47 protein-coding genes, 2 tRNA genes and 2 pseudogenes (2 of these 51 cut by a window edge) are annotated in these 57671 nt (G+C 62.4%); 42 read left to right on the top strand and 9 right to left on the bottom strand.

What is annotated here, in order from left to right:
- Nucleotides 1–370 carry the final stretch of a polyribonucleotide nucleotidyltransferase gene (pnp, locus tag LL962_RS09990; RefSeq protein WP_228316784.1) on the top strand. The gene continues 1745 nt to the left of window position 1, outside the view, so 370 of the gene's 2115 nt are visible here — the last part of the coding sequence; the start codon falls outside the window, past its left edge; its stop codon occupies nt 368–370.
- 339 nt (nt 371–709) lie between these two features.
- Here the strand turns inward: pnp and LL962_RS09995 are convergent, their stop codons facing one another.
- The 3 genes from LL962_RS09995 to LL962_RS10005 form a co-directional block, all read right to left on the bottom strand.
- Nucleotides 710–1765, bottom strand: a complete 1056-nt coding sequence (locus LL962_RS09995; RefSeq protein ID WP_228316785.1) for a DUF2272 domain-containing protein — start codon at nt 1763–1765, stop codon at nt 710–712.
- A gap of 64 nt (nt 1766–1829) precedes the next feature.
- Nucleotides 1830–2714: a carboxylating nicotinate-nucleotide diphosphorylase gene (nadC, locus tag LL962_RS10000; RefSeq protein WP_228316786.1), complete on the bottom strand. Its 885-nt coding sequence runs from the start codon at nt 2712–2714 to the stop codon at nt 1830–1832.
- Complete coding sequence (locus LL962_RS10005) at nt 2711–2980, bottom strand: Trm112 family protein (RefSeq protein ID WP_104588769.1); 270 nt, start codon at nt 2978–2980, stop codon at nt 2711–2713. Before LL962_RS10005 ends, nadC begins: the two co-directional genes overlap by 4 nt.
- A gap of 58 nt (nt 2981–3038) precedes the next feature.
- On the opposite strand from LL962_RS10005, the gene purE reads away from it, so the two are divergent.
- Nucleotides 3039–3542, top strand: coding sequence for a 5-(carboxyamino)imidazole ribonucleotide mutase (gene purE, locus LL962_RS10010; protein ID WP_228316787.1), 504 nt, complete (start codon nt 3039–3041; stop codon nt 3540–3542).
- On the top strand, nt 3539–4684 hold the full coding sequence (locus LL962_RS10015; RefSeq protein ID WP_228316788.1) for a 5-(carboxyamino)imidazole ribonucleotide synthase: 1146 nt from the start codon (nt 3539–3541) through the stop codon (nt 4682–4684). The genes purE and LL962_RS10015 overlap by 4 nt, the downstream gene beginning before the upstream one ends.
- 281 nt (nt 4685–4965) lie before the next feature.
- Here LL962_RS10015 and LL962_RS10020 read toward each other — a convergent pair whose 3' ends face one another.
- The gene (locus LL962_RS10020) at nt 4966–5544 is read right to left on the bottom strand and encodes a superoxide dismutase (RefSeq protein WP_228316789.1); all 579 of its coding nucleotides are present in this window, start codon (nt 5542–5544) and stop codon (nt 4966–4968) included.
- Nucleotides 5545–5664: 120 nt separating this feature from the next.
- Between LL962_RS10020 and grxD the strand changes: the two genes are divergently transcribed.
- From grxD to LL962_RS10080, 12 genes are all read left to right on the top strand, one after another.
- A complete protein-coding gene (gene grxD / locus LL962_RS10025) occupies nt 5665–5985 on the top strand; it encodes a Grx4 family monothiol glutaredoxin (protein WP_029221564.1) in 321 nt (106 codons plus the stop codon).
- A complete protein-coding gene (locus LL962_RS10030) occupies nt 5982–6722 on the top strand; it encodes an SDR family NAD(P)-dependent oxidoreductase (protein ID WP_104588765.1) in 741 nt (246 codons plus the stop codon). The genes grxD and LL962_RS10030 overlap by 4 nt, the downstream gene beginning before the upstream one ends.
- The gene (locus LL962_RS10035) at nt 6719–7318 is read left to right on the top strand and encodes a YhgN family NAAT transporter (RefSeq protein ID WP_104588811.1); all 600 of its coding nucleotides are present in this window, start codon (nt 6719–6721) and stop codon (nt 7316–7318) included. Before LL962_RS10030 ends, LL962_RS10035 begins: the two co-directional genes overlap by 4 nt.
- A gap of 385 nt (nt 7319–7703) precedes the next feature.
- On the top strand, nt 7704–10949 hold the full coding sequence (locus tag LL962_RS10040) for a TonB-dependent receptor (protein WP_228316790.1): 3246 nt from the start codon (nt 7704–7706) through the stop codon (nt 10947–10949).
- Between the two features lie 105 nt (nt 10950–11054).
- Nucleotides 11055–12440, top strand: coding sequence for a nucleotide 5'-monophosphate nucleosidase PpnN (ppnN, locus tag LL962_RS10045; RefSeq protein WP_228316791.1), 1386 nt, complete (start codon nt 11055–11057; stop codon nt 12438–12440).
- 182 nt (nt 12441–12622) lie between these two features.
- Nucleotides 12623–13138 carry a GspH/FimT family pseudopilin gene (locus tag LL962_RS10050; protein WP_228316792.1) on the top strand — a complete coding sequence of 172 codons (516 nt, stop codon included), beginning with the start codon at nt 12623–12625 and terminating at the stop codon, nt 13136–13138.
- Nucleotides 13135–13614 (top strand): type IV pilus modification protein PilV, encoded by a 480-nt coding sequence (pilV, locus tag LL962_RS10055; RefSeq protein ID WP_441004864.1) that lies wholly within the window; start codon nt 13135–13137, stop codon nt 13612–13614. Before LL962_RS10050 ends, pilV begins: the two co-directional genes overlap by 4 nt.
- Nucleotides 13611–14777, top strand: a complete 1167-nt coding sequence (locus LL962_RS10060; RefSeq protein ID WP_441004865.1) for a PilW family protein — start codon at nt 13611–13613, stop codon at nt 14775–14777. The genes pilV and LL962_RS10060 overlap by 4 nt, the downstream gene beginning before the upstream one ends.
- Before the next feature lie 3 nt (nt 14778–14780).
- Entirely contained in the window at nt 14781–15290 is a 510-nt protein-coding gene (locus LL962_RS10065; RefSeq protein ID WP_228316794.1) for a pilus assembly PilX family protein, read from the top strand.
- Between the two features lie 10 nt (nt 15291–15300).
- Entirely contained in the window at nt 15301–19224 is a 3924-nt protein-coding gene (locus LL962_RS10070) for a pilus assembly protein (RefSeq protein ID WP_228316795.1), read from the top strand.
- 12 nt (nt 19225–19236) lie between these two features.
- A complete protein-coding gene (locus LL962_RS10075; RefSeq protein ID WP_228316796.1) occupies nt 19237–19686 on the top strand; it encodes a type IV pilin protein in 450 nt (149 codons plus the stop codon).
- Between the two features lie 51 nt (nt 19687–19737).
- Nucleotides 19738–19814, top strand: a tRNA-Asn gene (locus LL962_RS10080).
- Between the two features lie 47 nt (nt 19815–19861).
- Here the strand turns inward: LL962_RS10080 and LL962_RS10085 are convergent.
- On the bottom strand, nt 19862–20362 hold the full coding sequence (locus LL962_RS10085) for a GspH/FimT family pseudopilin (RefSeq protein ID WP_228316797.1): 501 nt from the start codon (nt 20360–20362) through the stop codon (nt 19862–19864).
- 183 nt (nt 20363–20545) lie between these two features.
- Between LL962_RS10085 and uvrB the strand changes: the two genes are divergently transcribed.
- The gene (uvrB, locus tag LL962_RS10090) at nt 20546–22567 is read left to right on the top strand and encodes an excinuclease ABC subunit UvrB (RefSeq protein ID WP_104587590.1); all 2022 of its coding nucleotides are present in this window, start codon (nt 20546–20548) and stop codon (nt 22565–22567) included.
- Between the two features lie 96 nt (nt 22568–22663).
- Nucleotides 22664–22738, top strand: a tRNA-Val gene (locus LL962_RS10095).
- Here the strand turns inward: LL962_RS10095 and LL962_RS10100 are convergent.
- Nucleotides 22709–23098: a hypothetical protein gene (locus LL962_RS10100; RefSeq protein ID WP_228316798.1), complete on the bottom strand. Its 390-nt coding sequence runs from the start codon at nt 23096–23098 to the stop codon at nt 22709–22711. The two genes, LL962_RS10095 and LL962_RS10100, sit on opposite strands and share 30 nt — an antisense overlap.
- A gap of 52 nt (nt 23099–23150) precedes the next feature.
- Here LL962_RS10100 and LL962_RS10105 point away from each other — a divergent pair, with 52 nt between their 5' ends.
- From LL962_RS10105 to LL962_RS10180, 16 genes and pseudogenes are all read left to right on the top strand, one after another.
- Nucleotides 23151–23393 carry a hypothetical protein gene (locus LL962_RS10105; protein ID WP_228316799.1) on the top strand — a complete coding sequence of 81 codons (243 nt, stop codon included), beginning with the start codon at nt 23151–23153 and terminating at the stop codon, nt 23391–23393.
- A 36-nt stretch (nt 23394–23429) separates the two neighbouring features.
- Nucleotides 23430–25103, top strand: coding sequence for a type IV secretory system conjugative DNA transfer family protein (locus LL962_RS10110; RefSeq protein WP_228316800.1), 1674 nt, complete (start codon nt 23430–23432; stop codon nt 25101–25103).
- 337 nt (nt 25104–25440) lie between these two features.
- Nucleotides 25441–25848 (top strand): TcpQ domain-containing protein, encoded by a 408-nt coding sequence (locus LL962_RS10115; protein ID WP_104587587.1) that lies wholly within the window; start codon nt 25441–25443, stop codon nt 25846–25848.
- A gap of 126 nt (nt 25849–25974) precedes the next feature.
- Nucleotides 25975–26991 carry a virB8 family protein gene (locus LL962_RS10120; RefSeq protein ID WP_228316801.1) on the top strand — a complete coding sequence of 339 codons (1017 nt, stop codon included), beginning with the start codon at nt 25975–25977 and terminating at the stop codon, nt 26989–26991.
- Nucleotides 26988–27755, top strand: a complete 768-nt coding sequence (locus LL962_RS10125) for a TrbG/VirB9 family P-type conjugative transfer protein (protein WP_228316802.1) — start codon at nt 26988–26990, stop codon at nt 27753–27755. Before LL962_RS10120 ends, LL962_RS10125 begins: the two co-directional genes overlap by 4 nt.
- Nucleotides 27752–28933, top strand: coding sequence for a TrbI/VirB10 family protein (locus LL962_RS10130; protein WP_329957151.1), 1182 nt, complete (start codon nt 27752–27754; stop codon nt 28931–28933). Before LL962_RS10125 ends, LL962_RS10130 begins: the two co-directional genes overlap by 4 nt.
- 5 nt (nt 28934–28938) lie before the next feature.
- Nucleotides 28939–29988 (top strand): P-type DNA transfer ATPase VirB11, encoded by a 1050-nt coding sequence (gene virB11 / locus LL962_RS10135; protein ID WP_208621446.1) that lies wholly within the window; start codon nt 28939–28941, stop codon nt 29986–29988.
- Nucleotides 29989–30045: 57 nt separating this feature from the next.
- Nucleotides 30046–30873, top strand: coding sequence for a lytic transglycosylase domain-containing protein (locus LL962_RS10140; RefSeq protein WP_228316833.1), 828 nt, complete (start codon nt 30046–30048; stop codon nt 30871–30873).
- Between the two features lie 59 nt (nt 30874–30932).
- A complete protein-coding gene (locus tag LL962_RS10145) occupies nt 30933–31352 on the top strand; it encodes a TrbC/VirB2 family protein (protein WP_228316803.1) in 420 nt (139 codons plus the stop codon).
- Nucleotides 31345–31656, top strand: coding sequence for a type IV secretion system protein VirB3 (locus LL962_RS10150; protein WP_228316804.1), 312 nt, complete (start codon nt 31345–31347; stop codon nt 31654–31656). Before LL962_RS10145 ends, LL962_RS10150 begins: the two co-directional genes overlap by 8 nt.
- 100 nt (nt 31657–31756) lie before the next feature.
- Complete coding sequence (locus tag LL962_RS10155) at nt 31757–34210, top strand: VirB4 family type IV secretion/conjugal transfer ATPase (protein WP_228316805.1); 2454 nt, start codon at nt 31757–31759, stop codon at nt 34208–34210.
- Between the two features lie 64 nt (nt 34211–34274).
- Nucleotides 34275–34535 (top strand): annotated as a pseudogene (locus tag LL962_RS10160) (hypothetical protein); the annotation flags it as partial.
- Nucleotides 34536–34688: 153 nt separating this feature from the next.
- The gene (locus LL962_RS10165; protein ID WP_228316806.1) at nt 34689–35543 is read left to right on the top strand and encodes a hypothetical protein; all 855 of its coding nucleotides are present in this window, start codon (nt 34689–34691) and stop codon (nt 35541–35543) included.
- A gap of 116 nt (nt 35544–35659) precedes the next feature.
- Nucleotides 35660–37000: an XVIPCD domain-containing protein gene (locus LL962_RS10170; protein WP_329957082.1), complete on the top strand. Its 1341-nt coding sequence runs from the start codon at nt 35660–35662 to the stop codon at nt 36998–37000.
- 100 nt (nt 37001–37100) lie between these two features.
- Nucleotides 37101–37318, top strand: a pseudogene (locus tag LL962_RS10175) (type IV secretion system protein); the annotation flags it as partial.
- 180 nt (nt 37319–37498) lie between these two features.
- Nucleotides 37499–39115, top strand: a complete 1617-nt coding sequence (locus LL962_RS10180; RefSeq protein ID WP_228316808.1) for an alpha-glucosidase — start codon at nt 37499–37501, stop codon at nt 39113–39115.
- Nucleotides 39116–39867: 752 nt separating this feature from the next.
- On the opposite strand, the gene LL962_RS10185 is transcribed toward LL962_RS10180, so the two are convergent.
- Nucleotides 39868–42642, bottom strand: a complete 2775-nt coding sequence (locus LL962_RS10185; RefSeq protein ID WP_228316809.1) for a TonB-dependent receptor — start codon at nt 42640–42642, stop codon at nt 39868–39870.
- A 308-nt stretch (nt 42643–42950) separates the two neighbouring features.
- Nucleotides 42951–45032: a glycoside hydrolase family 97 protein gene (locus LL962_RS10190; RefSeq protein WP_228316834.1), complete on the bottom strand. Its 2082-nt coding sequence runs from the start codon at nt 45030–45032 to the stop codon at nt 42951–42953.
- 241 nt (nt 45033–45273) lie between these two features.
- Between LL962_RS10190 and LL962_RS10195 the strand changes: the two genes are divergently transcribed.
- From LL962_RS10195 to LL962_RS10205, 3 genes are read left to right on the top strand one after another with little or no spacing between them, the layout of a single operon-like run.
- Nucleotides 45274–47460, top strand: a complete 2187-nt coding sequence (locus LL962_RS10195; RefSeq protein WP_228316810.1) for a Six-hairpin glycosidase-like protein — start codon at nt 45274–45276, stop codon at nt 47458–47460.
- Nucleotides 47457–48935 carry an MFS transporter gene (locus LL962_RS10200; protein ID WP_228316811.1) on the top strand — a complete coding sequence of 493 codons (1479 nt, stop codon included), beginning with the start codon at nt 47457–47459 and terminating at the stop codon, nt 48933–48935. Before LL962_RS10195 ends, LL962_RS10200 begins: the two co-directional genes overlap by 4 nt.
- 47 nt (nt 48936–48982) lie before the next feature.
- Entirely contained in the window at nt 48983–50608 is a 1626-nt protein-coding gene (locus LL962_RS10205) for an alpha-amylase family glycosyl hydrolase (protein WP_167395341.1), read from the top strand.
- A 147-nt stretch (nt 50609–50755) separates the two neighbouring features.
- On the opposite strand, the gene LL962_RS10210 is transcribed toward LL962_RS10205, so the two are convergent.
- Entirely contained in the window at nt 50756–51877 is a 1122-nt protein-coding gene (locus tag LL962_RS10210) for a LacI family DNA-binding transcriptional regulator (protein WP_228316812.1), read from the bottom strand.
- 323 nt (nt 51878–52200) lie between these two features.
- Here LL962_RS10210 and thrS point away from each other — a divergent pair, with 323 nt between their 5' ends.
- From thrS to pheT, 6 genes are all read left to right on the top strand, one after another.
- A complete protein-coding gene (gene thrS, locus LL962_RS10215; protein ID WP_005930235.1) occupies nt 52201–54105 on the top strand; it encodes a threonine--tRNA ligase in 1905 nt (634 codons plus the stop codon).
- Between the two features lie 48 nt (nt 54106–54153).
- Nucleotides 54154–54696: a translation initiation factor IF-3 gene (gene infC / locus LL962_RS10220; RefSeq protein WP_104587566.1), complete on the top strand. Its 543-nt coding sequence runs from the start codon at nt 54154–54156 to the stop codon at nt 54694–54696.
- Between the two features lie 242 nt (nt 54697–54938).
- A complete protein-coding gene (rpmI, locus tag LL962_RS10225) occupies nt 54939–55136 on the top strand; it encodes a 50S ribosomal protein L35 (RefSeq protein WP_002811096.1) in 198 nt (65 codons plus the stop codon).
- A 10-nt stretch (nt 55137–55146) separates the two neighbouring features.
- Nucleotides 55147–55506, top strand: coding sequence for a 50S ribosomal protein L20 (gene rplT / locus LL962_RS10230; protein WP_003484828.1), 360 nt, complete (start codon nt 55147–55149; stop codon nt 55504–55506).
- Nucleotides 55507–55842: 336 nt separating this feature from the next.
- A complete protein-coding gene (gene pheS, locus LL962_RS10235; RefSeq protein WP_228316813.1) occupies nt 55843–56838 on the top strand; it encodes a phenylalanine--tRNA ligase subunit alpha in 996 nt (331 codons plus the stop codon).
- 115 nt (nt 56839–56953) lie between these two features.
- A protein-coding gene (pheT, locus tag LL962_RS10240) for a phenylalanine--tRNA ligase subunit beta (RefSeq protein ID WP_228316814.1) crosses the window boundary here: on the top strand, nt 56954–57671 show its 5' end (the start). It continues 1661 nt past the right edge of the window; the window shows 718 of its 2379 coding nt (coding positions 1–718); it begins with the start codon at nt 56954–56956; its stop codon lies off the right edge, out of view.

Below are 57671 nucleotides of genomic sequence, written 5' to 3' on the forward strand. Positions count from 1 at the left end.
GGAGACCGGTACGCAGATCGACATCCAGGACGACGGCACGATCATCATTGCCTCGGTCAACGCCATCGCTGCGCAAGCCGCGAAGTCGCGCATCGAGCAGATCACCTCGGACGTGGAACCGGGCCGCATCTATGAAGGCAAGGTCGCCAAGATCATGGACTTCGGTGCGTTCGTGACCATTCTGCCGGGCAAGGACGGTCTGGTGCACGTCTCGCAGATTTCCAGCGAGCGTGTGGAGCGGGTCGGCGACAAGCTGAAGGAAGGCGATGTGGTCCGCGTCAAGGTGCTGGAAGTGGACAAGCAGGGCCGTATCCGTCTGTCGATCAAGGCAGTGGAAGAAGGCGAAGGCGTGCAGGCATCGGCCGAGTAATCGCCACTGGCTGACGCGTCAAAAGAAGCGGGCTTCGGCCCGCTTTTCTTTTGTGCACTTGATTTCTTCTCCCACCGGGAGAAGGTGGCGCGCAACGCCGGATGAGGGCGCGTGCAAGGCCTCGTGGTATTCGGAATGCAAGTGGCTTCGCACCGTACCCTCACCCCAACCCCTCTGCCGCAGGACAAGGGCTTCGATTTCTTCTCCCATCGGGAGAAGGTGGCGCGCAGCGCCGGATGAGGGTGCGTGCAGGGCTTCGTGATATTCGGAATGTAAGTGGCTTCGCCCGTACCCTCACCCCAACCCCTCTGCCGCAGGACAAGGGCTTTGAATCCGTCTTTACTCAGGTTGTTGTTGCGTCGGCGCAGGCTGCGTTTCCGGGCGCGGCGGCACCACGCGTGGAAAGCCTGGTGGCATCGTTTGATCAGTAGGCGCTGTGCCCGGCGACGGCAGTGGGGCCGCCGGCGGCGGCGCAACCACCGCCGCATCCGGGCGCAGTTTCAGCAGCGCGGCCCAGTCGCGCCGGTTGAAATCGCACAACTCTTCGTTGGCCGGCGTGCATTCGCTGGCGATTCCCAGGCTGTCTTCGCTCTGATCCTGGCTGTTGTCGGACTGCGGTGTCGGCAACACGACGCGCCCTGCCCGGTCCAGCGGCATCTTGCGCATCATCACCGTATTGAAGACATTGCCGCCGATCAGGTAGAGCGTGCGATCGCCGCCCACGTTGGCAGCCACCACTACATCGCAATGCGATTGCCACGGCATCGGCGCGCTGCCGCCGAGCGCCGCCTTCAGGCCCGCGTAGCCGAGCGCCACGCTGCGGCCGCGCAGCAGGCAGAGCATGTCACCGGGCGCGGGCTTTTCCACGGCAGGATCGGTGAACCGATAAGGCCCTGTCGCGCCGTCGTCGTAGGCGCTGCGGATGTAGTCCAGATGGCGGGCGGAACGATGGAAGCCGCTCAGTCCGGCCTGCGTCATCACCCACGAAATGAAGGCGGCCGACCACGGGTTGTCGATCAGGAATGCGCGGCAATCGCTGGCGGTGTAACGCGTGCCGTCCAGCGCGGCGCAGCTGCTTGCGCCCGGGCGTCCGCCCATCGAAGCGAGCGTGCCGCTGTCGCGCCAGTAGCCTGCCACGCGTTGCCAGGCCACCACGCCATGGTCGGCGAGATAGCCCGCCTCGGCCTCGGTCACGCCCAGGTTGGCGAGGCGGCCCTTGGCGTCGATGAAAGGACGCTGCCACAGACGATGCTCGTTGCAGGCGCTGCGGACGATGGCGATGGCGGCCGGGCCGGTGCCGAAGCGCGGCGGCACATCGCACACTTCCGCAGCGGCAGCGCTGCCCCCGACGGTTGCGAGCAGCAACCACATCCACGGCCAAGGTCTTGCAGTCATCGAATATCCCGCACGGAAGCGCAATGCAGCAGGCTGCCAGAGCGGTGTGCGCGCAGCCGTGAAATCAGCGCGGCGGCGGCCCGAGCTTGAGCGACAGATCGACCGCCTGCACGTGCTTGGTCAGCCCGCCGATGGAAATGCAGTCAACGCCATCTTCGGCGATGGCGCGGATGCCGGCCAGGTCCACGCTGCCGGAGACTTCCAGCGGAATGCGTCGCTCGGGCGGCAGGGCAGCGACGATCTGGACGGCGGCGCGGCGCATCGCCGGATCGAAATCGTCGATGAGAATGCGCGTGCAACCCACTTGCAAGGCTTCGCGCAGTTGCTCCAGCGTTTCCACTTCCACCACCAACGGCAGCCGCGGTTGCTGCGCACGTGCTGCGCGCACCGCCGCATCCAGCGAGCCGGCGGCGCGGATGTGGTTTTCCTTCAGCATCACCGTATCGAACAAGCCGATGCGGTGATTGTCGCCACCGCCGCAGCGCACGGCGTACTTCTGCGCAACACGCAGGCCGGGCAGGGTCTTGCGCGTGTCCAGGATGCGCGCGCCGGTGCCGGCCACTGCGGCCACGTAGGCCGCAGTGGCGGTGGCAGTGGCCGAGAGCGTCTGCAGGAAATTGAGCGAGGTCCGCTCGGCGCTGACCAGGCTGCGGCTGCGGCCCTGCAGCAGGGCCAGCACGGTGCCGGCGCTCACATGCTGGCCTTCGTGCACATGCCAGTCGATGCGGACCTGTGGATCGAGCGCGCGATGGGCCGCATCGAACCAGGGGCGACCGGCGATCACCGCGTCCTGCTTGCACAGCAGGTAGGCGCCGTCGGCCTGGTCGGGCAGCAACGCGGCAGTCACGTCGCCGCTGCCGAGATCCTCGGCCAGCGCGCGCGCCACATCCGCTTCGACCACGGCCGCCGGTGGCGCATCCGCCGCGCTGGTGCGCACGGGCGTACTCACTTCTCGGGGAAGTCGGCGATCTGCGCGGTGGCGATGGCCTCTTCGGCCAGCAGTACCGGAATGCCGTCGTCGACGCGGAAGACCTGCTTGCGGTCGCGGGTGATCAATGCTTCGCGCAGCGGCTGCGACTGCGCGCTGCCATCGGCGCGCTGCAGGGTCCCGCCGGCGATGGCGGTGTTGAGTGCCTCCAGGCCTTTGCCGTCCAGCAACGAGAGTGGCTGGCGGGTATCGGGCGAGCACAGCAGGTCGAGCAGTTTGCGATCCATCGAAGTCTTGTCTTGCGTGGAGATTGGCTAGAATACGTCTTTACCGCAGGGCAGGGCCATGACCTCCAACCACACCGCGCCGCTGGTCGGCATCGTGATGGGCTCCCGTTCGGATTGGGAGACCATGCAACACGCGGCCCAGAAGCTCGATGCGCTGGGCGTGCCGTACGAAGTCAAGGTGGTGTCGGCGCACCGCACGCCGGATGTGCTGTTCACCTATGCCGAGCAGGCGGGGGCGCGCGGTCTGCGCGCGATCATTGCCGGCGCCGGTGGCGCGGCGCACCTGCCGGGCATGCTGGCGGCGAAGACGGCGGTGCCGGTGCTGGGCGTGCCGGTGCAGTCCAAGGCGCTCAATGGCATGGATTCGCTGTTGTCCATCGTGCAGATGCCGGCCGGCATTCCGGTGGCCACGTTCGCGATCGGCAATGCCGGCGCCGCCAATGCGGCCCTGTTCGCGGCGGCGATGCTGGCGCCGGAGCAGATGCAGATCGGCCAGGCGCTGGCGCAGTTCCGGGCGCGGCAGACCGACGAGGTCATGGCCAGCGACGATCCGCGCCAATGACCACGGTCGGTATCCTGGGCGGAGGCCAGTTGGCACGCATGCTGGCGCTGGCGGGTGCGCCGCTGGGCCTGCGCTTTTCGGTGTTCGACCCGGCTGCCGATGGCTGTGCGGGGCAGGTGGCACCGCTGCATGTGGGGGCATTCGACGATGCCGCCGCGCTTGCCGCATTCGCCGCGGGGGTGGACGTGATCACCTTCGATTTCGAGAACGTGCCGGCGGCCAGCGCACAGCATTTGGCCGCGCAGCTGCCGGTGTTTCCGCGCCCGGATGCATTGGCGGTGGCGCAAGACAGACTCAGCGAAAAGACCCTGTTTCGCGAGCTGGGAATTGCGGTGCCCGAGTTCGCCGCAATCGACGACCGCGCCGGCCTGGATGCGGCACTGGCCAGGATCGGCACGCCCTGCGTGCTGAAGACCCGGCGTTTCGGCTACGACGGCAAGGGCCAGTTCCGCATCAGGACGCCTGCCGATGCCGATGCCGCGTGGGAGGCATTGGGTGCGCAGGCGGCCAAGGTCGGCTTGATCGTCGAAGCCTTTGTGGCTTTCCAGCGCGAGGTCAGCGTGGTGGCCGTACGCGGGCGCGATGGTCAATTCCGTGCATGGCCGCTGACCGAGAACTGGCATGTGGATGGCGTGCTGTCGGCCAGTCTCGCCCCTGCCAGGGTCGATGCGGGGCTGCAGGCGGAGGCCGAAGCGCATGCGCGCGCCATCGCCGACAACCTGGACTATGTGGGTGTGTTCGCGCTGGAGCTGTTCGTGCGCGACGGACAATTGCTGGCCAACGAAATGGCGCCGCGCGTGCACAACTCCGGGCATTGGACCATCGAAGGCGCCGAGACGTCGCAGTTCGAAAATCATGTGCGTGCCGTCCTCGGCTTGCCGTTGGGCAGCACCGACATGCGAGGGCATGCCTGCATGCTGAACTGGCTCGGCGCCATGCCCGATGCCGCGGCATTCCTCGCGGTGCCCGGCGGGCATTGGCATGACTACGGCAAGCAACCGCGAGCGGGGCGCAAGGTGGGGCATGCGACGGTGCGTGCCGATGCGCCGCAGGCGCTGGCACAGGCGCTGACGCAGATTGGCGCGGCATTGCAACGCGAGGCCCAGGTGGCTCCGGTGGTGGCGCGCCTGCGCGGGGAGTGAGCTGTTTCGGCTCGATGGCGGAACCGCGGCACGGCCTTGCACGCCATTCGCACCGTAAACGCGCAACCCTCGCGTGGCCCGGGAGCAGGTTGCACGACGATCGGCCCTGCAGCCGCCCTGGCACGACGAGTCGCTGCCGGCGGCCAATAGAACATGGCGAGCAGTCGTCCAGGTAAGGTAGGTGTGGACGGCGCGCAGGAGACAGGGCGTAAGAAGGCTGCAGGCCGATCCGTGCGTTGGCCATGCCTGCCTGGCGCTGTGCAGCCGGTGTGTCGGTCGCTCTAACTCAGCCGGCTGGCCACGAAGTCCCAGTTGATCAGTTTCCAGAACGCATCCAGGTAGCGCGCGCGGTCCTGCTGGTAATCCAGGTAGTACGCATGCTCCCAGAGATCGCAGGCCAGCAGTGGCGTGTCCGGGCCGGTGAGCGGGGTGGAAGCGTTCGGCGTGGCCACGACCGCCAACGTGCCATCCGGGCGCTGCACCAGCCAGACCCAGCCCGAGCCGAAGCTGCCCAAGGCCACCCGGTTGAATTCCTGCCTGAAATGCGCGCAATCGCCGAACGATTTGCCGATGCGCTCGGCCAGCTTGCCGAGCGGCTCGCCGCCGCCGCGCGGGCGCAGGCACTGCCAGTAGAAATTGTGGTTCCACACCTGCGCGGCCAGATGGAACAGCGAGCCCTGCGCCTGCGCGATGATCTCTTCCAGTGTCAGTTCGGCGAGTTCGCTGCCTTCGATGCGCGCATTGAGCCGTTCGACTTCGCTGCGGTGATACACGCCGTGGTGGGTTTCCAGTGTCGCGGCCGACAGATGCGGCTCCAGGGCGGTACGGGCGTAGGGCAGGGGAAGGTATTCGATCGGCATGATGTGCAGGGCAGCAAAGGGAGTCCGGCGGCGGGTCGCGTGAAGGCTTACAATGCGCGCCTTTGCGGAAGTCTATCCGACCCGGCGGTCGGGCCTGCCGCTCCCAGTCAGGAGAGTTCAATGCCGGTGATGGAACGGATCCAGGCCGAAGTCGAACAGCACCCGATCGTGCTGTTCATGAAAGGCACCCCGCAATTCCCGATGTGCGGTTTTTCCAGCCGCGCGGTACAGGCGCTGGTGGCCGCTGGCGCAGACCAATTGCGGACCGTCAACGTACTGGAAGAACCCGAGATACGCGCCAACCTGCCGCGCTATTCGAACTGGCCGACCTTCCCGCAACTGTTCATCCATGGCGAGCTGATCGGCGGTTGCGACATCACGCTGGAACTGTTCGAGGCCGGCGAGCTCAAGCGCATCGTCAGCGAGGCCTACCAGCCGTGAGTGCAGCGCAGTCCGCCGTTTCCACCGGCCTGACTGGCCGGGTGGTGCTGATTACCGGCGCCGCCGGCGGGCTGGGCAGTGCCGCTGCGCGAGCATGCGCACAGGCCGGTGCCACGGTGGTGCTGCTGGGGCGCAAGCTGCGCCCGCTCGAGCGGGTCTACGACACCGTCGCCGCGCTGGGCCCCGAGCCCTTGCTGTATCCGCTGGATCTGGCTGGCGCCACGCCGGACGATTACCTCGCGCTTGCGCAGCGCCTGCAGTCCGAGCTTGGCGGCGTGTCCGGCGTGCTGCATTGCGCGGCAGACTTCGCCGGGTTGACCCCGGCCGAGCTAGCCGCCCCCGATGCCTTCGCACGAAATATCCATGTCAATCTCACCGCGCGCGCCTGGCTGACCCAGGCCTGCCTGCCGCTGCTTCGCCAGCAACAGGATGCGGCGGTGGTCTTCGTCATCGACGATCCGGCGCGTGTGGGCCAGGCCTATTGGGGTGCCTACGGCGCCGCCCAGTATGCGCAGCATGGCCTGCTCGCCAGCCTTCACCATGAAACCGCCGCCGGCCCCGTGCGTCTGCATGGTCTGCAACCCGGCCCCATGCGCACCGCCCTGCGTGCGCGTGCCTTTACCCATCAGGACGACGGCGACGCGGCCGACCCCGCACGCTATGCCGCTGCCTGCGTCACCCTGTTGTCCATGGCAGGTGCTCCGCACCGCGGTGCGATCTGGAGCCCTTGCGCATGACCATTCTTTCGGCAGCCCTGCTGCTGTTCCTGATCCTCGACCCGTTGGGCAACATCCCGGTGTTCCTCAGCGTGCTCAAGCCGCTGCCTCCCAAGCGCCAACGCTTCGTGCTGGCGCGCGAACTGCTGATCGCCCTGTGCGTGCTGATGGCGTTTTTGTGGGGTGGCAAGTACGCGCTGGAGCTGATGCACCTGCGCCAGGAGTCGGTGGCGATCGCCGGCGGCATCGTGCTGTTCCTGATCGGCATCCGCATGATCTTCCCGCGCCCGGAGGGTCTGATGGGCGAGCTCCCGGACGGCGAACCCTTCATCGTGCCGTTGGCCATTCCGCTGGTGGCGGGCCCGTCGGGCATGGCGGCGGTGATGCTGATGGGCAGCAACGAGCCCACCCGGCTCTGGGACTGGAGTCTGGCCCTGATGATCGCCTGGATCGGCGCTTCGTCGATCCTGGCGTCCGCGCCGCTGCTGTACAAGCTGCTGGGGCATCGCGCCCTGACCGCGGTCGAACGCCTGATGGGCATGTTGCTGGTGGCGATCTCGGTGCAGATGTTCCTGGACGGCCTGGGGACCTATTTCAAGCTTCCGGTCTCGATCTGAGGCTGAGGTGGCGGCAGGCTGCAGTTGCACAGGGCGATGCGACGGCGGGGCGGCCGAGTCGACAGACACGCGCTCTGTTGCGCAATTGGTCGGGCGTTTCCCGCCGCATACCAGTCGGGGCGTTTTTGCGATGCTCGTCGCCATCGTGAGGAGACCCTGTGCGACAAGGCGCTCTCGCTCTTCACATGCGCAGTTCATGTTGCACTGCGCGAACTTTGTCACGCCGCCGTCACAATCAGGCTTTAGCGTGTTAATCTGTTGTTAACCGTTGCGGCAGCAACCAGCCGCGCGGCGAGGGACCCCAGATCATCGGCAGCCCAACCCCGGGAACGGTTGGGCTGACTGCGTTTTTTGTCACTGCCCAACCTGTATCGAGGCCACCGAAATGACCCACCCCCGTTGTCTCCGCATGTCCAAGCTCACGCTTGGCCTTGTTGCCGCGCTCGCCGCCGCCCCCGTGTTCGCCCAGAGCACCTCTGCCGGCGTTGCTGGCCTGGTGACCGGCGCCAGCGGGCAGCCTGTACCGAATGCCGAAGTGACGATCACACACGTCGAATCCGGCACCGTGAGCCGCGCCACCACCGATGCCAGCGGACGTTACAACGCGCGCGGCCTGCGTGTGGGCGGTCCGTACACCATCACCATCACCAAGTCGGGTGAGGGCACCAAGACCGAAGAAGGCGTGTACCTGAACCTCAATCAGGTCAACAGCGTCGATGCGTCCCTGGGTGGCGACGTCACCACGCTGGGCGCCGTGCAGGCCATCGGTGGCGACTACGGCTCGGCGCTGTTCAGCGCCAACAAGATGGGCACCGGCACCAACGTGACCCGCGAGCAGATCGAATCGCTGCCGTCGATCAACCGCAACCTGCAGGACTATGTGCGCCTGGATCCGCGCGTGGCGCAGACCGACAAGGCGCGTAACGAAATCTCGGTGGGCGGCCAGAACCCGCGCTTCAACCTGATCCGCGTGGACGGCATCAATACCAACGACGCATTCGGCCTGGAGTCCAATGGCCTGCCGACGCCGCGTCAGCCGTTCTCGATGGATGTCATCGACGAAATCTCCGTAGACGTCGCCAACTACGACGTCACCATCACCGGTGCGACCGGCGGCGTGATCAACGCGGTCACCAAGTCCGGTACCAACGAATTCCATGGGTCGGTCTACGGTACCTACCGCGAGAACGATTGGTCGGGCAAGAATCAGAACGACATCCGCCCGCAGCTGTTCGACAACGAGACCACCTACGGCCTGACCCTGGGCGGCCCGGTGATCAAGGACAAGCTGTTCTTCTTCGCCAACTACGAAAAGTACAAGGGCAAGGGCGTGTTCACCGGCGCCTCCGGCTACGGCCCGATCGGTTCGGGCGCGAGCAACATCGTCCAGATCCAGCAGGCGCAGGTCGATCAGATCGTCGACATCTCGCGCAACGTCTACGGGTTCGACCCGGGAACCCTGGCACTGCCGGCGCTGGATTCGGATTCCGAAGAGAAGGGCTTCAAGCTCGACTGGAACATCTCCGACAAGCATCGCGCTTCGCTGCGCTACGGCGAAAGCGAGCAGAGCACCGCCAACCTCAACGGCTTCGGCAATCAGGCGCTGTCGCTGAATTCGTTCCACTACGTGCGCGACTTCAGCCTCAAGACCTATACGGCGCAGCTGTTCAGCGACTGGACCGATACGTTCTCCACCGAAGCCAAGGTGTCCTACCGCGATTACTCGGCCGTGCGTACCGCTGCGTCGCAACTGCCCGCCATCGCCGTGCGGATCGGTAACAACACCGTCAACCTGGGCACCGAGCAGAGCACCCAGGCCAACGAGCTGCGGACCGAAACCTGGAATGCGTTCTTCGCAGGCACGCTGTTCTTGAACGACCACACCGTCAAGTTCGGCTTCGACTACGAAGACAACGATCTGTTCAATCTGTTCGGGCAGCGCGTCTTCGGTTCCTATACGTTCAACTCGATTGCCGACTATGCGGCCAATCGTCCGCTGAACTATCGCTATTCGCGCTCCAACAGCGGCAACATCGACGACATCGCGGCTGATTGGGGCATGCGTAATGTCGGCGTGTTCCTGCAGGATACCTGGGCGGTCAACAACAATCTGACCTTGACCTTCGGCCTGCGTTACGACGAGCCGATGGTCAAGAACAGCCCGGCCTACAACGCTACCGCTTCGACACTGTTCGGCTTCCGTAACGACCAGACCATCGACGGCAATGGCCTGTTCGAGCCGCGCTTCGGCTTCAACTACACTTTCGACAGCGATCGCCCCACCCAGCTGCGTGGTGGCGTGGGCCTGTTCCAGGGCGCCGCGGCAACCGTGTGGTTGTCCAACCCGTACTCCAACACCGGTCTGGCGTATACCGATTACAACTTCTCCAGCCAGGCGCTGGTGAACGCCAATGGCATTCGCTTCACTCCGGACATCAACAACCAGCCGACCGGCAATGGTTCGGTGAGTGGCGCCACGCAGTCGGTGGACTTCGTCGACAGCAAGCTGGGCCAGCCCTCGGTGTGGAAGGCCAATCTGGCATTCGATACCGAGTTGCCCTGGTACGGCATCGTGGCGTCGGCCGAGGCGGTGGTGACCAAGGTCAACGAGGCGATCTACTACCAGCAGCTCAACCTGGGCGCTACCAGCCGCGTGGGCCAGGACGGACGTAACCTGTACTGGAATACTCCGGGTCTGAATCCTGCTTGCTGGCTGGTCGATGGTCGCAACCCGACCGGTACAGGCGCTCCGGCGGCATGTCTACGTGGTACTGGCTCGTCGGTGGATGCGCGCGGCTCGCGCGATCCGCGCTTCAACGATGCGATCATCGCGCGTCCGACCGACAAGGGTGGCAGCGAGAGCTTCACCATCGGCCTGAACAAGCCGTTCAACGGCGGCGACTGGTCCTGGGGTCTGTACTACACCTACACCGACGCCGATGAAGTCAGCGGCCTGACCAGTTCCACCTCCGGGTCGCAGCTGGGCAACAACGCGGTGTTCCAGGCCAACGAAAATGTCGCCTCGACCGCCGCATACGAGGTCAAGAACAGCATCCTCGGCACCTTGAACTGGAAGCATGCGTTCTTCGGCGATTACGAAACCAAGGTGGGCCTGATCTACCAGGGCCGCAACGGTCGCCCGTACAGCTATGCCTTCGACAACGACGCCAACGGCGACGGCCGCTTGAACGACCTGCTGTACATTCCGGCCGGTCGCGGCGATGTGCTGTTCGGCACTGCTGGGGAAGAACAGGCGTTCTGGAACTACATCGAAGGCAACGAGTATCTGTCTGCCCGTCGTGGTCAGGTGGCCGAGCGTAATGGCGCGCGCAACTCCTGGATCAACCAGTTCGATCTGCACATCGAGCAGGAAATCCCGGGCTTCTTCAAGGACAACAAGGCGTCCGTGTGGCTGGACGTCATGAACGTCGGCAACCTGCTCAACAAGAAGTGGGGGCGTGTCGAAGAGTATGGCTTCCCGAACATGCGCGGTGTGGTCGAATACGGCGGTGTCGATGCGGCCAGCGGCAAGTACGTGTATCGCTTCAACACGCCGGATCAGTCGACCATCTACGACGATCGCGGCATCTCCCGCTGGGCGCTGCAGTTGGGCTTCCGTTATCAGTTCTGATCGCGGTTAGCGTGGCATGTGGTACGAAAACGGCCGGGCAACCCGGCCGTTTTCTTTTGTGCGGGTGAGTACGCTAAAGTCCTGCGAAGACGACAGGAGCAAGCTATGGAACTCAGCAGTACGGCGGCGCGGGCGCTGCCGGTAGTGGATGCGCGGATCTATCCGCGTGGTGGGCTGGACGTGCTGTCCAAGGCGGAAGTGGCGCGGCTGCGCGACGCCTCCAGTGGCGGCATGCACGAGTTGCTGCGCCGCTGCGCGCTGGCCGTGCTCACCAGTGGCAGCGCCTCGGACGACCCGCGCGCCGCGCGCGACCTGTACCCGGATTTCGACATCCAGGTCAACCAGCAGGACCGCGGCATCCGTATCGACCTGATCAATGCCCCGGCGATGGCGTTCGTCGATGGCGAGATCATTCGTGGCGTGGCGGAGCTGTTGTTCGCGGTGGTGCGCGACCTGGCGTACATGGCCATCGAACTGGAAGCACAGCGCGGCGATCTGGACACCAGCGAAGGCATCACCAATGCGGTGTTCGGCCAGCTGCGGAATGCGCGCATCCTGCAGCCATCCGACCCGAACCTGGTGGTGTGCTGGGGTGGGCATTCCATCTCGCGCGACGAATATCTGTACACCAAGCAGGTGGGCTACGAGCTTGGCCTGCGTGGTCTGGACATCTGCACCGGTTGCGGCCCGGGTGCCATGAAGGGCCCGATGAAGGGCGCCACGATCGCGCATGCCAAGCAGCGCAAGCACAACACGCGCTACATCGGCGTCACCGAGCCGGGCATCATCGCAGCCGAGTCACCGAACCCGATCGTCAACCACCTGGTGATCATGCCGGACATCGAAAAGCGCCTGGAGGCCTTCGTCCGCATCGGTCACGGCATCCTGGTGTTCCCGGGCGGCGTCGGCACCGCCGAGGAGATTCTCTACCTGCTCGGCATCCTGCTGCGCGAGGAAAATGCCAGCCTGCCGTTCCCGTTGATCCTCACCGGCCCGACCATCGCCGCACCGTACTTCGAACAGATCGACCGCTTCATCCGCCTGACCCTGGGCGACGCGGCCGCTTCCCGCTACCAGATCATCGTTGGCGACCCGGTCGCCGTGGCGCGGCGCATGGCCGAGGGCATCCACGAGGTGCGCGCACACCGCAAGGACCAGAAGGACTCTTATTACTTCAACTGGTCGGTGCACATCCCGCTGGAGTACCAGCAGCCGTTCGTTCCCAGCCACGAGGCCATGGCCGCCCTGGACCTGCACCACGGCCGCCCCGCGCCCGCCCTGGCAGCCGACCTGCGGCGTGCGTTCTCCGGCATCGTCGCCGGCAACGTCAAGGAAGACGGCATGCGCCGCATCGAAGAGTTCGGCCCGTTCGAGATCAACGGCGACCCGGACATCATGCAGGCCCTGGACGAGCTGCTACGCGGCTTCGTCGAGCAACGCCGAATGAAGATCTCGGGGGATTACCGGCCTTGTTATCGGGTGGTGACTTAAGGCTTGCTATCCGCTTAAGTCCAGTGAAGAGAGCAAAGGACCGTATGGTTTGAGTCCGAAAGGAGTTGCTGATTTGAATGCGGGCTTGCGCCTGTAACCCTGAAACGACCGCTCGTCCCCCCAGGGCTTGTTGCTCTGGGGCCATTCGAGCATCGTAAGGACGTCACGCTGGGGAGCGTTCCATGTCTTTTCGCCGATCTGCCGGCTTCACGCTTGTGGAATTGATGATCACGATCGCCGTGCTGGCGATCCTGCTCACGATTGCGCTTCCAAGCTTCCGTGGAGTGATCCGCTCAAACCGCGTAGCGAGCGCTACCAACGAGAGTATCGGGCTGCTGTCCCTTGCCCGTAGCGAGGCAATTCGAAATCGCCGGGGCGGAGGGGTCTGCGGTAGCGCGTCGGGAACCGCCTGTGACAACAATTGGGGATCCGGGATGCTTGCCTGGGCGGATAGCGATGGCGACGGAGCCTTCAAGAGCGGTGACACGGTGCTGCGCTTTGTCTCGATAGACCGATCCTTGACGAACTCCGGTCCGTCCGGTGCCGCAATCGTATTTGACGGGCGGGGACGAAGAGTCGCGTCCACCAATCAACAAATCGCACTACAACCAGCAATGTGTGATGGGCAGGCGCTGCGCCGGACATTGGCTGTCAACGGTGCCGGCCAAATCACTTCTCAGAAGGGGGCCTGTCAATGATGTACTCGCCGCTCCTCGTGTCACGCTCCCGATCCCAAGGCTTCAGCCTGCTCGAAGTGCTGATCACCATCATTGTTCTCGCGTTCGGTTTGCTTGGGTTCGCGTTGTTGCAGACGGCCAATGTACGGTTTGTCCAAAGTGCGAATTACCGTACCCAGGCCACTAACCTGGCGTACGACTTACTGGATCAGATGCGTAGCAATCGCTTCCAATCCGCGTGGTACACCGACGCTACCTTTTCTGCCAATACGGTAACTTCAGCAAGTTGCAGCCGGCCACTCGGAGATTCGGTCACCATCGCAAACAACATTGTGCGCTGGAAGTGTCAGGTGGTGCAGGCATTAGGTGAGGGTGCCAGTGCTACCGTTCTCAACAACAACGGGCAGGTTACCGTGGGCATCACGTGGGGAGACCAGCGCTGGGATGCCAGCAATCCCAACGCGCAGACCACGTTCACTCTGGTATCTCAGTTATGACTCGACGTTCGATAGCCAAGCATGCCATGGCCGGCATCAGTTTGATCGAGATGATGATTGCCATGGTGATCGGCCTGGTATTAATGCTGGGAGTGATCCAGGTTTTTTCCGCATCCCGCACGGCATCAATGCTGGCTGAAGGGAGCGCGCGCGCGCAGGAAAACGGCCGGTTTGCCTTGGAGTTCTTGCAACGCGACATTCGCATGGCTGGGCATTTCGGTTGCGTCAATGATCAGGCGCACTTCGTGCGTGGGGAGGGCGATCCGATCGTCACCACTGGCACTGCGAGCGGCTCCGGACATCCGCTGGACTTCAGTGTCAGCATTCAAGGTTATGAAGCACCGAATACCAAACCGCCGGGAAGCTTGACGATCGGCGCTACCTGGGCGCTACCAACTAATCTGCCTGCGGCGATCTCCAAGCTCAATCCGCGAGGAGGTAGCGACATCCTCGTCCTACGTTACCTTGCACCAGAAAGTGTGCCGATCACTGCATTAACCTCAGGCAGTACCAGTGTTGTGGGCTTCAATGCTACTGTCGGGCGGCGCCTGACCGAGGGCGGCCAGGCATCCCCCAATCTTTTCGGGATCGCAGATTGCGCGCATGCCACCGTATTCAAGGGTGCCTATGAAAGTGGCAAGGTCACCGCCAATGGGACCAATTTGTCCAACTACTCGACCAGGCCGAGTGGCCAGGCGCTGATTTATCGAGCCGAGTCGCTGGTGTATTACGTTGGAACATCCGCGGCTTCGGGCGAGCCTGCATTGATGCGCGCCCGCTCGAATGGAGTGGATGACTACAGTACGCCGGAAGAGCTGGTCGAAGGCGTTGAGAACATGCAACTGCTCTTTGGTCTCGATCAGACTACCAATATGTCCAATACCTCCCCACCGCTGGGCAATATCAGCAGTCAGGCGGTGGCAAGCGATGTTTCGACAGGAAATGACGCTGCCGCAGCCGCCCAATGGAGGCGGGTTGGGCAAGTCCAGGTGGGTATCCTTGCACGTAGTCCGACGCCTTCAGCTACGGAAAGGCCCGCCAGTACTATCCGTAATCCGAGTGCCCTAGGCATATCTTTCGCGCCACCCACCCAGACAGATGGGCGCTTTAGAATGACTTACGAGTCCACTATCGCATTGCGTAATCGACTGTTTGGAAATTGACTCATGAATGTATCCACTCGTTTACGTCCGATGCCCTCCCGCCCTCGCGGTGCGGTGCTCTATGTTGCGTTGATCATGCTGATTTTGTTGGCGCTGATTGGTATTGCCGGCATGCAGGTGGCTGGAATGCAGGAGAAGATGGCGTCGAATTATTTAGAAACAAATATCGCATTCCAGAATGCCGAGGGAGTGACGCGGCGGAGTGAGCGTGCCATTGAAGCCATTGCCAATCGTACGGATGCGCCAACCGGCGCCCCTTTGGTCGATACCGATATTCAGCAAAATTGCGATGCCGCGTTCGATCCAGTCGCCTGGGGACGTGGCAAGGCAACAACCGTGAATGAAGCGGTCAACGTGCGGCGTATCGATTCCTGCATCATCGGTGGCGGATCACTTGCGATGGGGGAGCCACTCGATCCTGTGACGCCGGTGTACCAGATCACCACGTTCGCCAACGATACCGCGACGAATGCCTCGTCGTCCGCTTCGATCGATACCATTTTCAAGCTCTGAGACTGCCGACATGTCACGTCGCATTTTTCGAACCTTTGTTGCCTCAGCGATTGTTATGTTCGCGGCGGGTGGCTACTTTGTCTACAGCCTGATTGCTGCACAGGGTCAGGGAGGATTGGCACAGTCTCCACTGAACAACGCCACATCTGTTCCGCCTGCTTTCATTATGGCGGTGGATGATTCGAATTCGATGACTTTTGAGCGTATCTTCCCTGGAGGGGATGGGCGTTTGCGCTGGGGTGGTAGTAGTTTTTTCAGCTCTGGCGGAACTTTTTTGGAAGCCGGTGGGGACTGTACTTATCAAGTTGACGATCGTAACTTTGCCTATAACGATTGCTACTTATACCTATTCCCGTTTCCTGATTATAATAAGTCTTATAATATTGGGGTGGCTATTCCGCCGCTTGATCAATTTGGTTTCGCGAGGTCGCCGGCTTATAATGCTGGTTATTTTAATCCTAGTGTTACTTACGATCCATGGAGTTTGGCGGTAGGGGATGACAATAATAAGGGGTTGTGGCCTAACGCTAACTTTGACCTGGCGCGAGCAGATCCGCGCGACCCTAATATTTATGGGGGTAGCGACAAAGAAATAAATATGAGTAAGTACGGCACTATTGTCAATCTCGGTGTGCGTAGAGAGGATTCTGGCGACAGTTCATTTAGATTTATGGCTGGAATGACGATTCCTGCCCAAACCCGATATCGCACGTTAACAAATGATAGAGTATGTAACAGCACCAGGAGTAATGGGTTAGCGGGCACTAGTGGATTTTGGGTGACTCTTAGCTCCAATGCATCGATAGCTGCCGATTGCTCAATACAAGTTTCCTACATTCCCGCTACATTCTATCTGCCGGCGGCGGCGCCTGCGCCGCCTGGCTACTTGGCTAGCGATGTTAATCGTCCGATTGTTGCGAATGCATGTGGTCCTGGCTGCAATTTGCGCCGTTATCAGATATTGCAGGTGAATTACGGCACTGATGTCGATGCCTATAATTCTGCAAGGCAGAATTTTGCAAACTGGTTTCAGTACCACCGGAATCGAATTCTTTCCATTATTGGGTCGGAATCGCGAGCCTTGGCTGCGGTCGATAAGATGCGTGTGGGTTACTTCACCATCAATAATCTGTCTCCGGTGACTATGTATAACATCGATGACGATGTTTCACGGACGTCGCTGTTCGATCAGATTTACCGTCTTGAGCCCAGTGGCGGCACACCGAATCGTAGTGCCGTCGATTATCTCGGGAAGCAATTTGCTCGAACGGGGGATGGGGCACCTGTATTGCGTGCATGCCAGAAGAACGGCGGCATGCTATTTACCGACGGCTACACGAACACCAGCAATACCGTCGCTGGCTATGGCAACGCCGACTCTACCGGAACAGTGGATTTTCCGGGTGCGCCATTTGCCGACGCCTACAGCAATACAATTGCCGACATCGCTGCAACCTATTATTCGGGTGCTTCTACTCCGCTAGTCACTGGTTCAGGTTTTTCAGCTGGTCTGGTGCCAGTGGATGATAAGTGCGCAACACTTTCCAAGACGTCTGCTGACTGGAAGCGGCTGGACTGTCAGAAAGATCTGCATATGAACTTCTATGCAATCACGCTGGGTGCTCAAGGCAGAATATACGAGGTCAATCAGGCGGCCACTACCGATCCCTATGCCAATGCTCCTGATTGGAACTCTAATGGTAACCCGAGTGCAGATGATGATGGCCGTGTCATTGACGAGCTTTGGCATGCCACTGTTAATAGCCGTGGCCAGTTCATAAATGCCAAGAGCCCTACAGAAGTAACAGGTGCTATGCGGCGGGTGCTGTCAGCTGCCAGTGCCGCCAACTCGCCGTCCGGAACCCTGGCGTTGACAGGCGCGCGCATTGGGGCTGGTTCCCTGACCGTGTCGCCCGAGTATGAGATAAAGAACAACGGAACTGACTGGTCCAGTAAGTTGAAAGCCAGTCAGGCCTCGGTCGACCCTGACACGCGAGAGGCACGCTTTACGCCACTTTGGGAGGCTTCCCAGCAGATCCCGTTACCTGCTGCTCGTAATGTTTTCTTCAATGATGGCACTAGCGTGCGTAAGTTCGACGGGACAACAGTCAGTCTGAGCGGTCTCTGTGGGCTCTCCCAGACGCTGTATCCCGGTCAATCGCTTTGTTCAGCGCAGGACCTAGCCGATCTTGGGGCGACTGCGGCAACAGCAGCCAGTTATCTCCTGGGTGATCGAAGCGGTGAGATTCAGCAGAAAGGTAAGTTGCGCGATCGCAGTACGGTGCTGGGCGATATCATTAACTCGGCACCGCTCATCAGTGCACCTATCGATGACTATGGCTACCGTGCGTTGGGTGGAACGCTGGGAACGGCCTATACCAACTATCTGAATGCTAAACGCGCTAATCAAGGCTATATGGTTTATGCGGGCGCAAATGATGGGATGCTGCACGCCTTCGACGGCGGGATGAATGGTAGCGGGGCGGTCACCGGTAGTGGGGGGCGTGAGCGCTTTGCCTATATACCTGCGACGTCCTATGGCCACATGGGTAATCTACTGCTGCCTTATCAAGCCAATAAAGGATCTGCTCAACCGTTCGATCACCGCTATTTCGTCGATGGTCCGCTCGCTGTGGGAGATACCTACTACGACAACAGCTGGAAAACGACACTGGTTGGTACGACTGGGGCCGGCGGCCGCGGAGCGTTTGCGCTAGATGTGAGCAATCCGAGCGCGTTCGGTGCTGGGAGTCGTCTGTGGGAAATTACCGATCTCAGCGGTGATGCCACGGTGCGTGCCAACATCGGGCACGTACTGGGCAAGCCCGTCATTGTTCCGGTGCGTGCTGCCAATGGCTCGGTGAGCTGGAAAGCGATTTTTGGTAACGGCTATGACAGTGCCAGTGGTAAGGCGGTATTGTTTGTGGTGGACATTGGAACTTCTTCAACTCCCGTCGTGCGCATGATCGAGGCAGCGGAGTCCGGGAACGCGATTAGCGGTCGCAATGGGCTGGGCAACATCATCGTCCTGGATCGTGTCGACAATCTAACGACCGACCCGGTAAGCGGTCTGCCGGCTCGCACACGGGATGGCTATGCCGATACGGTTTACGCTGCCGATCTTCGTGGTGCCATCTGGAAGTTCGATCTCACTTCAACCGCAAGTTCAGTGACTGTGCCCACCTTTACCACCGGGACCTATACGGAAGGCGGACGGACGTATCGGCAACCTATCACTGGTGGACTCCAGGCTGCCTCTGGTGAAAATGGAGGGGTGCTGGTTTTGTTTGGCACCGGTAGCTTCTCCTTCAACGACGACAGTCTGCCGAGTTCGGCGCAACATGCGCAAAGCCTGTACGGCTTCACAGACCAAGTCGATGGCGTGATCACGACGACCTTGACTAGGTCAAATCTGGTCCCCTATTCGGTAACGACCGCTGCTGGTGCGGCGACACGTACCTTGCAAGTGGGCACTTCCCCAGCGTCGGTGCTCGGGTGGTATGTAGATTTGCCAGCCGGCGAGCGGTTCGTAGGTTATCCGGAGCTTGTGTCGGGAATTCTGTTCATGCCGACGTACGCACCGCTCGCTGCAACGAGTGGTTGTAGTACCACAGGTGTGAACTGGTTATTTGGTCTGAACCCCCGTACAGGTGTGGGGGCATTGTCCGGTGTTCGGATGAATGCCATCAGCGGTTCAACACTTGCTGCTGGTTCTGCCGGTATCTCGCTGGATACAGGCGGTAATGCTCCGGTCAAGGATGTCGGCGTGTCTGTCGTTCCCCGCCTTGAGCCGAAGGTGAATCCGAAAGATGGCTCGGCTGCACCTGCTGTTCCTCCAGGCTCCGGCTGCTGGATGGTCGTCAACGTGGCTGGTGCTGTGCCTATGTATGTTCCTTATCCCTGCGGCCGCCAATCCTGGCGCCAGATTCAGTGACGGAGGTTTCCAATGTCGCCACGGTTGTCAGAATCTCTCAATCGTCGTTTGCACCATAATGCCGGAGGCAATGGCTTTACTCTTATTGAATTGATGATTGTCGTTGCCGTGGTGGGGATATTGGCTGCTGTTGCCTACCCGTCCTACGCCGAACATATCCGGAAGTCACGCCGCGCGCAGGCCAAGGCTGACTTGGTTGAGTACGCGCAGCTGGCCGAGCGTTCACACACGACCAACAATACTTACGCCAACTATCGCTTCGCGAACGGGTCGACGACGACGCAGTCGCCGCGTGAGGGCGGTGCTGCGCAGTACACCGTTACGTTCGCGGGTAATCAATCAACGTTTACACTGACTGCCGCACCGCAGGGCGCGCAAGCCAAGGACGTATGCGGGACGATGACGTTGAACCAAGCCGGAGTGAAGACCCCAAGTGCGTCAGCTGCTCCCGGTTGCTGGTAACACGTGTGGGTGTTGCACTCCTGCGAGGTTGCGTCTAGAATACGCCTCCCCGCCCGAATAGCTCAGCCGGTTAGAGCACTTGACTGTTAATCAGGGGGTCGTTGGTTCGAGTCCAACTTCGGGCGCCAAGATGTTGAAAAAGCCGCGACATGTCGCGGCTTTTTCGTTTTCGGCTTCAGCGTGGTCGGCAGCTGGGGGGCGTGGGGTAGCGCACGGTTCGTGTGCGTCCCGCGTTGTTCACCACGACGTCGGCAAGCCGTCGGGCGTTGCTGCAGAGGCTGATGGTGATGTTGGTGCCGCTGTTTAGCCCGCTGGGCAGGAACCGCACGAGAGGTCTGCCAAGCGTGGCCGTGGCTTCGATACCGTCGGTCGCTGCGTAGTGTTCGACCCTCAGGATCGATGACGCATCCGTTGGCTGCCCGTTGCGGCTCGGATCTTCGAACAGGAGCCAGCCACGGCTCCAGTCGCCGTCCGTTCGGCAGCTCGAACCATCGGCCGATGGGCACACGCTCACAGGCATGCGCTGCGTGACAGCCAGACTTCGTGCCATCGCGAGATGGCTTGTCAACAGATGTACGCGGGTCGTCGCTCGCTGCCACTCTAGAACGCTTTGGAAGCTCGGCAGGCCGATGGCCGACGTGATGGCGATGATTGCCATCACGACCAGCAGCTGCACTGCGGTGTACCCTCTGACGCTCGAATGAGTCACTGCTCCCATCGCGCTTCTCCTTGAGGTCGAGCGAGCAGTCTCCGTGTTGGTCGCATGCCAGGAAACGTCTGCTTCACTGAAGCAAACGTCAGGTTTTTACCGGCAACGACCTGCGGGATTTCGTACCGCCTTCCCCCCGAGATCTGCTCCATGACCGACCGCTTTGAGCTCGTATCCTCTTACTCTCCAGCCGGCGACCAGCCCGCTGCCATCGAGAAGCTGGTGGCCAACTTCGAGGCTGGGCTGGCCAAGCAGACCTTGTTGGGGGTGACGGGCTCGGGCAAGACCTACACCATTGCCAATGTGGTCCAGCAGGTGCAGAAGCCGACCCTGGTGATGGCGCCCAACAAGACGCTGGCGGCGCAGTTGTACGGTGAGTTCAAGTCGTTCTTCCCGAACAATGCGGTCGAGTACTTCGTCAGTTACTACGATTATTACCAGCCCGAGGCCTACGTACCGTCGTCGGACACCTTCATCGAGAAGGACAGTTCGATCAATGAACACATCGAGCAGATGCGCTTGTCGGCGACCAAGACCCTGCTGTCGCGCCGTGACTCGCTGGTAGTTGCCACCGTGTCGGCGATCTATGGCCTGGGCGCGCCGGAGGACTATCTGTCGCTGCGCCTGATCCTGTCGATCGGCGAGCATATCGACCAGCGCCAGCTGATCCGGCATCTCACCGATTTGCAATACACCCGTAACGAGTTCGAGCTCACCCGTGGCGCGTTCCGCGTGCGTGGCGAAGTGGTCGATGTGTTTCCGGCCGAGTCCGATACCGAGGCATTGCGGATCGAGTTGTTCGACGGCGATGTCGAGCAACTGACCTTGTTTGATCCGCTGACCGGCGAGACCCTGCGCAAGCTGCAGCGCTACACCGTGTATCCGAAGACGCACTATGCCACGACGCGCGAGCGCACGCTCAGCGCTGTCGATACGATCAAGGACGAGTTGAAGGAACGGCTGGAGCAGCTGTATTCCCAGAACAAGCTGGTGGAAGCGCAGCGCCTGGCGCAGCGCACCCAGTTCGATCTGGAGATGATGGCCGAAGTCGGCTTCTGCAACGGCATCGAGAACTACTCGCGGCATCTCACCGGCAAGGCGCCCGGGGAGCCGCCGCCGACCCTGTTCGACTACCTGCCACCGGATGCGCTCCTGGTCATCGACGAATCCCACGTGACCATTCCGCAGATTGGCGCGATGTACAAAGGCGATCGCTCGCGCAAGGAAACGCTGGTGGAATTCGGTTTCCGGTTGCCGTCGGCGCTGGACAACCGACCGCTGCGCTTCGAGGAGTGGGAAGCGCGCTCGCCGCGCAGCATCTATGTCTCGGCAACGCCAGGCCCGTACGAGATGCGTGAGTCGGCAGGCGAGGTCACCGAGTTGGTGGTGCGCCCTACCGGCCTGATCGATCCGGTGGTCGAGATCCGCCCGGTCGCCACTCAGGTCGACGACCTGATGTCCGAGGTGAACGAACGCATCAAGCTGGGCGATCGCGTGCTGGTGACCACGTTGACCAAGCGCATGGCCGAAAACCTCACCGAGTATCTGGGCGAGCACGGCATTCGCGTGCGCTACCTGCACTCGGACATCGACACGGTCGAGCGTGTGGAAATCATTCGCGACCTGCGCCTGGGCAAGTTCGACGTGCTGGTCGGCATCAACCTGCTGCGCGAAGGTCTGGACATGCCGGAGGTATCGCTGGTGGCGATCCTGGATGCGGACAAGGAAGGCTTCCTGCGTTCGACCGGCTCACTGATCCAGACCATCGGCCGCGCCGCGCGCAATCTGCGTGGCAAGGCGATCCTGTATGCCGACAAGATCACCCGTTCGATGCAGGCGGCGATCGACGAAACCGATCGCCGTCGCGAGAAGCAGGTCGAGTACAACCTCGAACACGGAATCACGCCCAAGTCGGTGGCGCGTCCGATCGAAGACATCATGGAAGGCGCGCGCGAAGATGCAGCAGAGAAGAAGGCCGGCAAGGGGCGGTCGAAATCGCGCCAGGTGGCCGAGGAGGCACCCGACTATCGCGCCATGAAGCCGGCGGAGATCGCTGGCAAGCTCAAGAGCCTGGAGCAGCAGATGTATCAGCATGCCAAGGATCTGGAGTTCGAGGCGGCAGCGCAGATCCGCGACCAGATCCAGAAGTTGAAGGCCGCCAGCCTGGGGTAGGGCAGGGTGGCGTGCCTGCTTGGCAGAGGGCTTGTGGTCGTTCGTACCCTGCGCTAGAATGCGCGCCCTGCACAGCGCAACGCAGTCGCAGGCACCGGGCGGTTAGCTCAGCGGTAGAGCACTACCTTGACATGGTAGGGGTCACAGGTTCGAACCCTGTACCGCCCACCACTTGCAACGCAAGTGGCGCAGTTTTTTCAGCCGATATGCGATCTCCCACATCGGCATCGACTCACCCCGTTCTGACCCCGGCTCCCGTAGCCTGCACAGGTCCTGGGTGAAGTCTTCCACGATCAACTCCACTGCTGCGCGGGCTTTGCCAAGGGACGACAGGCCCAGCCTTGCATCGCGTTCCCGCGGCATGGCGGCCGAGTGGTCTCGGTACCTCCCGCGCAGGAGCCGGCGCAGCCGGGGCGCGATGGTCGCCGCCTGCTCTTGGGCACGAATCGCACCGACTGCAGCGCTACACACCATGGCTTCCGCCACCTCGGCTGATCCCGCCCGTGCAATTGCTGAAACTGCTTTCTCCATCACACGTCTTGCTTTAGCATCGCCAGCGCGCTGACGGAAAGGAAGGCTGGCGATGGACGAGTATCAGCACACCGTGCTGAGCAGGGGCGGGTATCGGGTCGTGGCGATCACGCGTGATGAGGTGTACGCACCCGATGCGGTCGTGGCGTATGCGGTGGTGACCGATGCCGGAACCCGGATCACGCCGGACCTCTCATTGGACCAGGCCAGGCTATGGGTCGATTCGCTGGTCGAAAGCGAGAGCGGAGGCCGCCGCGCCGATCCGATCGAACACAAGCCGAGCGTCCGTCGTTAGATCGCCATCGAGATAGAAGCCTAAGGAGACGGGCGAATGTCCAAGCTCAAAATGATCGTGCCAGCGACGCTGGTGGCCTTGCTCGCCGGATACCTGCTGTCTGGCTACCTGACCTTGCTGCTGTTGCGGATGGACCAGGGCCTGTATGCCTGGGATACGTACTACCGTTACTTCGCCGCGCTCGGCCTGCCGCAGGTCGCGCCCTATGCGACCAAGATCAAGATGGCAGGCATCATCGGCTTCGGCGTGCCTGCACTCGCCTGGCTGATCGCGGTTGCGCTGATCGTCAAGCCGAAGGCGCGCGCCCTGCACGGCGATGCGCGTTTCGCCGGCGCCGCCGATCTGTCCAAGCACGGCCTGTTCAAGCCCAGCGGCAACGGTATCGTCGTGGGCAAGTTCAACGGCAAGCTGGTGCGCCTGAGTGGGCAGCAGTTCGTGATCCTCGCAGCGCCAACGCGCTCGGGTAAGGGTGTGGGCGTGGTCATCCCGAACCTGCTCGAGTATCAGGAGTCGGTGGTCGTCCTGGACATCAAGCAGGAAAATTTCGACCTCACCAGCGGCTGGCGTGCCAGCCAGGGGCACGAGGTGTTCCTGTTCAATCCGTTCGCGGAAGATCGGCGGACCCATCGCTGGAACCCGCTGACTTACGTGTCCAACGATCCGGCATTTCGCGTCTCGGATCTGATGAGCATCGCCGCGATGCTGTACCCGGATGGCTCGGACGACCAGAAGTTCTGGGTCAGCCAGGCGCGCAACGCATTCATGGCCTTTGCCCTCTACCTGTTCGAGAACCGGGATGAGGAACTGGAGCTCGGGTTTCCGGGCGGCGCAGGCGCGCCCACGCTGGGGGGTATCTATCGCCTGTCGTCGGGTGATGGCACCGACCTCAAGAAGTATCTGAAGTCGCTGTCCGAACGACGGTTCCTCAGTGGCAACGCGCGCTCGGCATTTGCCAACATGCTGTCACAGGCCGATGAGACCTTTGCATCGATCATGGGAACCTTGAAAGAGCCGCTCAATGCGTGGATCAACCCGGTGCTGGACGCTGCGACCAGTGCCGATGATTTCCTGCTGACCGATCTGCGCAAGAAGAAGATGACGATCTACATCGGTATCCAGCCCAACAAGCTGGCCGAAAGCCGCCTGATCATCAACCTGCTCTTCAGTCAGATCATCAACCTCAACACCCGCGAGCTGCCCAAGTCCAATCCCGAGCTGAAGTATCAATGCTTGCTGTTGATGGACGAATTCACCTCGATCGGCAAGGTGGACATCATCGCCACCGCGGTGGCCTACATGGCCGGCTACAACATCCGCCTGCTGCCGATCATCCAGAGCATGGCACAGCTGGATGCGACCTACGGCAAGGACCTGTCGCGCACCATCATCACCAATCACGCCCTGCAGATCCTCTACGCCCCACGCGAGCAGCAGGATGCGAACGACTATTCTGAAATGCTGGGTTACACGACCATCAAGAAGAAGAACATCACCCGCGGTCGCGAGACCACGCGCAGCATCTCCGAAGAGCGCCGGGCGCTGATGCTTCCCCAGGAGCTCAAGGCGATGGGCAGCGACAAGGAAGTGTTCCTGTACGAGGGCATTCCGCACCCGGTGAAGTGCGACAAGATCCGCTACTACGAAGACCGTCACTTCACGGCACGTCTTCTGCCAAAGACAGAAGTGAAAACGCTTTCCATCAAAACGTGATGGTGTTCGCACAAATAATGCGGGGAAGCGCCGTAATTGTTGACTCAGGTTGGCGCAGGGAGCAAAGTTTCGGCGACTGCGGGTAATCAGAGTTTGTTCAGGGGGAGCGGCGCCGGACGGGGCCGTATCAGGAGTCGGGCTATGGATGGTTTCATGACGTATTCATCTTTTGCGGTGTTCAAGTGCGATGCGCCCCTGTGGTGTGCCGATCGCCTGCGCCCGCGCGCAACGAAATTTCAGCGGCTCTTTTGCTCCGTCACCCCTGGGTGAGCGGAGTCTGGTGCTGTCCGTGGTTCAAGCCAGTTTTTCATGAGTTGGAGAGGTCAGAGTGAATCCGATGTATGTGCTCAAGCTTTCGTTGGTGTTAGCCATTGCCGCGTTGGCGGGCGCCTGCGCGACCAAGCCTGCCCCGGATTTCGGTGGGCGTTGGAGGCATGTCAATCACTTCGATGAAGCACCCATCGAAATTCCGCTCTACACCTCCTACACCTATCAGGCCACCCCGATGGACGGCACCCTGAAGACCATGCTGGAGCGGTGGGCCGCAGACTCCAATATGCAGCTGGCCTACAACCTTCCGTCGGACTACACCTTGATCGGGCCGGTGTCGAACATCAGCACCACCAGCGTCCAGCAAGCTGCCACCGAGTTGAGCGCTGTCTATGCCGCTCAAGGTGTTTCGGTCTCCGTTGCCGCGAACAAACTGTTGGTGCAGCCGGTGCCGGTGTCGTCTGGGGCCAAGTAACGGGCGCAACGCACGCGGGCGCTAACTGTCGCCCGGCCGCGAAGCGCTCGACGTGTTTCAAGTATCCGCGTTTGGTCGCGGCGATGGTTCTAGGCCTGACAAGGCCCCACTGTGACGGATCTAGATATGTTGCGTAAGAAGGTCAGTGAAAAGGACGGGTCTGCTCAAGTGGGCGCGGCCGTGCAGAAGGCGGTGAACTACGAGGTGAGCATTGCCGACCTCGCGCGCCGCAGTGAAAAGCGTGCCTGGATCGTGGCCACGCTGTCGATGGTCGTTACGGTCATGACGGCTGGCGGCTATTACTACATGCTGCCGCTGAAGGAGAAAGTGCCTTATCTGGTGATGGCGGACGCGTACTCCGGAACCAGCACGATCGCCAAGCTCGAGGCGAATTTCGGTGGACGCACGGTCAGCACGAGCGAAGCGCTCGCGCGCAGCAACATCGCCCGCTTCATCATCGCGCGCGAATCGTTCGATCTTTCCATCATCGGCCAGCGCGACTGGAACACCGTTTCGGCCATGGGCGCAACCAACGTCGTAAGCGAATATCGCGCACTGCACTCGGCCAATAATCCGCAGCGGCCCTTGACGACGTACGGCAGGCTGCGCGCCATCCGTGTCAACATCCTCAGCATCACGTTGATCGGCGGGAACGGCAAGCCCTACACCGGGGCGACCGTCCGTTTCCAGCGGACGGTCTACGACAAGAACTCGACGGTCTCCACGCTGCTGGACAACAAGATCGCCACCCTGGGGTTCGTCTATCAGGACAATCTCGAGATGAGCGACAGCCTGCGCGTCGAAAATCCACTGGGTTTCCGGGTCACCGATTATCGCGTCGACAACGACTATTCCGCGTTGCCGGTGGCTCCCGCGGCAGGGACGGCCATCAACTCCCAGCCGCAGGCGGTCGTCCAGCCGCAGGCGGGAGTGATCGATCCCAATGCCGCCGCCATGCCCGGCGTCGCGCCGCAGGGCGGTGTTCCGTTGCAGCCAGGGATGCAGCCGCAAGGCGGCCTCCCGCCGCAATCGGCGCAGCCTGCCTTCCCCGATCAGATGCAGCCGGCGGGCCAGCCGCAAATGCAGCCCGCGATCCAACCCCAAGGGACGCCGAACAATGTCAATGGAGCAAGCGGTCGATGAAACTCTTTAATCGGTACAGGGCTGCGTTGTTTTCAGCGCTACCACTTGCACTATGCATCTTCTCCGCGGCCGCTCAGGTGGTCCAGGAATACGAGTACGCGCCCGATCGCATTTACCAGGTGCGCACCGGCCTGGGTATCACCACCCAGATCGAGCTGAGCCCGAACGAAAAGATTCTCGACTACAGCACCGGCTTCACCGGCGGCTGGGAACTCACCCGGCGCGAGAATGTGTTCTATCTGAAGCCGAAGAATGTCGATGTCGATACGAACATGATGATTCGTACCGCCACGCATTCCTACATTCTCGAGCTCAAAGTCGTCGCAACCGACTGGCAGCGGCTGGAGCAGGCCAAACAGGCCGGTGTCCAGTACAAAGTGGTGTTCAGCTATCCGAAGGACACCAGCTTCAACAACGTCGCCGATGCGGATACTTCCAAGACCGGCCCGCTGTTGAATGCAAAGATCCTGAAGGATCGCCGCTATTACTACGATTACGACTACGCGACGCGTACCAAGAAGTCCTGGTTGATTCCAAGCCGGGTTTATGATGACGGAAAGTTCACCTACATCAACATGGACCTGACGCGCTTCCCCACCGGTAATTTCCCGGCGGTGTTCGGCCGCGAGAAGGAACACGCAGAGGATTTCCTCGTCAATACGACGGTGGAAGGCAACACCTTGATCGTGCACGGGACCTATCCTTTCCTGGTGGTTCGCCATGGCGATAACGTCGTCGGTCTGCGAAGGAACAAGCAAAAGTGAACTCGAATATTCCAAACAGCCCAGATGAGCACTCCCCGACCAACCGCGGGGAGGAGCAGCGCAACGGCGACTACAACGAGCGCAATAATCCGTATTTCGCGCGGCAGCAGGCGAGCGCCGAGCCAGACCTCGATGCCAACGAGCCGGTGTTGCGTTCCAGCGACATCAAGCGTCTCAACCGCAAGGCGCTGGTCTTCCTGGCGGGCATCGCAGCCCTGTTGATCCTCGTGATCTTCTGGCTGGCGACGCAGAGCGGGGACGATGACGCTCCGCCGAAGCCGCGTACCGAAACCGTGGTGGCGCCAGCGCTGCCGCAGAACATGACCGCGCCCGTGGAAGAGCCGCCGGTGCCGTTGGCACAGCAACCGAGCCTGCCACCGTTGCCGCCGATGCCCACCGACGAGGAGGATGAGGGCAGCTCTGCACCAGAGCGCCCGCGTGGTCCGACCTTGCTGGAGCGCCGCATCCTGGCCGAGCAGTCCGCCAACACCGGTGCCGGTGTCCCCGGCATGCCTGGTCAGCCCGGTGCACAGCCGGCGGCTGCCCAGGATGAAAGCCAGGTGCTGCTGGCCAAGCCCATCAGCAATCCGGACGGTTTGATGGTGCGTGGCACCTACATCCGTTGCATCCTCGAGACGCGGATCATTTCCGATTTCGGTGGATACACCTCGTGCATCGTCACCGAACCGGTGTATTCGATCAACGGACATAATCTGCTCTTGCCCAAGGGGTCGAAGATGCTCGGCCAGTATGGCGCAGCAGAACCCACCAGCCGGCGGATGCAGGTGGTGTGGGATCGTGTGACCACGCCGACCGGGCTGGATGTCACGCTGGAAGGCCCGGGTATCGACACGCTGGGCAGCGCCGGTCATCCTGGCCAGTACAATGCGCATTGGGGCAACAAGATCGCATCGGCGCTGTTCATCAGTCTGCTGAGCGATGCCTTCAAGTACGCTGCGGCGGAATACGGCCCGGAAACCACCACGTTCGGCGTGGGGTCGGGAATCGTCACCCAGCGCCCCTTCGAAAGTAATACCGCGCGCAGCGTTCAGCAGCTTGCGGAGCAGGCCGTGGAACAGGCCGGACGTCGCCCTGCCACCTTGACGATCAATCAAGGCACGGTGCTGAACGTCTACGTTGCCAAGGACGTCGATTTCTCGGCTGTCCTGCCGAAGTGAATGCAGTGACCGCCATGACGATCGACGATTCTCCGACAGCGCGTATTTCGAACGACTTCCTGGATTACCAGTACTCGGTGCTGGGAATCCTGGATTACCTGAACTCGCCTGACGTGACCGAAATCTGTATCAATCGGCCTGGCGAGCTGTATCTGGAAACCATCCACGGCTGGCAGCGGGTCGATGTGCCGTCGTTGACGTACGACCGTGCGCGGCAGTTCTGCACCGCGGTGGTCAATGAGAGCAACACCGGTCAACGCATCACCGATGCGGACCCGGTGGTGTCGTTGACCTTCCCGACCGGGCAGCGTGCGCAGTTCGTGATGCCGCCGGCCTGCGATGCCGGCAAGGTGTCGATCACCATCCGGCTTCCCTCCAAGCACACCAAGTCGCTCGAGCAGTACAAGCACGACGGGTTCTTCGATGAGGTGCTGGAACAGTCGGCAGACGTCAGCGATCACGATCAGGAGTTGCTCGAACTGCGTCGCAAGCGCGATTACGCGGAGTTCTTCAAGAAATCGGTGTTGTACAAGAAGAACGTCGTGGTGGCCGGCGCGACCGGCAGCGGCAAAACCACCTTCATGAAGGCTTTGGTCAACCATATCCCCAGCGAAGAGCGCCTGGTGACCATCGAGGACGCGCGCGAGCTGTTCATCAGTCAGCCGAACTCCGTGCACCTGCTGTACTCGAAGGGCGGGCAGAGCACCAGCAACGTCACCGCCAAGAGTTGCATGGAGGCCTGCCTGCGCATGAAGCCCGATCGCATCATCCTGGCCGAGTTGCGCGGCGATGAATCGTTCTATTTCATCCGCAATTGCGCATCCGGCCACCCCGGCTCGATCACCAGTTGCCACGCCGGCAGTGTGGAGCAGACCTGGGATCAGCTGGCGCTGATGGTGAAGGCGTCGAGCGAGGGCTCTGGCCTGGAATTCGAGGTGATCAAGCGCCTGCTGCGAATGACCATCGACATCGTGGTCCACATCAAGGCGCATGCCGGGCGGCGGTTCATCACGGGAATCGACTTCGATCCCCTGCGAACCTTGCGCGGCGGTTGAGTCGGCGTTTGCAAGTGCGGTGATCTGGTCTGGAGGAGAAATGACATGTTGCCTGGCATGGAACTGATGGGGTGCTCTGGACTCGCCGTCCCCGGCGAGGTGATGCAGCACGTCGTCCGGGTCGAGTCCTCGCGCAATCCCTATGCCATCGGCGTGGTCGGGGGGCGGCTGGTGCGTGAGCCGCGCGGTCTGGCCGAGGCTGTCGCCACCGCCAAGATGCTCGAGCAGAAGGGCTACAACTTCTCGCTGGGCCTGGGCCAGGTCAATCGCTACAACCTGCAGAAGTACGGCCTGACCAGCTACGAAATGGCGTTCGACAAGTGTCCCAATCTGGTTGCCGCCTCGCGGATTCTCGCCGAGTGCCATTCGCGGTCTGGCGCCAACTGGGGCAAGTCGTTCAGTTGCTACTACTCCGGCAATTTCGAAACCGGTTTCAAGCACGGCTACGTGCAGAAGATCTACGCCTCCATCCGCCAGTCGGTGGCGGCAGCGGCGGGCGCGGAGCCCATTGCGGTGGTCCCGACCCGCCAGGTTCAGCTCCGGCCGGCCAATCCGGTGAAGCAGGCGGCCGCCGAACTGGCGGACGCCATTGTTGCCCGTCGTATTCAGGATTTGGCCGGTACGCGCACCACAACGGCTTCACCCTCGGCACCTATGCTATCGCTGCCTCCTGCGCCATCCTCTGCGCCCGTGCGCGCGGTACCCACCGCGCCCGCATCGGACGACGAGCTGTACGTGGTGAAGGCGACGGGGCAGGGGCGCGGCGTGGCGATGCCGGCCGTTGCGCCGCAGGCGCAAGTTTCGAATGATCGACCCGCGGGTGCCGCTCCGGCATTGCCTGCTGCGCAAGCTGCCCCACAGGTCGACACTGCGTTTGTTTTTTAGGAAGGAAGATCGCCAAGGATGCTGGCTGCTGGACCCCCTCTGTTCCCAAGGAGTTAGACATGAAGTTTGAAATCGACAAGAAAACGGTTGCCGATGCCAAAATGATCGGTACGCAGGCAGTGAAGGCGCTGCTGTTCACTTCGTTGTTGGTGGTGGCTGGCGGCGCTGGCGCGGCCCCTGGCGGTAACGGATTGGGTGGCACCGAAACCCGCGTCTGTGGATTCCTGAATAACGTGACCACGCTCCTGAACATGGGCTCGATCGCCGTGGTCACCATCGCCGTCATCGTTGCCGGTTATCAGATCGCCTTCGCGCACAAGCGCATCTCCGAGGTTTCTCCCATCCTCATCGGCGGTGTATTGATCGGTGCGGCCGGGCAGATCGCCAACATGATCCTCAAGCAAGACGGCGCAGGTGCTGCCAATGACTGCTCGGAAATTGGCATTTCACTGATGCAGCTCGCTCAATACTATGCGTAAAGATGTGCTCTTCCGCGGGTGCACCCGCCCGGCCATGTTTCTCGGGGTGCCTTACATCCCGTTCTTCATCGGTGCGGGCGGTGGCTTGCTGTCGAGCATGTACTTCAATCTCTGGTTCCTGTTCAGCATCCCCGTCATCATCTTCGTCATGCAACAGATGGCCAAGCGCGACGAGATGATTTTCAGGTTGCTCGGGTTGCGTTGGCTGTTCCGGATGCGTGCACGAAACCGCGAACGTTATTCGGGCATGTGGGTGTTCACCCCCAACGAATATCGCAAGGGCCCCCCCGGGAAGCCGCGATGAACAGCTCAACGGCTCTCAACCGTCCCCATGCGCGATGCGCGTGGGGACGGTGTTTGTAGCGGTTATCCACGTAATGCTTTCCTCTTAATCTGGTAACACCATGTTCAGTCCAGACAGCCCGATCAGCGAATTCGTTTCCGTCTCGTCACATGTTGCGCCGTCGGTCGTCAAGACCACCGCTGGCGACTACCTGCTGATCTGGCACCTGGCTGGCCTGCCGTTCGTGGGGCGCGACGAGTTCGAGCTCGAGCAACGGCACAACACCTTCAACCGCCTGTTGCAGACGCTACGCGCTCCGGACTTCGCCAACGTCGCATTCTGGGTCCACGATGTGCGCCGCAGGCGCAGGATCGGCACCGGCGGGCGTTTCAGGCAATCCTTCAATCAGACGCTGTCCGACGAGTACTACGCCGCGCTGTCGTCGCAGAAGATCATGCAGAACGAACTGTACTTCAGCATGATCTATCGGCCGGTGGTGACCGGGCGCCGCCTGGTCGAAAAGTCCGCCAACCCCGACAAGATCCGTGCCGAAGAAGAGCAGGCCGTGGCCAAGGTCGTCGAACTGGCCACCAATGTGGAAGCGGTCCTCAAGGATTATTCGCCGTACCGCCTTGGCATGTACGAAGCCAAGAACGGGGTGGTGTTTTCTGAGACCCTGGAGTTTCTCGGCTACCTGCTCAATCGCATCGACGAGCCGGTACCCGTGCTGCAGGCGCCGGTGCCTGCGTATCTGCCGGTCAGCAAGCACATGTTCGCCAACAAGACGGGCGACTTCGTCATTCGTACCCCGGATGGCATCAATCACTTCGGCGCGATCCTCAATATCAAGGAGTATGCCGACGGCACCTATCCGGGCATTCTCAATGGCCTGAAGTACCTCGATTTCGAGTACGTCATGACCCACTCCTTCAGCCCGGTCGGCCGCCACGAAGCGCTGAAGGTGCTGGAACGCACCAAGGGCATGATGATTTCCTCGGGCGACAAGTCGTCCAGCCAGATCCGCGATCTGGATCTGGCCATGGACGACGTGGCGTCAGGCAACTTCGTGCTGGGCGAATACCACTTCACCCTGGCGGTCTACGCCGACAGCCAGGAGAAGCTGGCGCGTCAGATCGCGACGACCCGCGCCGAGCTGTCCAACGCCGGTTTCGTTTCGGCCAAGGAAGATCTGGCGATCGCCTCGTCGTTCTACGCGCAGCTGCCGGGCAACTGGCGCTTCCGCACGCGTATCGCCAATCTGAGTTCGCTCAATTTCCTCGGCCTGTCGCCGCTGCACAACTTCGCCCAGGGCAAGCCGCATAACAATCCGTGGGGCGATTGCGTCACCACGCTGCAGACCACCAACGGCCAGCCGTACTACTTCAATTTCCACGCCACGCATCCGGCCGAGAATTCGCTCGGCGAGAAGGCGATCGGCAACACCATGGTGATCGGCAAGTCCGGTACCGGCAAGACGGCGCTGATCAACTTCCTGTTGAGCCAGGTGCAGAAGTTCGATCCGGTGCCGACCATCTTCTTCTTCGACAAGGACCGCGGCGCGGAGATCTTCGTGCGCGCTTGCGGGGGCAATTACCTGGCCCTGGAGAACGGCGTGCCGACCGGGTTCAACCCGTTCCAGTGCGAGCGCAACGAAGCCAACACGCAGTTCCTGGCCGAGTTGATCAAGGTGCTGGGCGGCAAGGCCGAGTACAGCGCCCGCGAGGAAGAAGATATCTACCGTGCGGTGGAGGGCATGCTGGACACGCCCATGCACCTGCGCAGCATGAGCAACTTCCGCAAGAGCCTGCCCAACATGGGCGACGACGGCCTGTATGCCCGGCTGCGTCGCTGGACGGCGGGCAACTCGCTGGGTTGGGTGTTCGACAATCCGGTGGACACGATCGACCTGACCCGCGCCTCCATCATCGGCTTCGACTACACCGACGTGATCGACAACGCCGAAGTGCGCGTGCCGGTGATCAACTACCTGCTGCACCGGCTGGAAGCATTGATCGACGGGCGCCCGCTGATCTACGTGATGGACGAGTTCTGGAAGATCCTCGACGGCAAGGGCGGGCTGAAGGAGTTCGCCAAGAACAAGCAGAAGACCATCCGTAAGCAGAACGGCCTGGGCATCTTCGCCACGCAAAGCCCGGAAGACGCGCTGGCCAGCGACATCGCCGCGGCACTGATCGAGCAGACCGCCACGATGGTGTTGCTGCCCAACCCCAATGCCAGCCGCGACGACTACATCGACGGTCTCAAGCTGACCGACGCCGAGTACCAGGTGGTGGTGTCGCTGGACGAGCGCTCGCGCTGCTTCCTGGTCAAGCAAGGCCACGCGTCGGCGGTGTGCCAGCTCAACCTGCGCGGCATGGACGATGCGCTCTCGGTGATTTCCTCGTCCACCGACAATATCGAGATCATGCACCAGGTCCTGTCCGGCAAGGCCGGCAAGCTGGGTGTCACCGTCGACCAGCTGACGCCCGAACAGTGGCTGGCGGACTTCTACGCCAACCGCAAGGGCTCGGGCAAGCGCAAGTCGGTCAAGGACAAGGAGGCCGAGGATGCGTAGTGCCACCCACGGCAAGCGGATACATCGACCACCATATTCATCTGTGTCAGGAGGCAAACACACCATGGCAACCAAGTTCAGACATTTTTCTCGCGTGTGCACGGGACTGGTGCTGCTCTGCATGGCCGGAGCCGCCAGCGCGCAGTGGGAGGTGGTGGGAAACGATTTGAATGATTAAAGTCGATCGACAAACCCAAGGAAGAGATAAAGAAGGTCGAGAATAACTACGGGATCGCGGATTGCGCCTGGCGCGACCGCCGGCACGCCTGTATCGAACGAGCAAGAACAAGGGTGTGAGCCGGTCTGGTGGACGCGCAAATCGCAATAAGCTGGTCTTCCAGAAGTTTTAAATGATTGGCTCGTTGTGAATGGCGGCGTCTGATCTTACTGATTATTGGACTCTTGCTGGTCTGCTTGATGAGAAGTTGCTGTAATGGCTGTTATGGAATTTTGTAATTACTGAACTGGAGCTTGGGCGATGAATAGCTCGCAAATACTGCGCTTTTGCTTGGCAATTTCTGCACCCCTGTTCTTTGGCTCCTGTATGCGAGAGGGTGCATCGCAAAGTCCGGTTTCCTCAAGTGATCTGCGGAGTCCACAGCCGGTGGCGGATGGGGGTATTTCTGAGGGTAAGGATCCAAGTGCTCATGTGTCTGGGCGAAGTGATCCCAATTTGAGCTCTTTAGTGATTGAGGCGGTAGTAGCGAATACACTGAATTCCGCATACGGGGCTAGTAACTTCGATCCATCGCGCAATTGCTGGAAATATGAGTTTCAGGCAGGTAGCGAATCACTGGATTACTGCATGATTGGCGCTGTCTCGAAGGTTTTCAGTGATGCTGATGGCACAAAGGTCTACGTGCAAGCGCACAGCGATCCGCAAGCTGAAATCTATTCGCAAGTAGATCCTGGCCTGGAAGGTCTGTTCGTCGCTGGCTTGGGCGATGACAACAAGATCAAGATGCTGGCTGCGAAGCCGGCCATCGATATGGGACAGGCTGGTGATTGCGGTTGTCTTGATGCGAAGATCATCCAAGTTGGCCCTGGTCGTTATGGTTGGCTTTCTACCGCCGGGGGCATTTGGCAAGGGGTCCAAGTGACACGTTATTCGCTTCAGGTCCCCATTGGTGGCGAGATTCGTGAGGTGTCAGGCATACCGCGCGTGAGCGAAAACGCTCCTGGCGAGACTAATGATCTGAACGTCAAAGCTGATGGGCAAGTTGTGGCAGGGATGTATCCCCTAGAGGTCATGCGTAAGCGCGGAGAGACCAAGCTTGAGACCCGGCTTGTAGCTTATGATGAAGCGAAGGGAATTTATCCCTGGGATCCTTGAGTTATTTCCCAATTCGGATTAAGGAGGGCGCTATGGCAAGGATTGATGAGCGATGGGCCGAGCATCGGCAAGAGTTGGTAGATGCCGCTCACGCTGCAGGTATAGACCCGGGTGTGATGGTCAAGATTGCTGGATTTGAATCTGGATTCAATCCAGCTGCTCGGCCGGTTGCGATCAGCCGTCCCGAGAACAATACAGTCAGGCAATTCGATGGCACCATGGCAATTTCCTCTGCCTATGGATATGGCCAGTTTTTGAACAGCACTTGGCAGCAAATGATTAACACCTACGGTGAAAAGTACGGTGTTGAAAATGCGGGCGGCCTTACACGTTCTCAGGCAAATGCGCCTGAGCTTCGTCAAGATACACGACTGCAGGCTGCAATGTTGGCGGAATTCACCCGTGAAAACATTGATCGGGCTGCAAAGTATGGCGGTAAGGACATAGCGGCAAATGTTTACGCGATGCATAACCTTGGTACAGGAGATGGGCCTAAATTCCTGCAGGCAGTGCACGACAACCCAAATGGGAAAGTCAGCAGTGTCCTGAGTGCGGAGGTTATCAAAGGAAACTCATCCCTCTATGGTGATGGCAGTATCACGAATGCTGAGGCATATGCAGCCATGGGGCGCAAGATGGATCAGTATGCTGTCTATGCCAACAGAGTCAGTAACAGCTTGTCGGATCGTACGCCGACTGAGGCTACTCAAGCAGCTAGGCCAAGTCAGCCAGTTGAAGGTGCGTCATCCAGGCACCATAGCAATCCTTCTCGACACGCCGGCACGTTAGAACAAGGCGAGCGCGGCGAGTCCGTGAAGCAGTTGCAGAACCAACTGGCCCAGCTAGGCGCTGTAGGCCGCGATGGCAAGCCGCTGCAGGCCGATGGCGATTTCGGCAGCAATACCAAGTTTGCGGTGGAGCAATTCCAACGCACACATGGTCTGCAGGTCGATGGCGTAGTGGGAGGGCAGACACAGGCGGCACTCGGCAAAGCACTGGCGCAGCAGACGACCAAACAGCCCGAGCAGAGCAATGTTCAGGCTGCACAGGCACCAGCCGCGTCGGGTTCTCCGTTGCTCTCCGATCCTCGCCACCCCGACAATGGCATGTTCGTCGGTACAGTAGGCAAGCTGGAAGCGATGGGCGAACGTGGCGGCTTTGCCAGCCGCAAAGAACTTGAGCAGGCGGCCGGGCAAATTGTGTTTGAAGCCAAGGTCAGCGGTCTGCAGCGCATCGACCATGTGGTGCCGAACAAGAGCGGTGACGGCTTCTTCGCGGTGCAGGGTGAGATGACCGACCCGGCGATGCGGCGTGTATTTGTGGACCGCGATCAGGCGCAAGGACAATCGCTGGAACACAGCAGCCGTCAGGTCGCCGAGGAAAACCAGCGTCAGACTGCGCAGCTGCAATCGCAGGCGCAGGCACAACAGGCCGCTTCGCCTGCGATGTCGATGTAATGAGTTTTTGCTTTGTACGCTGGAGTAAAGCTCACGCCGAGGCCATCTCGATGGCCTCGGTTCCAGGCTTGGATGTGTTGATCTAGGACCGTAACTCTTCATCCAGGGCTACCGCATCGTGACCGGTCAGTCGCGCGAGGCGGCGATGGGGTGGTGGTCACTGCGCTTCGTGCGGCGCTGATCATCGGGTTGGCGACCAGCATGGCGCAAGGCTCGGGCCGCTTGTATTGGACGATGACCGATGGGATCAGCGCGGCGATCACCAAAACGGTGACGGGCAGCTCGAAGAGTTTGTACAAGGCAATCGACAAGAATGTGTATCGCGTTCCGCTGCGGTCAAAGGGGCCGCGCTGCGATCACTGGCCGACGCTTGGTGATTTCTTTGCGACTGCAATGAATACGTATGCACGCGCGCACCCATGGGGTGCTGCGCCGCTAGGCTAACGGCCTTGGGCGGTGGCCGTGTTGGCTGCCCGCAGTGGCCCGGGAGGGGCGTGCATGTTGCAGACACCATGGTGGCGCGGGGCCGTCATCTATCAGATCTATCCGCGCAGTTTCCTTGATTCCAATGGCGATGGGGTGGGCGATCTGCCGGGCATCATCGCCAAGCTCGACTACATTGCCGGGCTGGGTGTGGATGCGATCTGGATCTCGCCGTTCTTCAAGTCGCCGATGGCCGACTTCGGCTACGACATTGCCGATTATCGCGAGGTGGATCCGTTGTTCGGGTCGCTGGCCGATTTCGATCGTCTGCTCGACAAGGCACATGCGCTGGGACTGAAGGTGATGATCGACCAGGTGTTGAGCCACACCTCGATCGAACACGCGTGGTTCCAGGAAAGCCGGCAGGACAAGACCAATGCGAAGGCGGATTGGTACGTGTGGGCCGATCCGCGCGAGGACGGCACGCCGCCCAACAACTGGCTGTCGTTGTTCGGCGGCGTGGCGTGGCAGTGGGAGCCACGCCGCGAGCAGTACTATCTGCACAACTTCCTGGTGGATCAGCCAGACCTCAATTTTCATAACGCCGAGGTGCAGCAGGCGACCTTGGACAATGTGCGGTTCTGGTTGGATCGCGGGGTGGATGGCTTCCGCCTGGATGCGATCAACTTCTGTTTCCACGATGCCCAGCTGCGCGATAATCCCGCCAAGCCGGCCGACAAGCGGGTGGGGCGTGGTTTCAGCGCGGACAACCCCTACGCCTATCAGTACCACTATTTCAACAATACGCAGCCAGAGAACTTGCTGTTCCTGGAGCGCCTGCGCGGGTTGCTCGATCGCTACCCGAATGCCGTGAGCCTGGGCGAGATCTCCTCGGAAGATTCGCTGGCCACCACGGCCGAATACACGGCCGCAGGCCGCCTGCACATGGGCTACAGCTTCGAGTTGTTGGTGCAGGACTACAGTGCGGCCTATATCCGCGAAACGGTGAGCCGGCTGGAAGCCACCATGCTGGAAGGGTGGCCGTGCTGGGCGATTTCCAATCACGATGTGGTGCGTGCGGTGACGCGGTGGGGCGGCGAGCATGCATCGCCGAGGTTTGCGCGGATGGTGGTGGCCCTGCTGTGCTCGCTGCGCGGTTCGGTCTGTCTGTACCAGGGCGAGGAGCTTGGGCTGGGCGAGGCGGACGTGGCCTTCGAGGATCTGCAGGATCCCTATGGCATCACATTCTGGCCGACCTTCAAGGGACGCGATGGGTGCCGTACGCCGATGCCATGGACCGATGCGCCATCTGCGGGATTCACCAGTGGCCAGCCGTGGCTGCCGTTGGCGGAGCCGCATCGGCTTGCGGCGGTGAGTGTGCAGCAAGGTGATGCGCAGTCCGTGCTGAGTGCTGTGCGGACGTTCCTGGCCTGGCGCAAAGGCATGCCGGCACTGCGCGAAGGGGCTATCACCTTCTACGACACCGCCGAGCCGGTGCTGATGTTCCGACGCGAGCATGCGGGCCAGACCATGCTGTTGGCCTTCAATCTGTCTGTCGACATGGCCGAGATCGCGCTACCGGCGGGAGCGTGGGTACAGATCGATGTGCCAGGCGTCGCGCACGGGACGATCGCGAGTGGCCTCCTGCGCTTGCCTGGACACGCGGTCGTTTGCGCGATAGACGGGAACTGACAGCACCGAGCCACGTGCGGGGTGGCGTGATCGAGTGATGGTGGCGAGGCATTCCGTTGGGATGCCTCGCTTTCTTGTACGGATTGCCGGGCTGGGGCTCGGTGCGCGCGTCGGAAGCTGTGCCCGGAAGGCGTTTTACTATGCGTCGCATGGTGTTGCCATCGAAGGGGACGGCAATGTCTCTGTTGTGGCCCGATCCAGCTACGGAAGCGGGTGTCTGCTGAGGCCGGCTGCGATAGCCGATACAGTGGCTCGCATGTCGCGGCGTACGCTGGGCACGGAAACGGTGAGCAGTGAGGATGTGTCGCCCTGCGCCTGCATCCATGTGAGCTAGAACGGCGAACAGGACATTGCAAGCAGTTGCCAGCTGGGTGTGGACGGTACGCCCAGAGGCGGAGGATACGAGTGGCAGGAGCCAGGTGCGAGCCGGTCGCGTCCGCCTGACGGCTTCGCAGTCCTTCGTCGGCCTTTCTTGTGGTGATTGTGTTACCCCGAGTAGCGGTGGCGCGCAAAAAGAAAGGCCGCCGGTTTTCGATCGGCGGCTTTTCAACGGGCGACATCTTGAGATTCTGGATCACGTCGCTTGTGTAGCATTGCGCGGACTGGATCGCAGGCCCTGCGGAAAGATCTACCGCGCGTTGAAGGCACGGAATCTCGGGCGCGGACGTGTTCTCCTGGAGGCCGTACCCTCACCCCAATCCCGCTCCCGGAGGGAGAGGGGCTAGAAGCCTGCTATCTGTTCCTGCAATGGCTCAGAACGTGTAATTCACACCCAATACGAACGTGCGGCCCCACTCGATGTATTCCAGCGGTCGGTCCTTGGTTTCTGCGTAGGTACGGTACGGCGAGTTGCTGAGGTTGCTGGCCTGCAGCAGCAGGGTCAGGCCGGACAGTCTGCTTCCTTCGCTGAAGTTGTAGCTGATCTGCGCGTCGGTGATGTTTTCGCCAACCACGTAGCGCAAGGTGCGGTTGCCGTTGAAATTGCCGATCTCGCCAATGAAGTCCGAGCGACGGCGTTGGCTGACGCGGGCCTCGAAGCCCTTGTGCTCGTAGTAGGCGGTGAGGTTGTAGACGCGCTCGGACAGGCCGGGCAGGCTGATTTCGCCGTCGCCTACGCTGGAGGCGCTTTCCGGGTCGCGGATCTTGACGTCGCTGTCGTTGAAGGTGGCGCTGGCCTGGATGCCGAAGCCTTCCAAAGGAGCGAAGATCAGATCCAGCGGTAGCGAGGCGGTGAGTTCGAGGCCACGCAAGGTGCCGCCCTTGCCATTGAACGGTGCGCTGAAGGTGCCGGTGGTCAGGACGGGGGCGGAGCCCGGCGGCGGCACGTAGCCGGCGACCAATGCGGAGAAATCGTAGTTGTCGCGGCTCTGGGTGTAGATGTAGCTCTTGAGATCCTTGTAGAAGAATGCCGCGGCCACGTAGGCGCGGTCGGCGAAGTACTTTTCGTAGGAGATGTCCAGGGCGTTGGCACGCCACGGGTCGAGCATCGGGTTGCCGCCGCTGGCGCCGGGGCGGCCAGTGGAGGTGTCGACACCGAATTCCAGCGATGCGCGCAATTGATCCACGCGGGGGCGCGCGACCTGCTTGGCCATTGCGAAACGCAGGGTCTGCTCGTATGGGAACTGGAACGCCAGGTTCAGGCTGGGCAGCCAGTCGCGATAGGTCTTGCCGTCGTCGATGGGTCGCACTTCGCTACCGGCCGGTTGCGAGGCATCCCAGTAATTGGCTCGCGAGGATTGATCGGCGCGTTGCAGCTGCACGCCGACGTTACCGCGCACGCCGACCACGCCCCACTCGGTGTCGATGTTGGCACGCAGCCAGGCGGTGGTGATTTTCTCTTCGACCGTCCAGGCCTTGGAGACCAGGAACGAGGCGTCGTCGCTGGGGTTGAACAGCATGTAGCGCGACACGGCGGCCGGCACATTCCAGGCGGGCAGCGAGCCGAGACCGGCGAAGCCGAGATTGACCGGCGCGTATTGCAGATCCGCTGCCACCGTGGCTTCGCCCTGCGCGCCCAGCGTGATGTTGCCTTCCGGCTGGGTTTTCTGCTTTTCGCGATTGGCGTAGTTGACGCCCACATCCAGATCCGAGAACCAGCTCAGCGCTTCAGGCATGGGGAAGCTGGCTTGCAGGCGTGCGCCTTTGAGCACGTCTTCCACGCTCGGCACCTTGCCATAGCCGGAGCCGTAGATGGTGTTGGTGAGGAACAGCTCGCCAGGGTTCGAGTAGTTCATGCCCGGTGTCAGCTGCGAGAAGCCGTTGCCGACGACCGACACACCCACCGTGTCCAGTTGCGGCATGGGAGCACGCTGCAGATTGTTTTCCAGGTTCAGTTCGTCGCGGGTGGCCTTGGAGTAATTCACGTCGGCGACGATCTTGACGGCGCCGGCGACGATCTCGTTGTTCCAGCCGAAGGCGTCGATCTGGTCTTCGCGTTTGTTGTACATGCCTCGGACCAGCGGGTAGACGCCGCTGGCCGTGCCGCCCACGAAGCTGCCGTTGTCGTTGACCCGCACATTGGTGATGTTCAAGCCGGGCGTGTAGCCGCCGTTGTAATTGCTCAGGTTGAGCTCGAACTGGTTGGCGGTGTCGATCTGCTCGGCTTCGGTGTGGAAGGCATCGAGCGTGCTGGTCCAGGCATTGGACGGGCGGTATTGCAGCGTGGCCATGACGCCGTCGCGCTTCTGATTGCCGGTGCGGCGCAGTGCCTTGATGCCGTCGGAGAAATACACGCCGTCGGCGACGCCTGGCCGTTGGCGTTGCGCATTGACCGGTTGCCAGGGTTCGTACAGGCCGACCTGGTTTTCCTGGATCGGCATGTCGGTGTGCGCGTAGCCGATGGTCAGGCCGATAGTGCGGTCGGCGAACTGATCGATGTAGCTGACATTGAAGCGGTTGCCGTATGGATCGACGTTGGCGGCCTTGCCCAGCGAATTGCGCTGGTAGCGGCCGCCGATGGCGATGACGCGTTCGTTGTAGCTGAGCGGGCGCGCGGTCTGCATGTCCACCGTACCCGACAGGCCCTGGCCGACCAGGCCGGCATCGGGCGTCTTGTAGACAGTGACGCCACTGACTAGTTCGGATGGATACTGGTCGAATTCCACGCTGCGATTGTCACCGGTGCTGACCACTTCGCGCCCGTTGAGCAGGGTGGTGGAGAAGTCCGGCGACAGGCCGCGCACGCTGATCACCTGCGCGCGGCCAGCAACGCGCTGCGCGGCCAGGCCGGGCAGGCGCGCCAGCGATTCGGCGATGCTGACGTCGGGCAGGCGGCCGATGTCTTCGGCGGAGATGGCTTCCACGATCGAGGTGGAATCGCGCTTGACCGAAATGGCGCCTTCGATCGCGCGGCGCAGGCCGGTGACCTGGACCTTGTCCAGCTCGGTGACATCGCCGTTGGCCGGCGCGGATGCGGTCTGTGCGGTGGTGGTCGGTTGTGCAGACGCTGCCGATTGCGCAGCAGCCAATGTGGGTGCCATGGCGACGGCCAGGGCGATACTCAGCGCGGAGCGCTTGTGCTTCAACATTTTCCCCTCCCAGGTACATGTTGTTCTTTGAGTTTTGATCCGGCAGATGCCTGAAGATGCTGCGCCGTGCAGGGCATGGCGACTGCAACGTATGGTAGACAGCGCATCTGGTTGCTGACGGTTGCTGCATACGTATTCAACCGCCCCGATGGCGTTGAAATCGATTCCATGCATGCCTTTCCGTCGAGGTGTGCCGCCTGCCGCGGGGCGCCGCGCTGGTGAGGCGCATCATCCGCAGCGGTGCGGTTCAACTGCGATGTGCAATCGTTCGCGGCGGCCATGCGTGCGGGCCGCCACCGCGACGGTGCTCAGCGGGCGCGAGCGATCGGCACGAAGCGGATCGCCTGCCCGCCGCCCGGTGCCAGCCGCAACTCCAGGGTGTCGCTGCTGCCGACCTGACGCTCTTCGCGCACGAAGGCGAACGGGTTGCTCACATAGTCGGCGCCATCGCCATCACGATAGATCTGCGCGGTATAGCGCACGCCCGGTTCGAGGAATCCCAGCGGCACCTGCAGCAGGCGGCCATGTTCGTCGGTGATGCTGCCCAGGAACCATTCGCGGCTGTGCCGGTCCTTGCGCGCGATGGTGACGTAGTCACCCACCTCTCCATTCAACGCACGGGTCTGGTCCCAATCCACCGCCACGTCTTCGATGAAGCGGAAGGCGTCGCGGTGCTGCAGATAATGCTCGGGCAGGTCGGCGGCCATCTGGATCGGGCTGTAGAGCGTCACGTACAGAGCGAGCTGGCGGGCGAGGGTGCTGGGAATCGGCTGGCCGTTGCGGCCCTTCAGGCTGACGATACCCGGCGTGTAATCCATCGGCCCGGCCAGCATCCGGGTAAACACCAGGTTGACCTCGTGCTCGGGCGGATTGGGCGGCTGGCCCCAGGCGTTGTATTCCATGCCGCGCGCGCCTTCGCGCGAAATCCAGTTGGGATAGGTGCGGCGCAGGCCGGTGTCCTTGATCGGCTCGTGCGCATTGACCGCGATCTGCCGCTCGGCGGCTTCGCGCACCACGCGCAGGTGATGGCGGGCCATCCACTGGCCGTCGTGCCACTCGCGCAGCGGCGCGCCGCCAGCCGGATTGCGTCGCTCCACCTGGCCGTCGTCGCAGACATAGCCGGTCTTGACCGAATCCACGCCGAAACGTGCGTACAGGTCCATCGCCTCGGCGATCTGGTCTTCGTAGTGGTCCACCGCGCACCCCGTTTCATGATGGCCGATCAGATGCACGCCCTTGCCGGCGGCGTACTTGCTCAACGCCGGCAGATCAAAATCCGGCGTGGGCCTGGTGAAGTCGAAGCTGCCGCCGTTGCCGAACCATTCGCCGTCCCAGCCTGGATTCCAGCCTTCGACCAGTACACCGCGGAAGCCGTGTGCAGCGGCGAAATCGATGTAGCGTCGTGTCGTGGCCGTGGTTGCCGCATGCTTGGGGCCGGTGGCCCAGGTCTGCTGGTTGAGGTGCATCGACCACCACACGCCGACATATTTGGACGGCTTGACCCAGTCCACATTGCCCAGCGCGTTGGGCTCGTTGAGGTTGAGGATCAGGTTGGATTCCACCAGGCCGGTGGCCTGGTCGGCGATCTGCAGCGTGCGCCACGGCGTATCGAAGGGCAGGGCACGGCGGACCTTCCAGCCTTCGGCGGCCGGGGACAATTGCGCGCGCAGGCGCTGGTCGTCGTTGCGGCGCAGCCACATGCCGGCGTAGTCCACCAGTGCCGCCTCGTGCAGCGCGATATGCAAGCCGCTGTCGGTACGTAGCGTGAGCGGCGTATGCGCCAGGGTGAGCTGATTCAGTGGCGTGCGGCTGTAGAGATACTCGTAATGGATCGGTTCGCCCGCCGGAATCCACCATGCCTGCGCCTGCTGGGCGATGGCGAACTCGGTGAGTTCGTCGTCGATGATCGCCTCGCGCAGGCCGGCTTGTTCGGGGAAGTGATAGCGCAGGCCCAGGCCGTCGTCGTAGACGCGGAAGACCACCTCGAAGCTGCGCCGCGCGCCGTCGCGCTCGCCCAGACGCACGCGCAATTCGTTGTAGTGATTGCGGATCAGACGTGCTTCGCCCCAGGGTTGCTCCCAGGTGTCGTCGTGACTCTGGCGTGCCTGCGCGAGCACCGTCAATCCGCGGTCCAGGCGTCCGTCGTGCAGGTTGAACCCCAGTCGTGAGCGTTGCAGTACCGGCTGGCCCAGGCGTTGCACGCGGTAGTACGGCGTACCGCCGTCCAGTTCCAGGGTCACCTGCAGGATCTTGCCCGGTGAGGCGACGTCGATGGTGGTGACCTCGGCCTGTGCCAGCGGCGACATGCCTGCAGCGCAGGCCAGCACGAGCAGACGCGCGATCCAGTGTGCGCGCAGCGTCGAGCGTGCTCGACATGGAAACAGCGGCATTTCCACTCCCAAGGTGGCCGGTGCGTAAGCGGAGACTATGCAGCGCTGCGCCAGCGCGGGGCCGTGATGCACGATCACGAATGCCATGAATACGTATGCAGGGATGCGGAACGGCAAGTCGCACGTCTACCATGGCGGACGGCACCTGGGAGGGTCCGCGGCCGTGGCGCATCCGTGCCACGCACCACAACGCGTGCAACGAGGGAGGAAGGCCGACGGTGCAAGCCGTTTCGCCGCTTCGATGCTGAAGATGATCTGCATGGCTGCGACGCTGAGCGTTGCGGCAAGCTCGCCGGTATTGGCCGACGAGCTGGAATTTCAGGGGCGCCGCGCGCAGGCACAGGCGCTGGACGATGGTGGTTTCGTGCTGCGGTGGCCACAAGGCGAGCGCCGCATTGCCGCACAGCCGATGCGCACGCATACCGCCAGCCCGATGTTCGATGCCTTGTTCGCGCTGGCACAGCAGGAGATGGCCGACGACCGCGTCGAGGCGATCCGCGATCCGGCCTTCAACGCCGGCAAGCCGGTGCCGTGCAGATGTTTCGAAACCGGCGAGCGCTGGCCATACGTGTGGACGCGCGATGTCAGTTTCGCCGCCGATCTGGCGCTGGGGCGGCTGGAGCCGGAACGCACGCGTAACTCCTTGCGCTTCAAGCTCTCCACCGCGCGCGACGGCCGTACGCCCGGCCTGTTCGTGGCGCAGGACACCGGCTCCGGTGGCAGCTGGCCGATCAGCAGCGACCGGGTGGTGTGGTTCCTGGCCGCGCGTGGCCTACTGGACGATCAGCCCTTCGCCGACGAGGTATGGCAGGCGCTGCAGGCCACCCTCGCGCAGGATCGCGAGGCTGTGTTCGATGCGCGCATCGGCCTCTACCGTGGTGAAACCTCGTTTCTGGACTGGCGCGAGCAGACCTACCCGGACTGGACGCGTCAGGACGTGCGCTTCATCGCCGAGTCCTTCGCGCTGTCGACCAATGTGCTGCATTACCAGGCGCTGCGCCTGGCCGAACAGATGGCACGCCAGCGCGGCGACGCACGCGCCGCGCAATACGCGCAGTGGGCCGATGCGCTGCGTCTGGCCATCGATGCGCGGTTCTGGGATGCGCAACGCCAGCAGTATGTGAGTTACCTGGGCAGTGCCGCGCATCCGGTGCGTTATGCCAAGGTCGATCTGCTGGGTCTGTCGCTGGGCGTGCTGGCCGAGGTGTTTCCGGCCGAACGTGCCCGCGTGGCTCTGCGCAACTACCCGGTGGTGGCCGGTGGCAGCCCGGTGGTATGGCCGCAGGAGGCCGCGCAGCCCATCTACCACAACCGCGCCATCTGGCCATTCGTCAGCGCCTACGCGCTGCGCGCATCGCGTGCGCTGGAGGATGCGCCGCGCATCGCGCTGGAACTGCAGTCGTTGATGCGTGGGGCCGCATTGGCTGGCTCCAACATGGAGAACTACGAGATGCACAGCCTGGCCGTGTACGTGGAAGAAGGCGCGCGCAGCGGCCCGGTGGTGAATTCGCCGCGCCAGCTGTGGTCGGTGGCGGGCTATCTGTCTGCCGTGCTGGAAGGCGTGTTCGGCCTGTCTGCCGATGGCAGTGTCACCCCGAAGTTGCCGCGCAGCCTGGTGCCGCTGCTGTTCGGCGAGCGCGAGCAGATCGTGCTGGAGCAGGGCGCGCGGCGGTATGTGCTGCAGCGTCCGTCCGACGATCAGGGCGAGTTGCTGATGGCCGGGCGTGTCGAGCAGCAGGACCAGACCACGCAGGTGCAGCTGGTTGGTCGCAAGGCCGACCTGACGGCGCCACCGCAGCCGGCGCAGGTATTCGCGCCGGCAACACCGATGTCGCCCGAGGTGCAGGAGCACGCCAATCTGTATCGAGTTGCGATTCCCGCCGGCACCACGCTTTACATGGATGGGCAAGCCCTCAATGCCAAAGGCCACTACGCGTTGCCTGACGACGGTCTGCAGCATGTCCTCAGCCTCACCCGGCGCGTGGATGGCTTGGAGTCGCTGCATAGCGCCTCGCTGACGCTTGGCCCATCGCAGAGCCTGCGCGGCAGTCAGACCTGGCGATGGCAGGCCGCGCATATGGGACGGCATCGCGTGCTGTTGCGTTATCGCAACGATAATGGCCCGATCAATACCGGCGTCACCGCTGCGGTGAAGCGGCTGGTGCTGGAGTGCCCCGGCAAGCCGCCGCAGTCGCAGTTCATCGTGATGCCGCATAGCGTGAGCGAGCAGCTGTCCACCCAGGTGAGCTTCGATGCAGTGGCGGGGCAGGCCTGCACGTTTCGCCTGGAGGATGGCTTCAACATGAGCGCCCTGGGCCATTTCGCGCAATACAACGGCGGCCGTGGTGGTCGCGATGGCGTGGTCAATGCAGCGCAGGTGAGTGCGTTGCTGATCGGGCCGGCAGCCGACGCGGAGGCCGCGCCATGACCGCCAAGCCACGCTTGAATTTCTGGCAGATCTGGAACATGTGCTTCGGCTTTCTCGGCATCCAGTTCGGGTTCGCACTGCAGAATGCGAATGCCAGCCGCATCTTCCAGACCCTGGGCGCGCAGGTCGACGACGTGCCGGGTCTGTGGATCGCCGCACCGCTGACCGGGCTGATCGTGCAGCCCATCATCGGCTATCTGTCCGACCGCACCTGGACCTCCTGGGGCCGTCGGCGTCCCTATTTCATGGTCGGAGCGGTCTTCACCACACTTGCCCTGCTAGTGATGCCCAACGCACCGCTGCTGTGGATCGCCGCCGGCACGCTGTGGGTGCTGGATGCCTCGATCAACATCTCGATGGAACCGTTCCGCGCCCTGGTCGGCGACCAGCTGCCACCGGCGCAGCGGCCCACCGGCTATGCGATGCAGAGTTTCTTCATCGGCATCGGCGCGATCGTGGCCAGCTTGCTGCCCTGGTTGATGGCCCAATGGGGCGTGGCCAACACCGCGCCAGCGGGGCAGCTGCCTGACAGCGTGCGCTATGCGTTCTACCTGGGCGCGGCGGTGCTGTTCCTGTCGATCGGGTGGACGGTGCTGCGCACCCGCGAATACAGCCCGCGCCAGCTGGCCGCCTTCGACGATGCGCATCCGCCTGCCGTCACCGTGACGATGACCGGTGTGCTGCCGTCGCCCATGGTCAGTGCGGTGTGGTGCGGCGCTGGCATCCTGATGGCGATGGCCATCGCCTGGCACCAGGGCGACCGCATGCTGTATGTGCTCGCCGGCCTGTGCATCGCCTACGGCGCACTGCTGGCGCTGGCGCGGGTGCTGCCGGCGGGCAGCATGCTGGTGGCGATCGTGCAGGATGTGCGCAGCATGCCGAGCACGATGCGCCGGCTGGCCTGGGTGCAGTTCTTTTCCTGGTTCGCCCTGTTCGCGATGTGGATCTACACCACCGCTGCGGTGACCCAGGTGCATTTCGGCACCACCGATACCGCATCGGCCGCGTACAACGATGGCGCCAACTGGGTGGGGGTGTTGTTCGGTGCCTACAACGGTTTCGCGGCGCTGGCGGCGCTGGTCATCCCGTTACTGGTACGCGCGATCGGGCTGCGCTGGAGCCATCTGTGCAATCTGTGGCTGGGCGCGGCCGGCCTGTTGTCGATGGTGGTGATCCGCGACTCGCACTGGTTGCTGTTGTCGATGCTGGGCGTGGGCTTCGCCTGGGCCTCGATCCTGTCGCTGCCCTACGCCTTGCTGTCGGACAGCGTGCCCGCCGCCAAGATGGGCGTGTACATGGGTATCTTCAATTTCTTCATCGTGATTCCGCAGTTGGTTGCCGCCAGCGCACTGGGCTTCGTGCTCCGCGCGTGGCTGGGCGGGCAGCCGATTCATGCGTTGGCCATCGGCGGGCTCAGTCTGCTGATTGCAGGCGTGTGCGTGGTGCGGGTTCCAGTCGCCTCTGGAGGGCAGTGATGCGTAGTGCGATGTACGTAGCGTTGACGATGTACGCAGGCGCGGCGATGGCGGCGCCCGCGGCGAAGGAGTACTACGGCACGCTGGAGCCGTTTGCCGCCGATGCGGTGTATTTCGTGGTGACCGACCGTTTCGTCAATGGCGATACCGGCAACGACCAGCGCGAGCAGGGCGGGGCGCACCGCAGCTTCGATGTGCCCACGCCCTGCGCCGATGGCAGCGACGACAACATCGGCTATCTCGGGGGTGACTTCAAGGGCATCGTCGAGCACGCCGATTACATCCGCGGCCTGGGATTCGGCGCGGTGTGGATCACGCCCATCGTCGACAATCCTGATCAAGCGTTTACCGGTGGCAAGCCGATCACCTGCGACAGCACGCTCAGCGATCATGGCAAGACCGGCTACCACGGCTACTGGGGCGTCAACTTCTACACGCTCGACGAGCATCTGCCCAGCCCGGGCCTGGATTTCGCCGGCTTCACCCGCGCCATGCACGCCCGCAAGCTGAAGGTCGTGTTGGACATCGTGGGCAACCATGGGTCGCCGGCCTACACCATGCCGCAGCCGCAGCCGGGGTTCGGCAAGCTCTACGATGCGCAGGGGCGCTTGGTCGCCGACCACCAGAATCTTCCGCCCGCGCAGCTGGACCCGCGGCACAACCCGCTGCATGCGTTCTACAACACCAGCGGCGGGCTGGCGGAACTGTCCGACCTCGACGAGAACAATCCGGCCGTACTCGACTATCTGGCCGGTGCGTATCTGCAGTGGATGGAGCAGGGCGCCGATGCGTTCCGCATCGATACCATCGGCTGGATGCCGGATCGTTTCTGGCATGCCTTCGTGGCGCGCATCCGCGAAAAGCGCCCGGGCTTTTTCATGTTCGGCGAAGCCTTCGATTACGACGCCGACAAGATCGCCGGGCATACCTGGGCCCGCAACGCTGGCGTCAGCGTGCTGGATTTTCCGTTGAAGCAGCAGCTGTCTGCAGTCTTCGGCCGAGAGCAGGCGGGCTTCGAGAAGCTCGCCAAGCCGCTGTTCCTGCGCCAGGGACCGTATGCGAATCCCTACGAGCTGATGAGCTTCTACGACAACCACGACATGGCGCGGCTGGATGCCAGCGATAGCGGCTTCATCGATGCGCACAACTGGCTGTTCACTGCGCGCGGCATCCCGGTGATCTACTATGGTTCGGAAACCGGCTTCATGCGCGGGCGCGCCGAGCATGCCGGCAACCGCAATTACTTCGGTGTAGAGCGCATCCGCACGGCGCCGCAGAGCCCGATCTTCGGGCCGTTGCAGCAGATCGCCCGACTGCGTCGCGACACGCCGGCCCTGCAGCGCGGCGTACAGGTCGATATCGCGTTGCGCGGAGAGCAGGCTGCGTTTTTGCGCGTGTATCAGCATGCCGGCACGACCCAGACGGCTTTGGTGTTGCTCAACAAGGGCGATGCGGCAGCCAGCATCGAGGTCAAGCGTCTGCTGCAATCCGGTACCTGGCGCGATGCGGTCAGCGGCGAGCGACTGCAGGTGCAGAGGCGGCTGGTCGCGCAGGTGCCGGCGCATGGCGTACGCGTGCTGCTATCGGATGCACCGATCACCGATCCCGCATTGCGCAAGCAGCTCGACGCACAGATGGCCGACCAAGCCGCCCGCGACGCCCGTAATCTGTAGGGGCGTCCACCCGCACGCGATGGGGCATCACCGGTATCGGCAACGCCTCGCCGCGGCCGGGTCCGCTCCTGCAACGCAATCAGCAGTTCGCCACCGATCGCAGCACACCGTGCATGCTGTCCCGAATCCCGAATCCCGAATCCCGAATCAGCGCCTGGCAGCGCCATCCGCCGCCAGGCCGGCGACCGCCTCACTGGTCTCCGAGCTGGGCGGCCTCCATCCCAGCGGCGGCTGCAAGCCGTTGCTGCGCGAGGAATCGCGCACCGCCAGCTTCACCGGAATCGTGCGGCTCTGCGCCGCTTCGCCGCGGATCAACGCCACCAGGCTTTCCACCAGCAGCGTGCCGGCCTGCTTGGTGTCCTGCTGCACCGTGGACAGGGCCGGCGCCACCGATGCGGCGAGTGCGATGTCGTCGAAGCCGCTGACCGCCACGTCCTGTGGCACGCGCAGGCCGCGTTCGCGCAGGGCGCGCATCGCGCCGATCGCGATCAAGTCGCTGGCGGCGCACACCGCATCGAAGGCCTGGCCGCTGTCGAGCAAGGCCAGGCATGCCGCATAGCCGGACGATTCGGTGGTGATCGCATCGAACTGCAGGCCCGCCTCGGCGGCCAGCGCGTGCTGCGCCAGCGCGGCGGCATAGCCCCGGTAGCGTTCTTCGAACTCGGGGTAGTGATTGGAGGCGTGGCCGAGGAAGGCCACGCGCCGGCAGCCCTGCGCCAGCAGGTGCTCGGTGATGTCCAGCCCGCCCTGGTAGTTGTCGCTGCCGATCGAAATGCCCGGCTGGCCCGGCAGCGCCGCACCCCAGCGCACGAAGTGTGTGCCTTGCTCCACCAGCAGCTGCAGCCGTTGGCGTGACTCTTGGTAGTCGCCGTAGCCCAGCAGGATGATGCCGTCGGCCTTGTTGCTGTCTTCGTAGTCGGCCTGCCAGTCCTTGGACAGCTGCTGGAACGACACCAGCAGGTCGTAGCCCTGCAGCGCGCAGGCGCGGGTGATCGAGCCCAGCATCGAATGGAAGAACGGATTGATCAGCGAATCGTCGGCGGTGGGGTCTTCGAAGAACAGCAGCGCCAGCGTCCCGGCATTGCGTAGCCGTAGCGAGGAAGCGTTCTTGTCGACTTTGTAGTTCAGCTCGCGGGCGATGCGCAGGATGCGCTTGCGGGTTTCCTCGTTGACCATCGGGCTGCCGCGCAGGGCGCGCGATACGGTCGGCTGCGACACGCCGGCCAGGTAGGCGATATCCAGCGAGGTGGCTTTACCCTTGATGGTCATGGTCGGCAGCGGCAGGACGGGTGGCCGGCATCATGCCATGCGCCTGCCAGTACCGTGCCGCCCCACGCAGCGGCCGGCTGATTGGTTTACCATTCACGCCCAAGACCCCTTGCGAGAAGGTGGCCCGCGCCCTAGCGCCGGCCGAGCGTGCGACATGAGCACTACCACCGCCCACCGCTGATCCCGACCGGCGCACCTGCTCCGTGGCGCCCGTGACGCGGTCTTCCGCATGACCTTTCCCGCTTCTCCCGAGCCTGTCCAGCAATGGTCAGGCCTCCCATGGCAGCCGCCGGCTGCAGCCAGACCAGACCTCATTCTTGCCCATGATCAACATCACGCTCCCCGACGGCAGCCGCCGCGAATTCGAATCCCCCGTCTCGGTGATGCAGGTCGCCCAGTCGATCGGCGCCGGCCTGGCCAAGGCCACCATCGCCGGCCAGGTGGACGGCCAGCTGGTCGACGCCAGCGACGTCATCGACCATGACGCCAGCCTGCGCATCATCACCGCCAAGGACGCCGAAGGCGTGGAGATCATCCGTCACTCCTGCGCCCACCTGGTCGGGCACGCGGTCAAGCAGCTGTACCCGGAGGTCAAGATGGTGATCGGCCCGGTCATCGCCGAAGGCTTCTATTACGACATCTACAGCGAACGCCCGTTCACACCCGAGGACATGGCCGCGATCGAGCAGCGCATGCAGGAACTGATCGCGCAGGACTACGACGTGATCAAGAAGGTCACCCCGCGTGCGGAGGTGATCGAGGTGTTCGCCCAGCGCGGCGAGGAGTACAAGCTGCGCCTGATCGAGGACATGTCCGAGGACATCACCGCGATGGGCCTGTACTACCACCAGGAGTACGTGGACATGTGCCGCGGCCCGCACGTGCCCAACACCCGCTTCCTCAAGGCCTTCAAGCTGACCCGCATCTCCGGCGCCTACTGGCGCGGCGATGCCAAGAACGAGCAGCTGCAGCGCATCTACGGCACCGCCTGGGCCGACAAGAAGCAGCTCGATGCCTACATCCTGCGCATGGAAGAAGCCGACAAGCGCGACCATCGCCGCATCGGCAAGGCGCAGGATCTGTTCCACCTGCAGGAAGAGGCGCCCGGCCTGGTGTTCTGGCACCCCAAGGGGTGGTCGCTGTGGCAGGTGGTCGAGCAGTACATGCGCAAGGTCTATCGCGATAGCGGCTACGGCGAAGTGCGCTGCCCGCAGATCCTGGACGTCTCGCTGTGGCAGAAATCCGGCCACTGGGACAACTACCAGGACGCGATGTTCTTCACCGAATCGGAAAAGCGCACCTACGCGGTCAAGCCGATGAACTGCCCCGGCCACGTGCAGGTGTTCAACCAGGGCCTGCACAGCTACCGCGACCTGCCGATCCGCTACGGCGAGTTCGGCGCCTGCCACCGCAACGAGCCCTCCGGCGCGCTGCACGGCATCCTGCGCGTGCGCGGCTTCACCCAGGACGACGGGCACGTGTTCTGCCTGGAATCGCAGATCGAATCCGAAGTCACCGCCTTCCACCAGCAGGCGCTGGCGGTCTATACCGCGTTTGGCTTCGACGACATCCAGATCAAGATCGCGCTGCGCCCGGAAAAGCGCCTGGGCGACGACGCCACCTGGGACAAGGCCGAAGCCGCCCTGCGCAGCGCGCTGGGCGTGTGTGGGGTGGAGTGGCAGGAGCTGCCGGGCGAGGGCGCCTTCTACGGCCCCAAGATCGAATACCACCTCAAGGACGCCATCGGCCGCACCTGGCAGTTGGGCACGATGCAGGTCGATTTCATGATGCCGGGCCGCCTCGGCGCCGAGTACGTGGACGAGAACAGCCAGAAGAAGCATCCGGTCATGCTGCACCGGGCCATCGTGGGCTCGATGGAGCGTTTCATCGGCATCCTGATCGAACACCACGCCGGCGCCTTCCCGTCCTGGCTGGCTCCGGTCCAGGTCGTTGTCGCCAACATCACCGACGCTCAGGCCGAATATGTGGACTCGGTTCGGAAAACCCTTGCAAATCAAGGCTTCCGTGTCAGCGCCGATTTGCGTAACGAGAAGATCGGTTATAAGATCCGCGAGCATACGCTGCAACGCGTGCCGTATCTGCTCGTGGTCGGCGACCGCGAGAAGGAAAATGGCGCTGTGGCCGTGCGGACGCGATCGGGGGAAGACCTTGGAACCATGACGGTTTCGGCCTTCATCGAGCGGCTGCAGGCAGAGCAGGCAGCGTGAGCCAACCCCGGCCGGTCTGGATGATCCGGATGCGCCGGTTCGATTCCCCTGGGAGATTGCAATATCAGTACCCCTGACAACAAACAGAACCGCAAGAACCAAGAAATCCGTGTGCCGCGCGTCCGCGTGATCGGCAGCGACGGAGAGATGGTCGGCGTGTTGTCGCGCGACGAAGCGCTCGCCAAGGCCGAGGATGAAGGCCTGGATCTGGTCGAAATCCAGCCGCAGGCCGATCCGCCGGTCTGCAAGATCATGGATTTCGGCAAGTTCAAGTTCGAGCAGCAGAAGAAGGCCAACGAGGCCAAGAAGAAAACCAAGCAGGTCGAGATCAAGGAACTCAAGTTCCGGCCGGTCACCGACGAGGGCGACTACCAGATCAAGCTGCGCAACATGCGCCGCTTCCTGGAAGAGGGTGACAAGGTCAAGGTCAACATTCGCTTCCGTGGTCGCGAAATGAGCCACCAGGAACTGGGGCGCGAGATGGCTGCCCGGATCGAGGCCGACCTGGGCGACGAGATCATCATCGAGTCCCGCCCGCGCCTGGAAGGGCGGCAGATGGTCATGATGATCGCGCCCAAGAAGAAGGTCTGAAGCGCTGCACCGTGGCGGCCCCGACCGGGCTGGCCACGGTGACAATGACGCCGATTTGCAAGAATTCCCGGTAACGGGTAGACTGCGCGGCCCGGTTTTGCCGGGGCGCCGCGTGAGCGGTACCAGGACCTGTCCGGATCGTGTTCGATCAAGGACTTACAAGCAGGCAAGGGCAAGGATGGAAAGCGTGGTCGCAAGACTGCCGCCCGTGTCAGTGACAAAACACCATCAAGGACATAGCAATGCCCAAGATCAAGACCAACCGGGCGGCGGCCAAGCGTTTCCGCAAGACCGCCTCCGGCAAGTACAAGTGCGGCCACGCCAACCGTAGCCACATCCTCACGAAGAAAGCGACCAAGCGTAAGCGCAACCTGCGGCAGACGAACCACGTTCGTGCCGAGGACGCTGGCCGTCTCGATCGTATGCTTCCCTACCTCTGAGGACTGACCCATGGCACGAGTAAAGCGTGGCGTACAGGCGCGTCGCCGCCACAAGAAAATTCTGACCCTGGCAAAGGGCTACTACAACGCACGCCGCAAGGTCTTCCGCGTTGCCAAGCAGGCGGTCATCAAGGCGCAGCAGTACGCCTACATCGGCCGTAAGCAGAAGAAGCGTAATTTCCGTTCGCTGTGGATCACCCGCATCAATGCGGCTGCCCGCATCAACGGCCTGAGCTACAGCCGTTTCATGAATGGCCTGCTCAAGGCGGGTATCACCCTGGACCGCAAGGTGCTGGCCGATATCGCCGTGCACGACGCCGCCGGCTTTGCCGCGCTGGCCGAGAAGGCGAAGGGCGCGCTGGCGGCGTAAATGCAGGTCCCTCTGCAAGAGCCCGCACATCCATGTGCGGACTTCTTAACGAGATAGTCCCTCGCAGTAGCCCGCACGCCGTATGTGCGAGTCCCTCGCAGGAGCCCGCACATCCATGTGCGGACTTTTGACAGAAGCGAGTCATCGTCAGTAGTCACACCTCGGTGCGGATGCTTTCGATGCGTGAAACGCAGAGATGCAGGGGGAAGGGCGCGAGTCCTTCCCCTTTTGCGTTTTTGCGAAGCCACCAGATGGGTGATGGCAGGTAGGTGCAGTGACAATGCGTTCCGGTGCATCCGGAAACACCGTTCGGCTAGCAGTTGAGGCGCAAGTGCAATGAGTGAAATTCAATCCCTGACCGAGCGCGCGCTGGCCGATGTCGCTGCCGCGCAGACGCCTGAGCAACTGGAAGCATTGCGGGTGGCCTTGCTGGGCAAGAGCGGCAGTGTTACCGCCCAACTCAAGCAGCTCGGCACGCTGCCGGCCGAGCAACGCAAGGCTGCCGGCGAGGCCATCAACCAGACCCGCGACGCGCTGACCGCAGCGTTGGCGCAGCGCAAGAACACGCTGGAAACCGCTGCATTGGACGCGCGCCTTGCCGGCGAGCGTATCGACGTCACCTTGCCGGGGCGTCGCAGCGAACGTGGCGGCCTGCACCCGGTCACGCGTACGCTCGAGCGCATCGTCGAAATCTTCGCGCGGCTGGGCTATGAGTTGTCCGATGGCCCGGAGATCGAAGACGACTGGCATAACTTCGAAGCGCTCAATTTTCCGCCGCACCATCCGGCGCGCGCGATGCACGACACCTTCTACTTTGGCGACGGCCGCCTGCTGCGCACGCATACCTCCGGCGTACAGGTGCGTTACATGGACGCACACAAACCGCCGTTGCGCATGATCGCCGCCGGCAAGGTGTATCGCTCCGATTCGGATCAGACCCACTCGCCGATGTTCCATCAGGTCGAAGGTCTGCTGGTGGATGAGCACTCCACCTTCGCCGACCTCAAGGGCACCTTGTCCGAGTTCGTGCGGGCGTTCTTCGAGCGCAATTTTGAGATGCGCTTCCGTCCCAGCTATTTCCCGTTCGTGGAGCCGGGCGCGGAAGTGGATATCGCCTGGCAGCAGCCCGATGGCAGCACGCGCTGGCTGGAAGTGCTGGGCTGCGGCATGGTGCACCCGAACGTGCTGCGCAGCGTCGGCATCGACCCGGAGCGCTACACCGGTTTCGCCTTCGGTCTGGGCGTGGAGCGCTTCGCGATGCTGCGCTACGGGGTCAACGACCTGCGCGCGTTCTTCGAAAACGATGTGCGCTTTCTCAGGCAATTCGCCTGACGGCGGGGATTGGGGATTCGGGATTGGGGATTCGCAATAGCGCCCCGGTCCGCCCCAGACTCCCTCGACACTTTTCAGCTAATCCTCAATCCCGAATCCCCAATCCCGGCCCCTCATGAAATTCTCTGAAAATTGGCTGCGTAGCCACGTCCCGATCCAGGCCAGCCGTGAGGAGTTGGCTGCGACGCTGACCGCGATCGGTCTGGAGGTGGAAGAGGTCACACCCTTGGGTCAGGCGCTGGGCCAGGTAGTGGTGGCGCGGATCGTCGAAGCGGTGCGCCATCCCGAGGCCGATCGGCTGCAGGTCTGCAGTGTGGACGCAGGGCAGGGCGAGTTGCTGCAGATCGTGTGCGGCGCGCCCAACGCGCGCGCCGGTCTGGTAGCACCGTTGGCGCTGGTCGGTGCGCAGATCGGCGAGCTCACCATCACCGCGGCCAAGCTGCGCGGTGTGGCATCCAACGGCATGCTGTGTTCGGCCAAGGAACTGGGCCTGGACAGCGATGCCGCCGGCCTGTTCGAGCTGCCTGACGACGCGCCGGTAGGGCAGGCGCTGGCCGAGTACCTCGGTCTGCCGGATGCCAGCATCGAGATCAAGCTCACTCCCAATCGCGCCGATTGCTTCAGCGTGCGCGGTATCGCCTTCGACGTGGCTGCCGCCTGCGCCAGCGAAGTGGTGGCGTTCGACGCCGCCGCGGTGGCGTCGGTGTCCACGCGGACGCTGGCGGTGGAGCTGGAGGCCGGCAAGGAGGCGCCGCGTTACTGCGGGCGCGTGATCGAAGGCATCGATCCGGCTGCGACCACGCCGCTGTGGCTGGCCGAGCGCCTGCGCCGCA

Origin of the sequence: Xanthomonas sp. NCPPB 1067 (assembly GCF_020783795.1) — a bacterium.
GTDB classification, from domain to species: domain Bacteria; phylum Pseudomonadota; class Gammaproteobacteria; order Xanthomonadales; family Xanthomonadaceae; genus Xanthomonas; species Xanthomonas melonis.

Coding starts and splice junctions, on each gene's coding strand:
- pilV (WP_441004864.1), top strand. CDS start 13,135: ATGATGTACTCGCCGCTCCTCGTGTCACGCTCCCGATCCCAAGGCTTC.
- LL962_RS10040 (WP_228316790.1), top strand. CDS start 7,704: ATGACCCACCCCCGTTGTCTCCGCATGTCCAAGCTCACGCTTGGCCTT.
- rplT (WP_003484828.1), top strand. CDS start 55,147: ATGGCACGAGTAAAGCGTGGCGTACAGGCGCGTCGCCGCCACAAGAAA.
- LL962_RS10195 (WP_228316810.1), top strand. CDS start 45,274: ATGCTGAAGATGATCTGCATGGCTGCGACGCTGAGCGTTGCGGCAAGC.
- LL962_RS10145 (WP_228316803.1), top strand. CDS start 30,933: ATGAAGTTTGAAATCGACAAGAAAACGGTTGCCGATGCCAAAATGATC.
- LL962_RS09995 (WP_228316785.1), bottom strand. CDS start 1,765: ATGACTGCAAGACCTTGGCCGTGGATGTGGTTGCTGCTCGCAACCGTC.
- LL962_RS10150 (WP_228316804.1), top strand. CDS start 31,345: ATGCGTAAAGATGTGCTCTTCCGCGGGTGCACCCGCCCGGCCATGTTT.
- LL962_RS10015 (WP_228316788.1), top strand. CDS start 3,539: ATGACCACGGTCGGTATCCTGGGCGGAGGCCAGTTGGCACGCATGCTG.
- LL962_RS10110 (WP_228316800.1), top strand. CDS start 23,430: ATGTCCAAGCTCAAAATGATCGTGCCAGCGACGCTGGTGGCCTTGCTC.
- LL962_RS10075 (WP_228316796.1), top strand. CDS start 19,237: ATGTCGCCACGGTTGTCAGAATCTCTCAATCGTCGTTTGCACCATAAT.
- LL962_RS10200 (WP_228316811.1), top strand. CDS start 47,457: ATGACCGCCAAGCCACGCTTGAATTTCTGGCAGATCTGGAACATGTGC.
- LL962_RS10210 (WP_228316812.1), bottom strand. CDS start 51,877: ATGACCATCAAGGGTAAAGCCACCTCGCTGGATATCGCCTACCTGGCC.
- LL962_RS10115 (WP_104587587.1), top strand. CDS start 25,441: ATGTATGTGCTCAAGCTTTCGTTGGTGTTAGCCATTGCCGCGTTGGCG.
- LL962_RS10125 (WP_228316802.1), top strand. CDS start 26,988: ATGAAACTCTTTAATCGGTACAGGGCTGCGTTGTTTTCAGCGCTACCA.
- ppnN (WP_228316791.1), top strand. CDS start 11,055: ATGGAACTCAGCAGTACGGCGGCGCGGGCGCTGCCGGTAGTGGATGCG.
- LL962_RS10170 (WP_329957082.1), top strand. CDS start 35,660: ATGGTCAAGATTGCTGGATTTGAATCTGGATTCAATCCAGCTGCTCGG.
- rpmI (WP_002811096.1), top strand. CDS start 54,939: ATGCCCAAGATCAAGACCAACCGGGCGGCGGCCAAGCGTTTCCGCAAG.
- LL962_RS10165 (WP_228316806.1), top strand. CDS start 34,689: ATGAATAGCTCGCAAATACTGCGCTTTTGCTTGGCAATTTCTGCACCC.
- LL962_RS10180 (WP_228316808.1), top strand. CDS start 37,499: ATGTTGCAGACACCATGGTGGCGCGGGGCCGTCATCTATCAGATCTAT.
- LL962_RS10120 (WP_228316801.1), top strand. CDS start 25,975: ATGTTGCGTAAGAAGGTCAGTGAAAAGGACGGGTCTGCTCAAGTGGGC.
- LL962_RS10155 (WP_228316805.1), top strand. CDS start 31,757: ATGTTCAGTCCAGACAGCCCGATCAGCGAATTCGTTTCCGTCTCGTCA.
- LL962_RS10205 (WP_167395341.1), top strand. CDS start 48,983: ATGGCGGCGCCCGCGGCGAAGGAGTACTACGGCACGCTGGAGCCGTTT.
- LL962_RS10020 (WP_228316789.1), bottom strand. CDS start 5,544: ATGCCGATCGAATACCTTCCCCTGCCCTACGCCCGTACCGCCCTGGAG.
- LL962_RS10100 (WP_228316798.1), bottom strand. CDS start 23,098: ATGGAGAAAGCAGTTTCAGCAATTGCACGGGCGGGATCAGCCGAGGTG.
- grxD (WP_029221564.1), top strand. CDS start 5,665: ATGCCGGTGATGGAACGGATCCAGGCCGAAGTCGAACAGCACCCGATC.
- uvrB (WP_104587590.1), top strand. CDS start 20,546: ATGACCGACCGCTTTGAGCTCGTATCCTCTTACTCTCCAGCCGGCGAC.
- pheS (WP_228316813.1), top strand. CDS start 55,843: ATGAGTGAAATTCAATCCCTGACCGAGCGCGCGCTGGCCGATGTCGCT.
- LL962_RS10185 (WP_228316809.1), bottom strand. CDS start 42,642: ATGTTGAAGCACAAGCGCTCCGCGCTGAGTATCGCCCTGGCCGTCGCC.
- LL962_RS10050 (WP_228316792.1), top strand. CDS start 12,623: ATGTCTTTTCGCCGATCTGCCGGCTTCACGCTTGTGGAATTGATGATC.
- LL962_RS10005 (WP_104588769.1), bottom strand. CDS start 2,980: ATGGATCGCAAACTGCTCGACCTGCTGTGCTCGCCCGATACCCGCCAG.
- LL962_RS10060 (WP_441004865.1), top strand. CDS start 13,611: ATGACTCGACGTTCGATAGCCAAGCATGCCATGGCCGGCATCAGTTTG.
- LL962_RS10105 (WP_228316799.1), top strand. CDS start 23,151: ATGGACGAGTATCAGCACACCGTGCTGAGCAGGGGCGGGTATCGGGTC.
- LL962_RS10190 (WP_228316834.1), bottom strand. CDS start 45,032: ATGCCGCTGTTTCCATGTCGAGCACGCTCGACGCTGCGCGCACACTGG.
- LL962_RS10065 (WP_228316794.1), top strand. CDS start 14,781: ATGAATGTATCCACTCGTTTACGTCCGATGCCCTCCCGCCCTCGCGGT.
- purE (WP_228316787.1), top strand. CDS start 3,039: ATGACCTCCAACCACACCGCGCCGCTGGTCGGCATCGTGATGGGCTCC.
- thrS (WP_005930235.1), top strand. CDS start 52,201: ATGATCAACATCACGCTCCCCGACGGCAGCCGCCGCGAATTCGAATCC.
- LL962_RS10035 (WP_104588811.1), top strand. CDS start 6,719: ATGACCATTCTTTCGGCAGCCCTGCTGCTGTTCCTGATCCTCGACCCG.
- LL962_RS10070 (WP_228316795.1), top strand. CDS start 15,301: ATGTCACGTCGCATTTTTCGAACCTTTGTTGCCTCAGCGATTGTTATG.
- LL962_RS10140 (WP_228316833.1), top strand. CDS start 30,046: ATGGAACTGATGGGGTGCTCTGGACTCGCCGTCCCCGGCGAGGTGATG.